The following is a 41781-nucleotide window of genomic DNA, read 5'->3' as shown; positions in this document are numbered from 1 at the left end:
TGGAGGCATTAGCTTCTTTCTGCAAACATCTCAACACTTCTGAGTTATCCTTAACCCACTTGCAACAATACAGTAGGAATAACGAAAAGTATTTATTTGACTTAAAACAAGTGCTTTTGGAGAGCAAAGCCAGTGTGGCTATCGAACCTATTTGGCTACAACTCTGTAAGGTTGAAAGACACACACCGAGATTTGCTAATATTGCGCTGACACATTGCAACGGACTGAGTGTTTATTTGTTCGGCAAGAATGAAACGCTGAATAACTATTACAAACAATTGTCGTGGTATAGAGCTACAAGGTTTCATTTCTCGTATAAATAGCTTATAATTTTCTAATTCTCAAATTTGCTAATTTGCTAATTTTTCCCTACCTTTGTTGCGTAATTCAAAAAAACAAACCTTATATGAAAAAGTTTTTACCTATTTTTATTGTAGCAGGACTCTTCTTTTCCTGCCAACGCGAAGAGGCAGACGCCCCGTTCGCAACCGACACTGATATTTCAGTATTACCCAGTACTGAAACGAAGGCTTCCGACAACGGACTTTTAGGTTGGGTAGCTCTCACAGGGCAAACCCATATTTCGGCAGAAGAAGCCCAAGAAACCGCTCTCGCTACCGCAATGCAAATGCGTGAAGTAGAGGGTATTGTTACCAAGGCTCCCTTAAAAATTGGCTCGATTGAGGTAGTAAAAGGCGACACTCGTAAGCCTTACGTACCCACCAAAGGCAACGCAAAACCCGAACAAGCCGATGTCTACATTGTAAACTTTGCTAACAACCAAGGCTATGTAATTACCTCAGCTGATAAGCGTGTTCCTGGCGTATTAGCTTATAACTCTTACGGTCATCTCGGTGATACTATTAGCAACCCAGGTCAAGCGGTACTCTTTAGCTATATGCAGGCATATATAGAGGAACAGCGTGCCGCTTTTGAAGCTAATAAAGAAAAATTGGCTACCGAAGCTGAAGAAGCCATTTTTAAACAGCTTTCTAAAGAACGGCAAGCAGAGCTGATAGCACAAGGACTCTTTGATAAAGAGGGTAAACGGGTGAAGAGTAAGTTTGAACCAGATGAAGGGAAAGGAAGAAAATTTAAAAACTTCTTTTGTATAGAACCTGACCATTACAAAAATGATATTTATATTTATGGGAAATGGGAATTAAACGAATTTAAGCGTCCTTTATTAAAAACTCTTTGGAGTCAAAGTAGAAAATATAATAATAAAGTCTCTATACAATGTGGTGATGATGAAGCTCCAGTAGGCTGTGTAGCAGTAGCTATAGGACAGATATTAGCTTATCATAAGAGACCTAATACTATCGTGGGACGAAAAATGCATTGGGAAAATATGACCAATATAGACACAGGAGATTTATTTTCTAATATTTATAGTTTTTCTGTAGACGATACAGCTAAAGAAGATATTCAATATCTATTAGCCCATCTAGGAGATAAAGATCTATTAGCTATGGAATATACTTGTGATAGAGGAAGTAGCTCAGGTAGGGCTTTAGAAGCATTACATAATTTAGAGTATAGAAGTGCTTATTTTACGGACTACAATAATAATCAAGTTATTTCAGAAATAAAAAATAATAGACCTTTGTATATACAGGGATGTGATAATGTAACTTGTCACGCTTGGGTACTTGATGGTTATTTATTAAAAAGAAGAACCGTAACTTTGGTTACTACTTGTGATAGTCCAGATGATTTTGTGCGTATGGGAGAACAAACAATTGAATTAGTACATAATAATCTAGGATGGGGAGGACGTGCAGATGGTTCAAATAGTGCCTCTGGGTGGTATCATATAGGTATTTTTGATACCAAAGGGGAAAAAGACTCTTCTAATATGTATAAATCTGGGAGAAGAGATTACCAATTTTATAAGAAAATAATTGTTAATATAAAATAAGATTTTTTTATTATGAAACGAATATTATTATTTTTAATCCTTTTATTAGTCTTTGTTAATTGCAGTAAAGACTCACAAGAGGTGAAAGAGGTAAAAAAAGACCCAAAAGAAATAAAGCCGTGTCAAGTACCTCCTCCTGATTTTATCTTACTTATAAATAAAAGTTCTGAACTTTATAAAGAATTTACTAACCAAGCAGGAGAAATTGACAAAGCAAATATCTCTTTCTACAAGCAAGTTAGCAGAGAAAAGAAACAATATGATAGTATATTGTTTGGTTCTTTTAAACCCGAGAAAAACAATGATTATTTACAGATAATTATTGGACTTCCGTTTGAGAATGATGTTTACACCGGAAAAACAGAAACTCTCTACCTTCAAAATGCCACTAGAACTTATAAAATAGAGGTAAACGGCTATATGAAGGATACAGAATGTGGGACTGTGGCTATTACGAATGAAATTCGTGTAGATGGTACTAAAATAGAAGTGCCTTATTTAGCAAAATAACTTTAGCTCTTTTGCAGGGAGCCTTCTGCCAAAGGGTAATAAAATAAGTATTATGAAACGAATATTATACCTTACAATATTATTGTTATTTGTTAGTATCATTTCTTGTCGAGAGAAAGATGAAGAAAGAGCGTGTTCTCTCCCTCTTCCTGAATTAACCTTTGCTATCAACAAAACTTCTAAACTTTACAAGGAATTTATAAATGAAGAAGGAAAAATTGATAAAGCAAATATTAGCTTATATAAATTACTTGAAGGAGAGAAAAAGGCGTATGAATATAATAGTTATGAAACCACCAAAGCAGAAAAGACTTATTTATACATTTCAGTTACTCTTCCTTTTAGTAACGATGTTTACACGGGCAAAATAGAAACACTTTATTTGCAGAATGCTACTAAAACTTATAAAATAGAAGTAAATGGTTATATGAAGGATACAGAATGTGGAAAGTATGTTGTTACGAATGAAATTCGTGTAGATGGTACTAAAATAGAAGTGCCTTATTTAGCAAAATAACCTTAACCCTTTGGCAGGGAGTTCTTTGCCAAAGGGTAATAAAATAAGTATTATGAAAAGGATATTATTTTTATCATTATTTATTTGTTTATTGTCTTGTGGGAAGTCTTCAGAGATACAAGACGAATGTATGCTTCCACCTCCTAATTTTCAATTATTTATAGCTAAATCAGCTCCTGAATTTCAAGATTTCTTAAGCGACAAAGGAGAGGCTGATAAAGAAAATGTGTATTTCTACCAAATAGTAAATAATACTGAAAAGAAATACCGCACTTTGCTACTTACTGATAATTCTAAAAATAAAGATTATGCTGAAGTAGTAACTGAGAGTGCAATATTTCTATATACAGGAAAAACAGAAACACTTTATCTTAAAAATAAGGCTAAGATTTATAAAATAGAGTTTTTAGGATATATAGGTAAATGTGGATATGCTTACTTTCAAGAAATGTATATCAACGGGATGAAAAACAACGATTTTATCTTAGCAAAATAACCTTAACCCTTTTGCAGGGAGTTCCCTGCAAAAGGGTATAAAATAATTAATATGAAAAACTTCTTACTCTTTATTCTATTGCTTTTTGCATTGCAAATAAGCGCTCAAGAAGCCTATACTAAAGGCGATGTATTTATTGATGTGCAAACAGGGGCTTCGTTTATAGGGGGAATTATAGGCGGAGGAGTACACTATGGGGCTACGCCTCGTTTTTCGGTGGGGGCTAACTTTTCTAACCAAAGTTTTGACCTTAATAGTAAATACGAAACTGCTTATGTGCCTGAGCTCAGTGCTGATTTTCACTTTGACCACCGTATGACTACTGATTGGTATACAGGGCTTTCAGTGGGCTATTGTTTTTGGCAAAGCGATACTCCTGATGCAAATAGTTCAGGAGGTTGTGAAACTTCTTCTACTCCTATCCCTGAGAAATTTAGGAAAGAACACCCTAATAATTTTGTACTGTGGAATGCACATTTAGGTTTCCGCTACTTTATCTTTAAAAACGTAGGACTGAATGGGCAAGTGGCTTTTGGGAATTCTCTTTTATTTAAAGTGGGGGTAAGTGTGAAAATCTAAAAATTTTAAGAGTTTTTATATATAGGGATGAGTATGCTTAGCTTATACAAAGCTTATACGAACCTTATACGAATCTTGGACGATTGTTATACAAAGGGTATATATATTATTGAAATTCAAACTTTTATAAGACTAAAATTTTAAGAGGAAAACTATAGAATTTCTTAAATTTAGTAAAAGTCTCTAAACTAAAAAATCGTTGTTCAATTATCTTCTATTTATAATTATTTACTATCTTTGCACTTCTAACAACAAAGATACCGTTATTGGTTATTTGTGATATGTAATTATTATTATGATTTTTTCTTTTCTTACAGAACTTGCTAAAAACAACAATAAAGAGTGGTTCGATGCTCATAAAGAGGCTTATGAAGGTGCTAAATTGGAAGCTACGCTGATTTTCAATTATATTTATGCGGGGCTTGCTGAGCACGATACTCTTGCTCCACTAAAAATATACCGTATCTATCGTGATTTGCGCTTCTCGAAGGATAAAACACCTTACAAAACGCACTTCGGGTGCTATATACAACGCAAACAACCGCATTATCGCGGGGGGTATTACGTGCATATCAGTCCGCAGGAGACGTTTATAGGCGGTGGTTTTTTTGACCCCAATAAGGAAGATTTGTTGCGCATACGCCAGGAGATTTCGCTCAATGCTGAGGAGTTTACTGCGGTGATGAATGATAAGGGGATTGTAGAACAGTTTGGCGGAAAGCTATGGGGCGACGAGGTGAAGACTGCTCCCAAAGGTTTTGAAAAAGACGACCCGATGATTGCTTATTTGCGCAAAAAACAGTTTTTATTAAAGCACGATTATACGCGAGAAGAAGCTACAAAGGGTGATTTTGACAAGAAAGTAGTAAAGGGGCTCTTGGCTATGCGTCCGTTCTTAGACTTTATGACCGAAGCTTTGACGACGAACTTGAATGGAGAAGTGCTTTTTTGGTAAGAAGTAAAAAGTAAAAGGTAAAACCAGCGATAGCTGGGTATGTGTGATGATATGAAACTAACGTTTAATAAAAAATACTTTATTTGGGCGCTAGCGCTGTTGGGAGCAGAATTACTGATTGCGACAGTGTTTAGCGGTATTGGCTTTATACGGGGCTATATAGGCGATGTATTGGTAGTGATATTGCTGTACTACTTAGTGCTATCGTTTGTAAAAGTGAAAGATAAAACTCGGCTTATTTGGGGTATCATTATTTTTGCAGTAGCCGTAGAAGTGATGCAGTACTTGGGTGTGGCTACTTATTTGGGGTTTACGAGAGGGAGCTTGGGGTATATCTTGTTAGGTAATCATTTTTCTTGGGCAGATCTGGTGTGTTACGCTATTGGATGTCTCATTTTATACCTAAAACCTAATACCTAAAACCTAACATCTATAATGTAAAATAAACGGCTATGAAACGTATTATAATATTCTTGTTATTATGTGTACCTTCAATGTACGCACAAAATCCCTTAGAAGGTGAATGGATAAGTACCTCTTTGTTGTGTAATCTGAAAGAGGAATACCGAGACCTATTGGTACTTACACAAAAAGAAAATGAAAGAGCTGGTTATGCCACTGTATTTGAAAAGAATAATAAAAATCAGTATAGTTCGTATTACTTTGCCCCTTGTGGCAACGATTGTTTTCGCTCTGTTTTTGGGACATTTGAGCTTATAAGTCCTTCATACGTGTGCTTGAATGCCCTAACTTTTAAACAAAGTGGCGATTGTAAAAACAAAAACGAAAAGTTACACAATGATACAGCCGACTATTACATATATAAAGTCTCAAATAAAAAAATCTTCTTGGTAAAAAGTGCTTTGAAAAATGAAAAAGAAGATAAAGAAAAGGCTAAAAATTATCTGTTAGTAACCGGTATAAAGGATAATGTAGTGTATAATGAAAAACAAAAAATGAAAGTAGCGGTTAAGGACATAGAACCATTACCTGCACAAATAGAGAAATACACTACCGATATACTTCAGTTGAAAAACTTCAAGATAATTGTTTACAATCAGTTAGAAGATAGGGCAGCTTGGGTCTTCGCTGTAAAAGACCTCACCACAGGAGCTATAACCTATGTAATACAAGAAAATTATACTGATGCAAAAGGTAAAGAGGTTGCTCGTTTTTTTGACTATACCGAAGCCGAAATAAAAAAGTTCAGACAATAATGATAGATATAGGGATAAATCTCACTAACAAACAATTCGCTGGTGAATACGACGAAATAATTGACCGCGCCATTACAGCAGGCGTAGAACAAATCCTCCTTACGGGCACCAGTGTACGCAGCAGTAAGGAGGCAGCAACATTGGCTACTGAATACCCCGAAACACTCTTTGCCACCGCAGGCATTCACCCGCACGATGCCAAAACGATGAACGCCGAGAGTATCAAAACCTTGCACTCCTTGCTCCAGCAAAAACGCGTAGTAGCTGTAGGCGAATGCGGTTTGGATTTCGACCGCGATTTCTCACCTCGTCCGCTACAAGAGGCTTGTTTTCACGCACAATTGGCGTTAGCCGAAGAAGTGCGCAAACCCCTATTTCTTCACGAGCGTGCTGCCTTTGAACGCTTTACTGCTATCCTTGCCGAGCACAAACAATTGCCTGAGGGGGTAGTGCACTGCTTTACGGGGAGTCTCGAGGAAGCGAAAACGTATTTAGACAAGGGGTACTACATAGGTTTTACAGGTGCTGTGAGCGATAGCAAACGCTTTTCACACTTAGAAGAAGTAGTGCGTTACGCGCCTTTAGACCGCCTGCTCATCGAAACCGATGCTCCTTTTATGATGCCCAAGAACGTGCCTACACGCAATTTGCTCTATCACCAAAAGCGTCGCAATGAGCCAGCCTTTTTGCCCTACGTCGCCCAAACCATTGCTTATTTCAAAAGGATACCGCTCAAGACTGTAGCCGAAAAAACTACACAAAACGCACAAACATTGTTTAAAATATGAAGAAAATATTAGTAACAGGAGGGGCAGGCTTTGTAGGTTCTAATCTTTGTGAAGCCCTTTCCAAAGACTCTAACAACGAGGTCTATTCGTTAGACAATTATTTTACCGGTAAGCGTGAAAATCACGTAGAAGGGGTGCAGTATATCGAAGGAAGTACTGAACATATCTTCGAACTTATCAATTTTTCACCTGACATTATTTATCACTTAGGCGAATATTCACGAGTGGAACAGAGCTTTGAGGATATCGACAAGGTATTGTTGTTTAACAAAATAGGTACACTGAAAGTATTGGAGTTCTGCAGAAAACACGGGGCTAAACTTGTGTATGCGGGCAGTAGCACCAAGTTTGGTGACGGCGGTCTGGGGAAAGACCAAAGTCCGTATGCTTGGAGCAAATCGTCGAATACTGAGCTTATCAAGAACTACGGTATGTGGTACGGGCTCAACTATGCTATTGTGTATTTCTACAATGTATATGGCAAACGCGAAATCAGTACGGGGAAATATGCGACGCTTATAGCACTTTTTAAAGAGAAGATGAGGAAAGGTGAGCCCCTGACAGTAGTAGCCCCAGGTACTCAACAACGCAATTTTACGCATATAGATGATATAGTAGCAGGCTTACTCTTGGTAGGTGAAAAAGGTAAAGGCGACGGTTATGGTATCGGCAGTCCGGAGACTTATACAGTTTTAGAAATCGCTCAGCTCTTTGGGGGCGAAATACAAATGCTACCAGAACGCAAGGGCAACCGTATGACTTCGCCTGTGCTAACAGAAAAAACAGAAGCTTTGGGGTGGCAAGCAAAAAGGCATATTAAAGAATATATAAAACACAATTGACAATTAGCAATTAATAATTAACAATTGGCAAGATGAAAATAGCTATTACAGGGGCGAGTACCCTCGCTGCCGAGACTCTCTCTCTTCACAATAATATTCCAGAAGGGCAGCTTTCTGAGGGTGACCAAAAACTTATAGAACAACTCAGAGCTTCTAATCCTGCTTATGAGCCTTTAGACCCTACTGTGCTTTATGCCTTACATACCGCACGACAAGCTGTTGCACAAGCAGGGTGGAGTGGAGAACGTTTTGGTATCAATATAGGGTCGTCACGAGGAGCAACAATGTTGTTTGAAGAGCATTTTAGTCATTTTCTAAAAGAAGGCAGTTGCCAAACCTTAGCTTCGCCTACTACTACTTTAGGCAATATCAGTACGTGGGTAGCTCAAGATTTGAGTAATCAAGGTTTTGAACTCTCACATTCCATCACCTGCTCTACTGCCTTACACGGTATCGCAAATGCCATTGCGTGGCTGGAAAGCGGAATGGAAAACCGTTTTTTAGTAGGCGGTAGTGAAGCACCACTTACGCCTTTTACCATTGCTCAAGTAAAAGCTCTGAAGATATATAGCAGTCTGCCGTTACCTTACCCTTGTAGGGCGATGGATATGACCAAAAAGCAAAGTACGATGGTACTAGGGGAGGGCGCAGGCACTTTCTGTTTAGAAAAAGGAGAACGCTCTAACGCCTTAGCCTATATTATAGGGTTAGGCTTTGCTACTGAAAAACTTACCCATAGCGTATCGCTTTCTAAAAACGGTGATTGCTTGCAGCAATCAATGCACAGGGCTTTAGCAAGTGCGGGGAACCCTAAAATAGATGCTATTGTTACCCACTGCACGGGTACTATCAAAGGCGACCAAGCCGAACTGAACGCTATTAGAGCTGTTTTTGGCGACGAAATTCCTCTGCTTACTAACAACAAATGGCAACACGGACACACCTATGGGGCGAGTGGAGCACTGAATCTCGCGATGGCAATACGAATGTTGCAAAACAAACGCTTTGAAGGAGTGCCTTACCTGAGTGAGCCCCAATCTATACCTAATAAACTCGAACATATATTGATTAATGCGGTAGGATTTGGCGGAAATGGAATAAGCGTGATAGTGAAAAGTTAAAAATTAGGAGTTAGAAGACTAACCACTAACGACTAAAAAATAATACTAAAGTATTAATAATGAGCGTGTTTATGTTTTACATAGTAAAAAAAAGCACAATATTTGTATGAAAAAGATTGCGGTTCAAAAAAAATGTTTTACTTTTGCCGGCAGTAATTATTATCAAATTATAAAAAAAGAAAATTATGTCAGACATTGCATCAAGAGTTAAAGCCATTATCGTTGATAAATTAGGCGTAGATGAAAATGAAGTAACCGCAGAAGCGAGCTTCACCAACGACTTAGGAGCTGATTCATTAGACACTGTTGAATTGATTATGGAATTCGAAAAAGAATTTGATATTCAAATTCCAGATGACCAAGCTGAGAATATCGCAACTGTAGGTCAAGCAATCAAATATATTGAAGACGCTAAACAATAATTGGCTCATAGGCAGTAGGCTATCAACGTATACACTTGGTAGCTTACTGCCTAATGCTTTTTGTTCTAAACCTAAATGCTAAAAAGTTAAAACTAATATGGATAAAAGACGTGTTGTAGTTACAGGTATAGGGGCGCTTACCCCTATCGGGAATACTGCCCAAGAGTTTTGGGAAGGACTCGTAGCCGGCAAAAGCGGTGCTGCGCCTATTACCCATTTTGATGCTTCAAAATTCAAGACTAAGTTTGCTTGTGAAGTAAAAAACTTTAACGTCGAGGATTTTATGGATAAGAAAGAAGCCCGTAAACTTGATAAATTCGCTCAATATGCTATGGTAGCATCTGACGAAGCTATCAAAGATGCCCACCTTGATATCGACACGCTTGATAAAGACCGTGTGGGGGTTATTTGGGGCTCAGGCATAGGAGGGTTAGAAACTTTCCAAAACGAGGTAACAACTTTCAATCAAGGTGATGGTACCCCGCGTTTTAATCCTTTTTTTATCCCTAAAATGATAGCCGACATAGCAGCAGGAGTCATCTCTATACGCTATGGTTTCAGAGGACCTAACTTTACTACAGTGTCCGCTTGTGCGTCAGCAGCTAATGCTATGATTGATGCACTTAACTACATTCGCTTAGGTTATGCCGATATGATGGTATCAGGTGGCTCGGAAGCAGCGGTTACCATTGCAGGTATCGGTGGTTTCAACGCCTTGCACGCTCTTTCTACTTTCAATGAAGACCCTACTAAAGCCTCTCGTCCGTTCGATGCCAATCGCGACGGTTTTGTATTAGGCGAAGGAGCTGGTGCTATTGTACTTGAAGAATACAACCACGCAGTAGCTCGTGGAGCGACCATTTACTGCGAATTAGCAGGCGGTGGTCTCTCGGCTGATGCTTACCATATGACTGCTCCTCACCCAGAAGGATTGGGAGCTAAAAGCGTAATGATTAATTGCTTGAAAGACGCAGGAGTATCAGTAAACGAAGTAGATGCTATCAATATGCACGGTACCTCTACCCCTTTAGGAGATGTAGCTGAATCAAAAGCAGTGCTCGAAGTATTTGGTGAGCACGCTTATGATATCAATATCAACTCTACTAAATCGATGACGGGACACTTGTTAGGTGCTGCGGGTGCCATAGAAGCAGTAGCCTCTATCCTTGCTATTAAACACAGCATTGTTCCACCTACTATTAACTTTGAACACCCTGATGAGAAAATAGACCAACGCCTTAACTTTACCTTCAACAAAGCGCAACACCGCGACGTAAAAGTAGCGATGAGCAATACCTTTGGCTTTGGTGGACACAACGCGTGCTTGTTATTCAAAAAGATATAAACTATAAGTGTTCGGCTTAAAGAAAATATTAACTTTTCCCCGTCTTATTCCTAAGAAGAAAGACGGGATTTTTTATACTAAAATAAAAGAACTCTTAGGGTTTTCTCCTAAGAACTTATCCTATTACAGTGAGGCTTTTACACACCCCTCTTACCAATTTCAAAAAGCAACACGTAAGAGCTATGAACGCTTGGAGTTTCTCGGTGATGCTATCCTCGGTGCTGTCATTGCCGACTATATCTTCACTAATGCCCCTGAACAAGACGAAGGTTACCTCACCAAAATGCGCTCCAAAATCGTAGAACGGCGCAATCTTAACCAGCTGGGGAAAGAAATGAGATTGTTAGACTTCCTGCGCACCAAGCTTACTCCGCGACAGTTAGGTAATAATATCACTGGTAATCTCTTCGAGGCACTCATAGGAGCAATTTATTTAGACAGAGGCTATAAAGCTTGCTTTAAGTTCATTGAACGTGAGCTTATATTGCCTTATATCAATATCAAGAACTTAGAAGGAAAGGTGATCAGTCATAAGAGTTTACTTATAGAATGGTGTCAGAAGCACAAGTTAGACTTTGCTTTTGAAGCTGAAGAGGATATCGAAGACCGTTCAGAAACCAAGTTTTTTGTTGCTAAAGTACACGTAGAGGGTTTTTCAGTAACTCGTGCAAGGTCTACTTCTAAAAAGAAAGCTGAAGAGATTGCCGCCAAGCGCGCTTGCTATAAAATTCAAGGTAAGCAACATCATAAATTAGACGTACAATGAAAATCCTCCTTCTCTCCGATACCCACTCTTATATAGACGATCGTATATTGCACTACGCTAGTGAAGCTGATGAAGTGTGGCACTGTGGCGACTTCGGAAACTTGGCAGTGATAGAGACACTACAAGCTGTGAAACCCTTGCGCGGGGTCTATGGTAATATTGATGGCACAGAAGTACGTCAGCAATTCCCTAAAGTAAATCGATTTACCTGTGAAGGTGTAGAAGTGCTGATGATACACATAGGCGGTTACCCCAATAAATACACTCCTTTAGCTAAACAAGAAATCCTCACACATACCCCAAAACTCTTCATTTCGGGGCATTCACATATCCTAAAAGTACAATACGACAAGCAGTTTCAGTTGCTACACCTCAATCCTGGTGCTGCTGGTCTCTATGGTTGGCAAACTGTACGTACAATGTTGCGTTTTGAGATAGAAGCAGGAGAGATTAAGAACTTAGAGATTATTGAATTAGGTCGTAACGCAACAGAAAATTAACTTACTAAAGTTATTACTTTTATCTCTTGTCTTTTACCTCCTCTCAATACTAATCCCCACAGCTTTGCCGATGAGGGTCGTTGAAGTACAATTCGTTACTTCTACCAATACAAAATCACCTACTTTGTAATTTTCTTTGGGGAATACCACTACAGTATTTTGGGTGTTACGCCCCATCCATTCATCAGGTGATTTTTTAGAAGTACCTTCAATGAGCACTTCCACAGTTTTGCCTACTTGGGCTTGGGTGCGGTACAAACTGTGCTTTTGTTGCAGGTCGATGATTTCGGCTAAACGGCGTTTTTTCACTTCTTCAGGCACATCGTCTTCTATTTTGCGTGCGGCTAACGTACCTGGGCGCTCCGAATAAGCAAACATAAACCCAAAATCGTACTTCACATATTCCATTAGCGAAAGCGTATCGCGGTGATCTTCTTCAGTTTCAGTAGGGAAACCGGCGATCATATCTTGTGAAATGGCACATTCAGGAATGCGCTTGCGTATGCTATCAATAAGGGCAAAGTACTCTTCACGGGTGTGCAGGCGGTTCATTGCCTTCAAAATACGATTGCTACCACTCTGTACGGGCAGGTGAATGTATTTGCAGATATTAGAGTGCTTCGCCATTGTGTCGATTACATCAAGGGTCATATCCTGCGGATTAGAGGTTGAAAAGCGAATGCGCATTTCAGGGTAAGCCGTTGCTACCATATCAAGTAGTTTAGCAAAGTTAATGGCAGTAGCCTGTTGCATCTCACTTGCCTTACTGAAATCCTTTTTGAGTCCGCCACCGTACCAAAGGTAGCTATCTACGTTTTGCCCTAAGAGAGTAACTTCTTTAAAGCCGCGCTCTTGCAGGTCGGCTATTTCGTTGAGGATAGAATAAGGGTCACGACTGCGTTCGCGTCCGCGCGTAAAAGGAACAATGCAGAAAGTACACATATTATCGCAACCGCGCGTGATCGATACAAAGGCGGTTACCCCATTGCTATTGAGTCGAATAGGCGCAATATCAGCATAAGTTTCGTCTTTTGAAAGAATCACATTTACAGCCTCACGACCCTCTTCTACTTCTTCAAGCAGATTGGGCAAATCCTTATAGGCATCGGGGCCTACTACCATATCCACGATTTTTTCTTCTTCTAAGAAAGCGTGTTTTACCCTTTCGGCCATACAGCCTAACACCCCCACTTTCATCGCAGGTTTCTTGCGTTTGTACACATTGAACTGTTCCAAGCGCTTGCGAATGGTCTGTTCAGCCTTTTCGCGCACCGAGCAAGTATTGATGAGCACCAAATCGGCTTCATCTACAACATCAGTAGTATTATAGCCTGCTTTCGAGAGAATAGAAGCCACAATTTCGCTGTCGGAAAAGTTCATTTGGCAACCGTAGCTCTCAATATACAGTTTTTTAGTATTGTTATTATCAGCTTGTAGCACAAGACTTTGTCCTTGCTTACTTTCGTCTATTTCTTTAGCCATAGAGGTTTGAGTTCTTGAATTGAGGGCGCAAAGATAATGATAATTTTTTAATATAAATCAAGTGCCACTAATAATAATATTTGACTTATTGTGAGTTACAGTAGTAGGAATCGTTACATATTGTGCAGTCACAGATCTTTTATCACGTTGTAGGGGCTAATAGCAATTTAGCTCTTAATAAATTAATTCAATTTTTGATTTACATTCTTTAATTAACGCCAGTTTGATATATTATTACCTTACAACCTTAGCTATATATCCACCTATTTTACTCGCACATCATACTTATTACAAGTTTACCTATTACCTTTTATTTTTCCTCTAAAAAGAGAGTGTTACGCCTGCTAAGTAATTGGCTTCGGCGGCAGGGATATACACCATTCCGTAGCTATTGTCGCCGTAAGGAGCATATTTCGCGTTGAAAATATTGTTGCCCATTACTGAGAACAACACCGATTTGAAGGTGTTCTTAGGCTTCCACTCGTATTGCAAACTGAGGTTGTTCACAAAATAAGCGTCGAGTTTGGCTTCGTCGCGCTGGGTGTTATCTACATACTGTTCGCCTACATATTTGGATATCAAACTCACTTGAAAACCATCGATAGGGACGAAAGTAATGGTATTGCCTATGATTACGTTAGGGGAATACGAAATGCGCGTATCGCCCCAACTAATGGTACGAGTGGCCACGTCAGCATCTTGACTTTTGTAATCCTTGTTCACGTTTTTGCTAAAAGCTACATTGGGCGACCAGAACCAACGATCGGAGAGTTGTACCATCGCATCAGCTTCTATACCGGCGCGGTAGCTTTTGCCCACATTCTCACGGATAGGATAGCCTGTGCTGTTGAGTTTGCCCGAAAGCACCAATTGGTCTTGATAGCCCATATAGTAACCATTGAGGTTCAAGCGCACTTTTTCGGTAGTAAGTCGCCAGCCGAGTTCAAAGTCGTTGAGCTTTTCGGCGATAGGCTTCTTGGCGTTAGGGTCGTCCTGCAAAGCTTCGTAATAGCTCTTGTAATCAGAACGGTTGGGCTCTTTGGTAGCGCGTGCATACGAAAAATAAATATCGTTGTGAGCGTTCAACAGATAAGTGATTCCCGCTTTGGGGTTGAAACTGTTGAGCGTTTCATCTATCTGATATTTAGCAGCTTTATAGCCTACGTGACGGTATTGCACATCGGCGAACAAACTCCATTTTGCCGCCAATAGCCAAGTGAGTTTGGCATAGCCCGCAGCTTCTTCTTTGGTATTCAAGCCTTCATAGCTATAACGGTTTTTATAAACAAAAGGAGCTTTTTCAGCCCAAATCAAATCCTTGTAATGCGCTCCTTCATAACGATTGAGCAAACCGCCGAAGAGCAATTGCACACCATTTTTCTGATAGTTGGCCGAAAAGGTTGTGCCCCAGAAATCGTTGTCTAAGCCTTGTTGGTGAATGATATACGCTTTTTGTTCTTTGCCCGCTCCATCGAGTAGTTTGGGCAATCCTACTTTAGAATATTTTTTCTTCTCATAGTTTTCCCAATAGCCTTTACCTTTGGTGTAATGGAAAGAAAGTTGGGTATGCCAAGCGGTATTCCATTGTTGCATCCAGTGCAATTGGGCGTGGTCTTGCTGGTAATTATCGGTTTCGTTGTTGTAAAACTGCTTATTACCTGCCGCATCTTTGTATTCCCCTGCAGGATTGTAACGGCGATCTTTTTCCAAAGTTTCTTTATCTACCCCCAGATAAGTGAGGTATACACTTTGGCGGCCGCCAAATACCAATCCTTTGATGAGCGTACCTCCGTGACTATACGCCCCTTGCAAGAAATACGACTTAAGGTCGGATGAGGCACGGTCGCGGTAGCCATCGCTTTTGATGACTGAAAAACGTCCGCTGAGTTCAAAGCGATCGTTGAGTTTGCCCGTAGAGAGCTTGAGGCTGTGCTTGTGAGTGTTATAACTGCCATAGAAATTAGCGAGTTCGCCTGAGGCGTGTTCTTGAACCGCATCGGTGAGGACGTTCAGGCTCGCGCCGAAAGCCCCTGCCCCATTAGACGAAGTCCCTACCCCGCGTTGTAGCTGAATACTCTCTGCAGAAGAAGCAAAATCGGAAAGGTTATACCAAAAGACCCCTTGCGACTCGGAGTCGTTAAGCGGTACACCATTGATAGTTACATTCGTACGATAAAGGTCGGAGCCACGCACGAACATATTGCTACTGCCAAAACCAGAGCCGTCTTCGCTATAACTCACTACATTAGGCAACTGACCTAACAGCAAAGGCAACTGCTGACCAAAGTTTTTGTTTTTGATTTCCTCCTTAGAAAGGTTAGAAAAAGTAACGGGATTTTTTTTAGTAGCCCTCACCGATGATACCAATACTTCATCGAGCTGAATGGGCTTTGATTGAGGAGTGATTGAGTCCAAAGGAGACTCAGCTTGTTGCGCAAAGGCCACGGTAGAGAGGCCTAATGCCGTGTACAGAAGTACATTTTTCATTTTGAAATAGATTATTTCACAAATAAAAGAGGTGATTATTTGGTGGTTCAAAAAAAATAAAAAAAGCCTGTTCATGCTACCCAAAAGCAAAAACAAGCCAAATGCTTAGTTTCATTCCTTGTACGGGATTATCCGTTCAAGTTCAATGGGTATAATCTCAGCCTGTTACAGCACCCCTTATGAGACGGCGGCAAAATTACAAAAAAATTGACAATTGACAATTGACAATTGAAAAAAAAATGATATTTCCTAAATACACTGTTAAAATAATGATAAATCTTAAACGATTTCTTGGTCGTTTATGCGTATTATCTTATATTTGCCCCTTAGTTTTTTAATCATTAAATAAATCAGTTATGATGGACTTTCTAAAGAATCTTCAGAATATGATGGGAGGTAATGCCTCAGCTGAAGATATGCAAAAACAAATGGAGCAGATGCAACAGCAAATGCAAGAACAAATGAACGCTGCTATGGGCGGTGGTGAAAAAAGAGGCTGGCAACCCGATGAAGGTATATACTACGCCAAAGGCGAGTACGACAATTCTGTAGAGTATAACAATGAGATTGTGTGCATTACCAACGGTTGTGAAGATGAAATGGAAGCAATGAACGACGCTATGTTTGATGAGGATTTCAACCGTGCTGAAGAAGTGCGCTTGCAATGGATTGAAGACCTTGTAGCTTTTAAAGACGAAGCTCGCAAACTCGGTGCTTACAAGGGAGATACCTCCTTACTCGAAGCGGCTATCAAATACTTTGACGGCTTTGATGCTTTGATGAAAGACGGCTACAAAACCCTTATTCAAATGCGATTAAAAGGTCTCAAAGGCACTCCTGAAGAACAAGCTCAACTCAAGAAAAACAACGCCTTTATGCTACAACTATCCGAAGAATTTAACGCCGTAAGCGATGATTTCATTGAACGTTATGAAGACGAAGACGATGATGATGAATAATAAAAAACTGCCATAAGGCAGTTTTTTTATTACCTTCGTATAAACTCTTTTATAAATGCCGTAATAATAAAAGTTAGCAAGGTAGGTAAAAACCATTCTAAATCATAATGGCTTAAAGGTAATAGGTCTTTAATTTCGTAGAGCCTATCAAAGGGTAAACCTAACGTTTGACAGCTATCGACTATAGAGATAATAGCAGTGACCAATACGCTCAAAATGTAAGGTAATTTGCTATCTACAAAACGGTCAAACAATAAAACGGTTATGATGAGAGTGGAGATTATAGGGTATATAAATAGTAAAATGTAAATCGCATAGTTGATAATGTTATCTACTGTGTTGATAGATAGTATCAATGAAAGAAGAGAGCAGGCTATGGCGCCTACTTTATACGGGATACGCTGGTGTGTTACTTCTTCAAAAAACAAGCCCACTGCCGATGTAAGAGCTATAGCCGTTGTAAGGCAAGCAAAGCCAATAGCCAAAGCAACAGTGATAGTTCCCCATTTCCCTAAAACAGAATGCGAGATGTGTAACAAGAGCTCAGTGCGTTGTACGTTATCGGTGAGAGGGTAATCGGTAGTGGCGCCTAAGTAGATAAGTCCTCCATAAATAAACAACAAACAGAGCGTAGAAAGCATTCCAGCTGCGAAAGTAACAGAAGTGCGCTCGTTACGTGAAGTATAACCACTATCTATCACGGCTGCAATAACAATACCTGCAAAGATAACCGAAGCCAGCAAATCCATTGTTTGATAGCCTTCTAAGAAGCCCAAAGAGAAACTCTCGGTGGCGGTTAATGCCGTAGTGGTAATATGGTCAGGGGGGAAGCATATGCCTAAAACAATAAGCAACACCAAAACTACCAGTAGAAAAGGCGTCAGAAACCTGCCTATAATGCTTACTATCTTCGATTTTGATATGGATAAGGCGGTTACAATCACAAAGAAAAGAACAATAAACCACGCCTTAGGAAGTGCAGGAAATAAGGGTTGTATGCCCACTTCAAAAGTGGTAGCGGCGGTACGTGGTATGGCAACCAACGGTCCTATGCATAGAATAACTAATAACGTAAGGATTTTAATGAGCCAAGGATGGGTTTTCTTGCCTAAATCGGTGAAGTGAGTACCGGTTTTTGCGACCATCAGTACGCCTAAAAAAGGGGCTAAAATGGCTGTGATAAAAAAGCCTAATAGTGCCATACCCCATTCTGCTTCAGTTCTTAACCCTATGAATGGAGGCAATATAAGATTTCCCGCCCCGAAGAACATTGCGAACAAAGCGAAGCCTACGGTGGTAATAGTTTTCCATCTGTTTTTACGCATATGATACATAGTGCTAAGAAATAACTTTGCAAAGGTAATAAATTTATATTACAAGTGCAAATATTTATTTCAAAGCCCCTCAAAAAACACCTTCAATCGATGTTTTCCTACCTGCATTGGTGCTACTGAATCCATTGCCATTACGGTGAAAACGAATTCCACAGTACCATAAGCAGCCTTAGGCAAGAGGTATTTTCCTATCTTCAAAGCGCACTTCCGTACCCACTCAGGCAAGAAACTCACCTTGACAGGCTTATGTAACACCTCAAAAGCCAATTCCGCAATCTGATATTGGGTAAGCACCTCAGCGCCCCCTACATTCACTTCCTCGTTAGAATCGACTAATTGTGCTACACACACTTCGGCTAAATCCTCGCCGTGAATAGGATTCATAGCGTACTGCCCACGTCCGAACAAACGCACTTTTCCTTCCTTAGCCATCGAAAAGAAGGTGGCTATATCGCTGTAAAACGCCGATGGACGAACGATACAATAGTCCAAACCGCTGGCTTTAAGGGCATCTACAAAGCGTTCTTTCGCTGCCCCAATGGCGATATGGCGCATTTTTTCGCCGTTTAATACAGATACATACACGAACTTACGCACGCCTGAGCGAAGGGCTTCATCGAGTAGATTCTTGTTTGCCTGATAATCTACTTGCTCGTAGGTGAGTTTATCCTTCTGACGAGTAATGCCCACAGTGGAAATCACCTGTGTGATTCCCTTACATACACCGTGCAAAGTGTGTGGCTGAGTTACTTCAGCCTCGACGACTTCCAATAGTGGATGCGTGAGCAAGGCGGGGGGCAACTTGGCTTTATTACGTACCACGATACGCGTAGGGTATTCTTTTTTTAGCAATTCAGCTAAGATAAACTGACCTAAATAACCGGTTGCACCGGCTAACAATATTTTTTCTTCTGATTTCATTTTGTTCTAATAAATTAATTTAAGAGTTTTAACTTTGTTGAAGTTTAGGACTTTAACAGAGCTTTTAATGAAAAAACAAAGGTACTTATTTATTTTTTAACAGACAAATAAAATTACAAATAACGAATTATAATTGGCAAATATCTATACAATAAGTGTAGCTTAAGCGAACACTAAGCGAACACTAAGCGAATCTATATCGGCTCTACATCGGCTCTACATCGGCTCTACAGTGGTTACTAAGCGAACACTAAGTATAGATTAACCGGAGTCTAACACTATTCATTGCAGTTTTTTCTAAACTTTTACATTATCAAAGAATATTTTATAGGTAGTTCTTAAGTGGTTACTATGTGGTCACTAAGTGGTTACTAAGTGGTGATAAAGCGTAGAATTTCCGATGAAGAAAAAGATTTAAAATATGTTAAATGATAGTCTTTTTTACTATGAAACACTTTATCTATTGATTCATATGCTGTGCTATCAAATACTATACAACTTCTCTACCAAAGAACAACCACCTTTCCTTTACTAAAATATAGCCTGTCAGCACGGCAAATAAGCCTGTTTGTATGACTTTGCTATCGGGGTGGGTGGCGAAGATTTCATTAGAAACATTGGCGACAAGGTGGAAAAGTATCGCTACTAATACGCTCCGCCCCGACTTGTAATACAGCCAATTGATGATGAATACGAAAGTGAACAGACTCACGAAAAAGTTGGCTGTGTAAAGCATTCCTTCGGCTTGCACGTTGCTTTGGTAATAGTCTTTTACGAAAAACAAGGGCAAATGCCATAGACCCCAATAGACCGTAAAGATGACGGACGAGGTAAAGAGCGTCCACCGGCTACGCAAAGCGTCGGTACCGTAGGTGTGCCAAGCTAATTCTTCGACTACCGGAGCCAAACAAAGCACGAACCAAGCGCTGAAGGGCGCCGAACTGAAACTGGGTTTTCCAGATATATAAAACTGTTCTAAGCCGTGCCCTAAGTCGAGTGAAAGCAGTTGTGCTACGATGATAGATAGGGGAGGAAATAGCAAAGCAACCCAGAAATAGCGATTGGTGAGCAAGTTTTTGCCGATGAAACGCGCTTTTAAGTCGGTTAAAAGCAATTTATCACGGGTGAAGAGGTAGGTTGCTACCCCCACAGGGGATAGCAAACCTGCCAATTCAAAGAGACCTTTCCAAAAATTGCTGAGCCCTTCAGGTTGGTGACTGTAATACGCCACCGTGAACCACAACGCCCAAGGAATAATAAGGGAAAGGGTGAAAAATAATATAGGATGTTTATACTTATACATAAATGAGTAGTTAAAAGTTAAAAACTGCCTGTGCGGCTCGCACTAAAATTCGATTTTATAGCTGATATTAGGGATTATCAAAGTAGCTTTACTGAGTTCAATAGCACCGGTTTGATAGTTGTAATTATGGTCGATGTAGATAGGAGCACCGAGTACATTCTTCATTTGGAACGAGAATAAGCTACTGCTCTTGCGGTGATTGATGCGGTAATTCACGGTGAGGTCAGCATACGTAAGGGTGTGTAGTTGCTCGCTAAAGGCGCGACTCTCATCGTATATCACGCGTTTTTGGGCTATCGATTGGTTTTCTAAAATAGGTGAATAGCGCTCGCCACCGGTTACGCTCACACGGGCATTCACGTCTAAAACCTTACGATTGTTGGCAAAATAGAATTCCTTACCGAAGAGCGCATTGAAGGCAAACCCTTTGTTATAGCGTGTGTTACGCCATACATTGTCGCCCGCTTTATATTCTGAAGTGAACACTGAACCGGTGATAAGATAGTAATAATTGTCGCCCAAGAAGCGTTCGAGGGTTAGGTCGATACCGTAATTGCGACCTTTGGTATTATTTACGAGCGCTTTATTGAGGTACAATGCCCTACGCAAATTGATGAGCGAGTAGCTGGTACCCTCTTCACCAGGGATATTCCACAGGTATTGATAATAACCTTCGAGCTTTAAACGGAGTTTATCGGTAATCAACCAATCGTAGCCCAACACAAAATGATGTGCCTCGCTGAGCTTTAAATCGAGGTTGGGTTGCGCACCTGCGACCTCTATCATATACACACTAAGGTCTTCAGGCTGAGTGTGTTTGCCGTAACCAAAGCTTAAACTGTGCTTATCAGAAAGTTTCAAAGACAAGCCTACGCGGCTCTCGAGTGTGAGTTCCTTATTCAAAGCAAAATAAGTAGTATGCAAACCGACGTTAGCCAAGAGCGAAGGCGATAGCTGATATTTGAGTTGCGCATAGCCCTCAGTGAGGTTGGTACTACCCGCCGAATTGGTGATACGCGCATAAGTGGCAGGGATATAGTCCTGAGCGGCACTGAGATTGTATTTATAAAAAAGCTGTTTGGTGGTAATTCCTGCTTTTAAAGTCGCCGAAGGGGAGAATTTATGGGTAAGCGAAGTCGCTAAGGTAAGCGTTCCATTTTGCTTTTTAAGCCTGCTATCGGGGGTGAAATGAGATGCATCATCGGCAAGATAATCGGTAGTGATATGGTCGTCAGTACCTGAAAAAGCGAGGTGAGACTCTACAAAATTGCTTTCGCCAGCGGTAATTTGGTGACGCAAGCCCATAGCTCCCACGTAGGTATCCCAATTATTATCCACCCGGTCGATATCGGTTTTCCAATCGGCAGGAGTTTTTGAAGCCTCTTTGTGGGTGTTATCAATACCACCGATACCCCATAAAGAGAAAGTACCTGCCTTTTCTGTAGGGAAGTTTAGCTTGAAAGAAAGGTCTTGATACTTGATGCGTTGCCCTGTGTTGTTAATCTTCAAATCATTGAGCAAGCCCAGAGTAGAATAGCGATAGTTGAAGAGATACGAAGCACCACTTTTGCGTGAGAGGGGACCTTCGGAAGCAAAATCGAGCCCCAGTACGCCCACCTGAGCCGTATGTTCGTGGCGAGTGGCGTTACCAGTGCGCATTTTCACATCGAACACAGCGGCGAGGGCATTACCGTACTCGGCAGGAAAAGCGCCTGTAAGGAAATCGGAATTGCCAATCACCTGATTGCTAAAGAGCGTAACCAGCCCTCCCCCGATGACATTACCCCCAGAGAAATGCTGAGGAGAAGGGATTTCGACACCTTCCAACCGCCAAGAAACGCCTTGCGGAGCATTACCGCGCACGATGATAGAGTTGTCTTGCAGATTGCCTGTAGAGACGCCCGCAAACGCCGAAGCCAAGCGCGCAGGGTCACCCAGTCCGCCCGCATAACGTTGAGTTTCCTCTACTGAAAAAGCTCGTGCACTCACAGTAGCCATAGTATTGAGAGGTTTCTCCTTGCGAATGCCCGCCACCACCTCAACGGCTTCAAGCTCGGTGGCAGCTTCTTTTAGGGCGATAGATAGCACTACTTCCTTGGCTGAGGTAATCATCACTTCAGGAATCACGCGACTTTCGTAGCCTATATACGATATTTGTAGCGTTATACGACCTATAGGAAGGTTGGTTATTGAAAAGTTACCCGCCTCATCGGTAGTAGTTCCGATAACGGGGTCGGAGTTTTGCACCACTACGGTAGCGCCCATTAAGGGTTCGTGAGTGCTTTCGTCAAAGATGTTACCCTTGAGGGTTTGCGTAAATTCTTGCCCGTGTGCTATAATGGGAAGCACGAGAAAAAGGGCGAGGTGTAATAAAGTTCTCATTGCGATGTACGTTTAAAATTCTGGGGCAAAGGTACAGCGCAAAAGGTAGTGCATCGCCCAAGCGTGAGGGATTGGACTTATTTCTAATAGTTAACGGTTAATGGTTAATAGTTAATTTGTAGTGAAGCAAGCGATTAGGTTTGTAATACTTTGCTAAAGACTGATACTATAGTAAAGTTAAAAAAGCGGATATGAAGTTGTAAAAAGAGGTTTGCGTGAGGGATTGGACGCTTTTTCGTTGTATCAAACTGCTAATTCAGCATTGATATATTGCGAAGGTGTTACATCTTTTAGCTTCTTGAACACTTGGTTAAACGACGATTTGGAATTAAAACCTGCCTCATAAGCAAAGCCTAACAGACTGAAGTTTCTGTTTTTGTCATTCCGAACAAGGGTGATGAACTCTTCTACACGATAGCCATTCACGAAGTCGTAAAAATTCTTTTGCTCATACTGGTTGATGATTTGGGAGAGATGATTGGGCAAGACACCTAACATCTCGGCTAATTGCGCTAAAGAAAGTTTAGGTTCTAAGTAAGGTTTTTGAGATTGCATTAAGGTTAAAAGCTGCTGGTGCAAGGCAGCCGCCTCGTCGGTTTTGAGCCCCGATTTGCGGTATTCAGGAGTTTTAACTTGTTCATCTAAGTTATTCAATTTGTCTCCCTCGCCCGACTTGTCTGAAGTTTCTTTACTAAAAATCCCCTGATACCTTATCCCCCAGAAGCCAATAAGCCCAATAAGTACCACAAACAGAGCAAAGGGTACTAACTCTACATTAAAGCCCAACTCAATTTCTAAAGAATATTCTAATACATACACCGCTACCAGTAGCCCAGCAATAAGCACAAAACCCACCAATAACAATTGCAACCATTGCAAACTAATTCCCTCGTTGTAAGCAAAATGATCGCCTATCACACGTTGGTAAGTATTGATTTTGCGGTAAGCCAACACAAAATACACCGCACTCACTACTATAAATCCTATAAATGAGCACGTAAAAAACCATTGAAACTCGCTGTTGTAATCGGCATTGTCTATCATAGCCTTTTCTTGAGCGGTATAGCCAAAAAGGAAGGGAAACATCAGTGCGTAGGTAAGCACAAAAGGGATAAAATGCAAACTGTCGCGCCACACAAATCGCTGCTGTTCACGCGAACACACCGATACGTACAAATAAGCAAAAGGTGCAAACAACAGCGGAAAAGGGTGTGTAGCGCCTACCAAATGTGGGTACTTTGCCCAATAGCCTAAATAGTGCAAATAGTAGTTCAGCAAGTAAATACCAATACACACCAGCCACACCCCCAGCACCTTATCCGATAAGGATTTCGGTTGCTTGGTAAAGAGCAATATCGCTAAGAAAAAACACAAGAAAATCCCGATAGTAAAGAGTGTGTTCATTATTATCTTTGTTGTTATTGATGGTGCAAATATAGCGATAATACAAGAAAACGCCAATAAGTTTATTAGTTAATGATAAATAAATGAGAAAATATGATAACTTTTAGAGAATATACATAGAACAATACATAAAAGACGAGAACTAAACAGAAAAATGTTTCCATTTAGTTCTCGCCCTACAATAAAAATGTGATGTGGAGTCGGAGAGAATCACATTAAGAAGTAATAAATAACAATAAAAAACAAAAATACTGATTTTTAATGATTTATAAAAAATGAAACACTAATAAAAGCTAATAAAGACTAATAGAGAACATTGTTTTTAGTCCCTGATTTTAGCAGTAGGGACAAATGCCCCCCATACCTATAAAAGATTAAATTTACTCATAGCATTTGCTTTTGTTTCATCTGCTATATCAATATAGGGTTTCATTGTTTTGTAATCACTATGCCCTGTCCATTTCATAATTACTTGAGGGGGTATACCTAAAGAAAGAGCATTACAAATAAATGTACGTCTTCCTGCGTGAGTACTTAGTAATGCATACTTAGGGATTACCTCATCAAAGCGTTTACTCCCTATATAATAAGTTTCTCGAATAGGTTCATCAATACCTGCTAATTGAGCTAATTCTTTTAGGTAGTCATTCATTCTTTGATTTGTGATAACAGGTAAGGCACGCCCTTTTTTATCTTGGTAATCTTTGTATTTATCTAATATTTTTTTACTATGTTCATTTAGTTCTATTGTTAGGCTATCATTAGTTTTCACTGTAGTTACTTCTATGAATTTATCCTTCACATCACTCTTTTTTAAGTTTTCTACATCCGAATAGCGTAAGCCAGTAAAACATTGAAACAAGAATACATCACGAACTTTTTCAAGGTAATTATTTTCTTTTGGAATTTCAAACTCTCTAAATAGTTTAAATTCTGATGGGGTCAAGAAAATAATTTTCTTTTGTGTAGTTTTTAACTTAGGTTTGAAGTTTTCAAAAAAAACATTTGTATTATATCCCTTCTTATTACTCCAACGCAAAAACCATTTTACAAAAGATATATTTTTTAAAACGGAAGAATTTTTCTGCTTCAATTCTTCTTGTAAATAATTAAGATATTCTACAAATTTCTCTTCAGTGAATTTCTCAAAAGTGAGTTCAGGGTCAAAGTTAAATAAATGATTTTTTATAACGTGAAGTTTCTTTTTAGTAGCCTCTGTCCACTGGTTAAAAGCTCCTTCTTCAGCCATAAAATCATCATAATATTGAAAAAAAGATTTCTCTAATACTACTTTCTTCTCTCTACCAATGTTAGAATTAAAAACAGATTGAAACTGCTCTTTATTTGGTACCACTTTCTGTACCTCAAAGTATTTGATTGTATCCTCGCAGGCTTGTTCAAAAAGTTGTAGTTTTCTATTGATAACACTGGCAGGAATTTTCTTCTTACCGTGTGTAGTGTTAGTTTTACAACGTTGAGTTTCGTTGCTCCACTTGTCTACTTCTATACGATAGCCCAAATTAAAGGCAACAATGTTACCTTCCCACTTTATACGATAGCGGGTACGAGCATCAGGTTTATCTTTTTCCTTATCTAATAGGAATTGACAATGATATTTTAAGTTCATTTTTGATTTTCCTTTATAGTTATCAAAATTGTTTTAGCTTTCCAGCTACTTTCTGTTTTTATGTATTGTATGCTACCTTCTATATTTAAGGTCTCATCTTTATTAACAAGTCTAAAAAGTCCTCCGTTAGGATAAAAATCTCCATTATTATCCATTACATCTAAAAAACTATTTTTAGCACTATTTAGAAAAGGCATAAGTTGAATTTGACCATTCTTTAAAAATTGTACTTCTCCTATAAATTTTATCGAATAATAGGAAATGTCGTTTTTCACCTTCTTAATTCCATCTTCTTTTTCAAATGAAGTTAGTTTGGCTTTTTCTCTACTTTCTTTAAAAATAATGTTAGCCAAATCTTCTTGTGCTTTTTCTGTGCTAACCTGAGAATAAGCTACAGCATTTAGTAAAAATACTAAAAATAGAAGTATTACATTTTGGAGTTTCATTTTTGAGTGTTTTTTAAAATTTCCAACAACATACTCATTTGTTCTTGACTTGTTTTAAGTCGTTCAGTGAGTTCTTTGTGTTGTTCTATTATTTTGGAAACATCTTCATTTGAAATAGAAATTGTTACATTCCCACCAGTAATATTATTACCAACAAAACCATTTTTTGATTTAACATTAGAATTGTCAATGACTACAGTACCTTTTTTTAACATTTCCCCCTCCCCTAATAACAACCATAATGGCTCTATTTCAGGATAAGACTTTAATATTTTAACTAAATTATCTGTCCCTACGCTTTTATTTTTATCTAAAAACCCATTAGAAAGTCCAACTTCTCTATAAAAAGAAAGTTTACTAATTCCTTTGTAATCAATAAATTGCAAAATTCTCTCAACCATAATGAAAATATTTTTAGTTTTTTTACTAATATTTCTTTTGTATTTAGCTTTTAATCTATATATTTGCACCCGAAATACAATTCCATTTAGATTTAAAATCCAATCACTAAATAATCGGCAAATATATAAATAAAAATGAAAGTAAGTAAAATTATCATCGAAAAAATTTTAAACGACAACAATTTTAGCATTGAATTGGCTAAAAGATTAGGCAACCAACAGCAGTCAGTATTAGGCTTGGCAAGAAGAAACAGTCGAAATTTAACTCTTTGGGAAGCGGTTCTATTTTACAAAGAACAAGGGTTCAGTGAAGAGCAAATCTTTCACGATTTAAACTCTGAAAAGGCTACACCTGTACAGACAGAACTAAGCAATTAAGGTTAGATTAAAAACAACAACTATCCAAAAATCAATTGTACAATGAATTTAGAAGCAAAACTACTCTTAAAGGTCATAATGTTCTTGTACAACAAGAATATAGATGTCGTTGGGGAGATTTACTCAGGTAAAATCTCTAACACAATGGTCGCTCATCTTATTGATAGAGCACAGAGAGCCCGTAATCAATACAAAAATAATGAATTAGGATGGATTGATTTTATTCGGCATCTTGACAGGGAAAACTGTCAAATATTAGCTGAATATGTGTTTAACAAAAAATAATGTCTTTATGAAAATAACACATAACACAGAAGTATCAGTAAGAGAGCAACTTATTGAAATACAATCAAAAATAGTAAATATATTAGCTTTCTTATCCTCCGACATAGAGGAAACAGAAACTATTGAAGTAAGTTCTTTTCCTAAAGATAAATCTTTAGAAAAGAAATACGTATATGGTTTAAAAGGCCTTGCATCCATATTGGGATGTTCTAAATCACACGCACAAAACATTAAAAATTCTGGAATATTAGATAAGGCTATTATTCAGAATGGACGCAAAATAATAGTTGATGTAGAAATGGCTATAACTCTATTTCAAAAACGTTATGAATAACTTAGACCCCGATACACCTTTGTTTAAACTTACCCTACAAGAACTAAAAGCTGAACTTATGGAAGAGATTCAGAATCAATTCTCTACTCTCTTCCCTAAGAAAAAATATGAGTATGGTATAAAAGGATTAGCTAAAATATTAGGTTGTTCACGTGCAAAAGCAAGTAAAATTAAAAACTCAGGTATCATAGATGAGGCTATATTTCAGAATGGAAAAATAATTGTTATTGATATAGAAAAAGCCTTAGAACTTTTGAATAAGAATAAAGAATAGCAATGGAATATCTCGAACTAATAAAGAAATATTGGAGTATGAATGAGGTATTTCCTCAAAGCTATTCTATTACTTGTATGTATCTTTTTCTATTAGAATCTTGGGACAAAAACAATAAAAAAGATTTCGAGATATCTGACTATGATATTTCAAAAAAACTGATAATAACAAGAGTTTCTGTTAGAAAAAACAGAAAAAAACTTAGAGATTTGGGACTCATTAACTATCAAATTCGCAAAGGTTTTCCCATATTATATAAAATCATTCCAGATTACGTCATTCGTAAAGGTAAAGAGGTAATTTCAGTTGCAAAAAAAGAAAAAGCTGCATCTAAGAGTACTGCAAAACAAGTTGTTTCAGTTATGCCTTCAGGTCAAGAAACCATTTCACAGTCAGTGCAAATGGCACGACCTACTATACCTGTTATTTTGCCTTCTGAGACTAAAGAAAAACAATTTTCTAAAATGTCTTCTAACATTCCTTCTATCGAAGAGTTTATAGCTTATGCTAAAACGTTAAGTATTTATAAGGAAGATTTAGAAGAACACTTAAAAATAAAATATGAAACTTGGAAAGAGAATGGATGGATAACAGGCTACAATAAGCCTATTGTAAATTGGAAACAAACTTTAAAAAACACTATGCCCTATTTAGCCTCAAACTCAAATAATCAGAATATTTTCAATGTACCTAAGCTCAATAGCATTCCTAAAATAAACAGACCTAAAGCAACTTACAATGAATGAAAATATCAATATAGATATAGAAAAATACGTACTCGGCAATCTTGTGAGTGAGTCTCAACTCATTGCACAATACTATAATATGCTGAGTGTTTATCTTTTTTCTGCACCACAACATCAAGCTATTTACGAAACTATTGTGCAAGTTTGGAAACAATACGGCACTGTGGATTTGATATTATTAGGAAAAGAATTTGAGAAAAAAAAGCTAAATTCATACACTGCTTATTGTATTGACTTGGCTACTTTTGCTATTTCATCAGCTAATATAGAGTATCATATAATGCTTTTAGTACAGGCTTCTGTAAAGCGTGATTTTGTCAATAAATTCTCTGTACTTCTCAGTATGGCTCAAAAAAAAGAAAATGATATATTTGACATACGCGATAAAGCCTTTGAATATTTCAATAACCTCTTTATTGATAAGTTTATTGAAAATAACCGTCAAGCACGTGAGTTTTCTGAATTAGTAGAGGCTGTACAAAAGAATTTTGAGAGTATTCATCAAGGGAAGCTCACAGGTTTACAAAGTTCTCTAACTATTATCAATAAAGTATTTGGAGGTTGGCAGAACTCTAATCTTACCATTGTTGCAGGTCGTCCTGGTATGGGAAAAACTACTTTCTTAGTACAACAAATTGTAGATATGGTCGTTCAAGGATATTCAGTAGGGGTATTTTCGTTGGAAATGTCGGCTGAACAAATTGCCTCTAAAATTATTACCAATTATACTGACATCCCTAATTCATCTATTCTTCGCAAAGGACTTAAAGACGAGGAGGTGTATCGCTATATCTCTCTGAAAGATAATCTTGCCCAAATGAAAATTCATATAGACGACACTTCATCCATTTCAATTGAAAATCTTAAAATGAAGGCAAAATCAATGGAACTCCGCTATCATATCAACATATTGTTTGTTGATTATCTACAACTCATCACCTATCCTAAAGCAGGTAATAGAGAGCAGGAGATTTCTTTTATCTCTCGAAGCTTAAAAGGGCTTGCAAAAGAACTCAATATCCCCGTGATAGCCCTTTCTCAACTCTCCCGTAATGTAGAACAACGTGCAGACAAGCGTCCTTTTCTTTCTGACCTAAGAGACTCAGGGGCTATTGAACAAGATGCCGATGAAGTGGTATTTCTTTATCGACCTGAATATTACGGTATTGACCATTGGGATAAGGAATACAACAACGAAAGTACCAAAAACGAGGTAGAAATCATTATATCCAAGAATAGACACGGAGGCATTCTCTCAGAGCGTTGTATTGTAAATATGGCAACATCAAAGTTTAGAAATTTGAAAAAAGATTTTAGTTCAATATAAAACAAATTAATACAATGAAAGTAGTAGTAGCATACAGTGGAGGAAAAGACAGTCAAGCCTCCTTAATATGGGCTGTAAATCAGTATGGAAAAGAGAATGTATTAGCTGTATTCTGTGATACAGGTTGGGAGCATTCTGTTACCTATCAGCATATAAAAAGTACAACAGCACTATTAGGAGTTGAACTTATCGTACTGAAATCAAAAAAATACGATGGATTGCTTGATTTAGCTATTAAGAAGAAGCGTTTTCCTTCTACAATGGCACGGTTTTGCACTTCAGAACTAAAAGCTATACCTATGATAGATTGGGTGCTATCTCAACAAGAACACTTGCTCATAATTCAAGGTATACGTGCCGCTGAAAGTAAATCACGTTCTTTGATGCAAGAGCATTGTCGTTACTTTAAGTACTATTTTACACCTATAAAAATAGACAAGAATGGAAAAACTGTGTTTCATACTTATCGCAAGAAAGATGTTATAGAATGGTGTAAGCAATACGATGACAGCTTATTGCGTCCAGTATTTCATTGGTCGGCACAACAAGTAATAGATTATATTCTTGCTAACGGACAAAGTCCTAATCCTCTATACTCAAAAGGAGCTCATAGAGTGGGGTGCTTTCCTTGTGTAATGACAAACAAATCAGAGCTCAAAGCAATGTGCCAACTTACTCCTGAATGGGTGGAAAAGGTAAACCAAGCTGAAATATTAGTTGGCACATCATTTTTTCCTCCTAACTACATTCCAAAACGCTACTGCTCTCTTGTTGATAAAAATGGAAAGCCTTATGCAAGTGTAACAGATGTAGTGAAATACCTTACTGAAGCCTCAGAAAATCTTTTTGAAAATGATGAGCTTTACAATCGCTCTTGTATGTCTTTTTACAGTGGGCTGTGTGAGTAGCTTAATGAAAAATTTTTTGCAAAAAGAAGCGGTATTTAAAATAAAATTGTATCTTTGAAAAATATTTTGGCTATTCACTATGAAATTTCACTTTCTAATTCTGTTATTAAGCTGTTTTTATGTTTTTTCACAAGAAAAAGAACAGCCTATTACTACGGCATTTCCGTTTTTACTTATAAGTCCTGATGCTATAGCCTCAGGAAGAGGAGATGTAGGAGGTGCTTCAAGTCCTGATGCTTTTTCACAGTATTGGAATTCGTCAAAGTATGTTTTTTCTCTGAAAAAATCAGGGATAGGAATGAGTTATACTCCTTACTTAAACAAGCTATCTCGTGATATTTTCTTAGCAAATATCAGCTATTACAGAAAAGGGAGCAGAAGTGCTTGGGGAAGCAGTCTTCGGTATTTTAGCATAGGAGAAGTACAACAAACTCAACTTTTCGGAAGTGAGATATACCGATTAGGGAACTTTTTACCGTCAGAATGGCTGTTAGACCTGTCATATAATCTAAAATTAAGTGAATATTACTCAATGGGAATTACAGCTCGTTACCTACATTCCAATTTGCGATTACCTACAGAAGAAAAAGCAACTGCCCAAGGGATAGCTTTTGATATTTCAGGTTACTATACTTCTGAAAAGCATCTTGTAGGTAATTATTTTGGAAGTTATTCATTAGGTTTCCAAATTTCCAACATAGGAAGCAAAATCAAATATGAGGACTTAGGACAATCGTTTTTTCTGCCTACTAATCTTAAAATCAGTGGGAGTTACACCCTATCAGTAGATAGTGAAAATGATATTTCTCTACTTGTAGAGCTGAACAAATTATTAGTTCCTTCTGATACACAAAAACACAAAAAGACTGATTTTTTAGAGGGTATTTTCACTTCGTTTACTGATGCCCCTAATGGTTTTTCAGAGGAGATACGAGAAATCACTTGGGCATTAGGCTTTGAGTACATTTACTTACAACAATGGAGCTTGCGCACAGGTTATTTCTATCAACACAAAAACAAGGGAGATAAAAAATACCTCACTATTGGTACAGGTTTTAGTGTGCCACATTGGCAATTAGATTTTTCTTACCTCTTTTCTACTGCTCAAACAGTTAATCCTTTGAGTAATTCTCTTAGAATTTCATTACAATACACTTTTTAATCATCAATAGGGTTTTTATACATCTGTAATGCTTCTGATGATTTTTTATCCCCAGGTAAGGTATAGGTAAGTTTGATGTAATAATCACCTTTTCTCATAGGCGTGAAAGTATTCTTTAAAAATTGGCGGGCTGGACTTGAAAAAGGTACTATCCCTTTACTTACATCATTAGAAATTTGGCTGATAATATCTACAAAATCCGTTTTATAAGCTAATGCTAAATCATATTGATACGGAAAGTAATTATCTACTCCTTGCGAGAAAATTTCATTCTGTACATTGGTTAAATACTTATTATCAATAGAAATTGCTTTTGAAGGTATTTGCCCCCATTCTTTAGTATCTCTTCTTAATTGATATTTTCCTGCAATAGGCAATTGGCTATAGAAAGTAGGATTTATGTATTGCTTAAAATAAGCATCTTGTAGAGTAGCCTCCACTGCAATTAGAGGTTTTTTCTTAGAATACTCATTCCCCACAAGGTCTACTGTTTCAAAAGGTTCTGATTTTTGAAGGTTATTAGCGAGAGAGATTACATCAGAGTAATGAATTATAAAATTGTAATGAGACACTTTGATAGCTTTTATCTTCTCATTAAACGTTTTATACTTGCTGGTACTAAAATCATACGCCAATCGCTCTATCTCACCCTCTTTACTTAACGATTGCGCTTGTTTTTGTAAGACTTCATAATCATTCCCCTCTTCCTGTGTTCTCTTCACATTTTCAGTAACTTCGCCTTTTTTATCTTTTGTATTAGTCTTTACAGGTTTACTAAAAAAGCTAACTTTATAAGCTGACTTTGTTTGTAGCTTAGGCATCGCAAAAGTAATCTCATTAGCCTTATTATCATAAATAAACGCTACTTCTTGTGCTTTATGAGTTTGATTATCTACAATTTTAACTCCGTTTTCCCATTGATTACCTTCAAATAGATAATCTTGCCCTTGCTTGAGTTTTACATATCCTTGTTCAAATTCGTCTTTTAAGAAAAACTTTTGTGATACAACGGGGTAGGCATATTCTATATTTTGTAATGGAATATAATTAGGAGCTGTACCTGTTGTAAAAGTACGTTCTTCATATTCTTTAGCTACTTGTCCGTTTTGGGTAATAGTCTTGAATATGCCTCCCTCTTGTTTTTGGAAGATTACTTCTACCTGTACTTTAAATTTCTTTTTAGGAGGTAAAATATCTTCAGGGATAAAGTTAGCTCTATCTTTCAAGTGCGACCACTCTAATCTGCCTTTAACTTCTTGATTTTGTTCGTCAAGGACTTTGAATTTTTCAAGAACTACTCGATAAGTGCTTTTACCGTTATCCTCTGGAATTTCAAAAGCTTCATTTACTTTCATTGAAAAAGTAGCCTGAGGTACAGCAAATACATCTACCTCATTACTATTGTTTTTAGGAGACACATCAGCAATGAGTTTCATACCTTCAAAAGCACCACCCGCCACTCCAAAGTCACATTGTTCACCAATAGTTACTTTAAAATTGAACTTTCCTTTGATAAGTCCGCCTAACACATTCATTTCACCTCCTACATAACCTCTCAACCACACAGGATTAGGCAACTTAGCTTGCATTAGCACGGCAGCTCCTGCTGAAATGATAGGAACTCGCATATTGATAAAAAGCAACTTTACACGTACCCCCAGTTCACCTTGCAAATAAGCGTACGATTGTCCATTAGCATACCAACCATCTATACCTACTTGCCCGCCTGTATTTCTACACGATGCTTCACCATAGTTCTTAAGCATTATATCAAAACCAACGCCTGCTTTAAAATTAGCATAGAAAATTAAAAATGACAAATCGCCTGTATCTATACTCAAGTCAGCACCAAAGGCAAAACCTCCTGCATTGGCTAAAGCGTTTTCATCGCGCATATAATTGAGCTCCTGCACTTCTACCCCTAAGAGGCTCGCTACATTGGCAGGAGGCGGTGGAGAAGCCGGTAATTTTGTGCCCGCCATAAGGTAAGAGCCCGTTTTGAGCGAAACACCTGCTACCCCCATTTTTATACCTACCCTATCATCGGGTGTGCCAATGTGCAGATACCAATCATTAGGGTCTTTATGAAAGACAGCCCAACCTGCTCTACCCCCTTCACCCACGCCTGAGATGAATCCTGCATTGATATACACATCCAAAGTGCCGTGTGTAGTTTGATTGGCTATATCAAACTGAATAGCTGTTTTGAATTGGATAGTAGCTTTATTATCAGGGGTTGTAGGTATGGCTTTTTCAGCAAGAGGTAAGAAACGTTTTTCAAAACTGCTCCGTTTGTCGTTATTAGTTTCTAATCCTAAGAAAGCTGCTTTATTTTCTAAACTTCCCGATACTTTTGAAACTAAATTCTGTACATTTTCTATTCCAGGTATATCAGCTAAGACATTTCCTTTGCCATAGATAGCCGCAAAATCTAACCCTCCATTTTTGTTGAATAACATCTCAAAAGCAGCTTCGCCGTTGAAAGCCTTGTCTGAACCTATTGCAAAACTCACTAATGCTTTTAGACCTAATCCACCTTCTTGATAAGGCTCATAAGTAAGCCCTGAGGGAGAAAATTCAGCAGGGTCAGCAAGTGCATTTCGTTTCATATTGTAATAAGCTCCGCCACCAAAACCATTGATAAAATAGCCCGTTGAAATTTTGGCACTGGCATCAAAATACCAATATCTAAATTCTTTTTTTCCGAAAATAGCTTTGGCTTTTACCTCACAAGCTCCTTTAATAGCTACTTTTAAATCAGCATTAAATCCGTTGCCATATACAGGGTGATTTTCAAGTAAATCAAGTCTGCCATCCATAGAAAATCCACAAAAAGAACCTTTAATGGCTATAGCAGAAAGGTCTAAGCCTTTGAATTTATAGTTGTAAGTGTGATTTTCAGAGGTTAGTTCTCCTAAAATACCTATATTAGCTCGTGCAGATAGCTCACTTTTATCCATTAGGTTCAGTGCTACATCAAAATACACATCGGCACGATTATCAGAAGTTTTCACTTCTATACCTTTGATACTTACAGGAAAGTTGCTAAAGGAGACCTCATTTTTATAGCCCATACTCCCCACTGAAATCATAGGAGAGACTGTTTGTAATCTCAAATTTTCAAAAGTAATTCCCTTAAAATCTACAGTTTTGCTCGCCTCCTGATTTTCCTGTGTTTCTTTTTCTGCAGTTTTGTTGGCTGCAAAGTTTATATTACCGTGTAGAACAGCTTTAGGGAGAAAACGATTGTTTTCTACTTTGAGCTCTATGGAACTATTTTTATAAAGAGCGGCTTTTGCCTGCCAAAGGTCAAATTGTATTTCATCAGTTGTTATTACATTCAAGCTGTATCTTTCCTCTGAAATCAATCCATCATATTGTAAGCCTAATTGTTCAATATCTTCGCTCTTAGAAGTGTTAGTAATAGGCAACAGTATTTTTCCATTAAAATTAGCTTTTACAAACTCACCCGTTTCTATTTGTACCTCAATATGGTCTAATGAGTACGCCCAAGCGTTATTTTTGTCAGTAATACCTTCTTTTAGGGGGAATATATTCTCTCCTGAAAAGATACCAGAAACACCGAATTTATCGATAATAAGCCCTTTAGCCGAAAACTCAATGCGCTTTCCACTTTCAGCAGTTGATTTTGTTTTGAACTCAGAAGGAAGTCCTATTGAAAACTCATCAATATACACTCCTTTCCAACTCTCTTGTGCAGGAAACAAAAGTCCCTTGGTATTGTACACATTAGGAAAAACAACAGAAGGGTCGTTCTTTATATCGCTTACATCAAGTACAGCTTTTGATACTAAAAACTGAAAATTGCCATTGTAGTCTGTTCCATTTTGTTTTTTAGCTAATACAAAAGGAGAAAGAGATACGTTCATTATCAAGTCATTCCAAGCCGATGCTGTAATGCTAAAATCACCTCTTACTCTGTTAGGAGCTTCTATAACACGCCCGTTGGACAAAGTTACTGCTACAGTTTGTTTGGCTTCATTTACCATTCCGTTTTCTATAGGAAGAATGAGCTCTCTTGAAAATTCGACAGCTCCCGAAAGGCGAAATTCTTTAAAACCATCACAGTCGATTACAGCATAAGTCAAATCTTCACTTTGTCCTGTTTCTTTGTTAAACCCTCCATAGAGGGTAAGTTGCCAAGCATCTTTATGGATAGGAATGTCTATATCTCCCAGCAAAGCCAATTTGGCATCTCCTATGATACCCCCACTATGAGAGAGTTTGATGTTGTTTGCACCAAAAAATAGAGAAATAGGGCGACCATCATCCCCTTTTTGAGGAATATCTACTTTGGCAAACACTTGTAACTCGGTATAATCAGAGTGCAGTGTAGCCTTTATAATACCTATTGAATAAGTAGCGTTATCCGCAGCATTCTCACCTCTCTTACGCGTTTTTATACCGATGGGCAAAGAGGTAATATTCTGTAAAGACAAATTATCTACCCACAATTCCTTCCTTTCTATTTTCTGCATTTGTTGTGCAGCATATTCAGGAGTAAGTTCATTGTTATCAGTATTTTGCCCTAAGAGAGAAGAACTCCAAAGAGTGAGAAAAACAAAAGGTATGGATAAAAATATATTTCGCATTGTATGTTATTTTTTAAGGTGAAACTATTTTAAAAGCTATAGCTATAATTTATATTAAGCGTTATATCCTCAGCAGATTTTTGTTGTGAGTGCCTAAACATCTGCATTCCATAGAATGAAAAATTGTGTTTTTCAAGTAGTACATACGACACATTGCACTTGATACCTAAAACACTATTTCCAAAAGTGTCATTTGTTCGATTATAAAGCGTTCCTAAACTTGTATTGAGCTTATTTTCAAAGAATTTTTTGGCGATTGTAACACTCCCACCGTAAAAATCGGTTATCTCTCTCCCTACTTTGTTTTGAGTGTAGTTGGCAGAAGTATTCACATTCATTTGCAGAGATGAAAAGCTAATGGTATGAGCAGCATTGTAATTCTGCACCAAACTAGCTTGTCCTCTGCCGATAATACCTCCTTGTTCATTTGCTTGTCCTGCAATAGAGTAGTTGAAATTCACATTTTGACTTTTATCTTTTCCAAAAACATAATTCATATTCACATTTCCGTTTTGAGAAAGCTGGCGATAAGTAAGTGTATCGGCAGGATTCATATTCGGGGTGTTGATATAGTCGAACTCGTTTAAACGGCGGTTAGTAGTGGATGTAAAATTAGAGTATGAACCTGATACATTTAGTTTTTCTGAAACCTTTGCATTCAAATTTGCACTTCCTACCAGTCTCACAGAGGTTTGATTTTTCTGTTCTTTTAAATTGTCGCGTTGGTATCCCAATTGAGTGGCTATACTTATACGATCTTTAAAAAACGGACGGGCAAATGTAAGAGAAATATTCTCTAAATCATTATTGAAATACATAGCTCCAAAAGTACGATAAGTAGGATCAATATTCTCATATACAATTCCTACATTTGCTTTTCCTATCAGATAGTTTAAACGAGCATCAAAAGCCCTACTTTTGGAGGAGGAAAGCAAATAGTCTAACGAATTATCCTCAGTTTTATGAGGGGTCTTTTCCTGAATGATAGAAAGCGCATATTGTACTTCTAAGCTCAAGTTTTTTACAAAAGTTGTGGCAAATTTTAACGCATTAGCATAATTAGACTTGGGAGAAATATCAGTAGGATGTTCCAATGAATTTTTAACGTCCCAAGCGTATAAGCTACTAAATTCTATCTTATATTTTTCTTTGTCAAAATTAAGCTTCATAGCTGAACCATATCTCTCAAAAACAGCTGCTTGACCTATATTTTTATCTTCTTCTACTGCTTTGAGCAAGCGCCCTCCCATTGTGCTAAATTTCAATGCTCCTTTAGGCGTTAATTCTACCCCTACCCCACGGAAAGGGTGACCATTGAGCGTATAGGGAGAATAAGTGAGGGTGTGGTCGCCTAAGTACAATTTTATCCATTTGTACTTAGGAGCAATACTAAATCTATTAAAGTCAAAAGGGACTTTATAGTTCAGAGCATTTCCTTGATTGGTAATAGAGTAACTCACTGGCATTGAAAATGTAAGAAAGCTAAAATTCAAACTTCCTGTAAGCATATAAGTAAAGGTACTTTTTTCAGCAGAAGAATTAAAAAACATAGCATCAGCATTGACGCCTCCACTTACTCTAAACTTTGTATCTTTAGTCATTGCTTCTATGTCTAAATCTTGAGCATTGGTACCAAAAGATATACACAAAAGTCCTCCCAAAAGCATATACTTTAATAATAGTTTCATTATCTATTTATTTTTGAACTTTTATATCACACAAAATATAGGAATTTTCTGCACCCTTACTTACAAATTGTTTTATTTTGATAGCTCCCTTTCTACCATCGTGGGTTTGAAATAACACTATTCGAGGTAATGTATTTGTAAATGCTTGTGCTCCTGCTGCCGAATGTGTAATAGAAAGTGCACGTAAAGGGCTATCATTTGTCATTGCATTGAATTCTTCTTCAGTGAAATTGATCCCGCAATTGCATATTTCTTGTGAATTGACAAAAACAGTAGTTTTTGCTCCTGTAATAGGAAAGAAAGCATATTTTTGTGCCTCAGTTGGAGATACAAATTTATTGCTTGAAAAAGTAGGGCTACCTCCTTGAAAAACTATATCTATCAAAGGGGCATTTTCAGCGGTAATATCTTTAGAGAAAAAAGATTTCTTCAGTTTTGTGGAATAGAAAGCTGCTACTTTTTCGCTGTTATGAGCATAATTAATTCCTAATTTTACATTTTCTAATACATAAATACCAGTATCAGGATATACTGTAATTTGTTTCTGTAAAGTTTGAGTTGTTTTACCATTAGAGGCTACAAGTATTATAGTATAAGTACCAGCATTAGTATAGGTTACTTTAGGATTTACTTCAGTAGAAGTGTTAGGAACACCCCCTTGGAACGTCCATTGGTATGAAATAGCATTTTCAGTTTTATTTTGCAAGGTGATATTTACAGGCACTTGTAAATCCTCATCCTCAATAGGTATCTGCCAAGAAAAAGCAGGTTTAATAGCAGGTTTTACCTCTACAAAATCTGAAAAAGTTTGACGATCATACCCATTAGAAACTTCTAAAGTTATTTCGTGTTTGCCTTCTGTAGAAAAAACCACAGAAGGAGGTGTTTTCCCTTCAAAAGTTTCAGGGATACCTCCTTTAAAAAGCCATTTATGAGTGAGGTTCTCTCCCTGAGTAGTATTAGTAAACTTCACTGTTACAGGAGGATAGCTATTCATTACAATCTCTTTTGTAAAGCTTGCTTTTTTGATAGCATCTTTTATTGTGATAGTTTGCTCTTGAGTATCTGATTCTTTATACTCGTTAGTAACTGTTAGCTTTACTTTGTATGAGCCGTGTTGTGTATAGAGCACTTCAGGAGATTTTTCAGTAGAGGTATTAGGCGTACCACTTTCGAACTCCCACTGGTAATGCTCTCCCCCTGAAGAGGTGTTATTCATCTTTACATAAACGGGTACTGATTCATCACCATTTCTAAAACTCATTTGAAAAGAAGCCTTTACAGGGATCTCTGTCTCTTGATAACAAGAAACTACTGCAAAAGCTATTAAGCAAATGATAAAATATCGATATAAACTCATCGTTATTATTTTTTTGATTTTATTTGTTATTTCTTTTGTTCGTCCTAAAATTATTAGTTAGTCCGTAGATTTTCAAAGAAGTATTAAGCTACTTTCTTTGTTTATCGCATATCTTTAGCCTTTGTTCTTAAGACTTATCACTGTAATCTTATTTTAGGACAATACACTTCTTTAAAAGCTTGTTTTACTTCATTTATATTAGCTTTATTACTGTTAATCACATAAGCTAAATCTTCTATTTTGTTAACTCCTTGTAAATAACTTTCAAATTGCTTGATAAATCCTTTATCATTAGCTATTTTACTCCAAGTTTCGCTGTTATAGCTTTTAAATTCCTCATATAAAGGTTTTTGTCCTTCCCTAAACTTCACGTCATAACGGCAGTTGGCACAGATATCATCTAAACCTTTTTCAAACTTCATATCTATATGCTCAATGTTTTCAGGCGTATATTTCTTAGGGTTTTTCTATGTTTTTAAATGAAGTAAAAGTAATAAAATTAGTATGATAAAACAAGAACTATTCTTCACGTTCAAAAATATGCAACGTATGATTACTATCTAAGATATACACCTTATTTTCTGAGACTTTTAGGTCTCTAAGGCGAGTAAAACTATCATCTCTTTCCACTACAGCAATAGGCTCTGAAACATAGATAATCTCCTTGGTATTGATGTCTAAAACACCAAATTGTAATTCTTTGTCATTATAAAAATACAATAAATCTCCTTGTAAACTTGTATTTCCATTAACCCCATATTTTTTCAAGTTCATTTTTTCCATTTTATCCCACATCCCATATAGCATAGGAGTTACTTTTTCTTTATTGAGGTCTATTTCAAAAAATCTGTCAGCTATTAAACCGATAATTATTCCTTTTTTATCATCCAAAATAAATTTTGCACGATAAAAAATGTAAAACTCTTCACTATCTACATAACTATCGACTTTGCCTAATAAATTCCCCTTGGGTATCCCTAGAATACGATGTTTTAATTCCCCAGTTTGAATATCTAAACCAATAAATCCACCTCTTTCTATATAAACCCAAAGAATATTGTTATATATTCCTACAAATTGTTCTACTTCATAGTCAAATTCTTCATCTGTACTATAATCTTTACCTTTACCAAGAGAAGCAAGAGGAAACTCCCAAAGGAATTGACCTGATAAGAAGTTAATTGTTTGAATTTTATTCTCCTTTTCAAAAAATAAGAGCTCATCAAAAATATAAGATGATAGCATTTTGCCTCTCAGTAGCTCTAAATCATTATACATTAATCTTTTTGATACTCTATCATAATAGATAAAGGAGCTATCAGAAAAATAGTAATAAAAATTTCTTTCTTCAAAAGTGTTTATAACTTTTCCTTGATAATTTAAAAAAGTATTGACACTCCTATTAGTAAACACATTAAAAAAAGAAGGGTTAAAATCAATTCCCCAATAAGGAAAAGAAATAGGGATGTTAACCTCTTTGCCAGTGACTTTTACGACATCATCTGAAACAAAAAAGCAATTATTATCTATAATCTTCCAACTATCTATATTAGGGAAATTTTCTATATTTTGATATTTCATTAGTTTGTTTTTATAAAATTATATATTGGGTTATTGATATCCTCAGCTTTATCTAAGAAATCAGAGGCATTGTCTATGTCCTTACCAAATAGTTTTCTTATTTTTTCAATTCCTAGCCCACCTTTTTTAGGTAATCTAAAAAGATTATCAGCTTCTTTTTTAAACAATTCTTTAAAAGCTTGTTTTACTTCATTTATATTAGCTTTATTACTGTTGATCACATAAGCTAAATCTTCTATTTTTTCAATACCTTCTGTGTTCAAGTAGCTTTTAAACTGTTGAATAAATCCTTTATCATTAGCTATTTTACTCCAAGTTTCAGTATTATAGCTTTTAAATTCCTCATATAAAGGTTTTTGTCCTTCCCTAAACTTCACATCATAACGGCAGTTGGCACAGA

Annotated in this window: 40 protein-coding genes and 1 pseudogene; 25 read left to right on the top strand and 16 right to left on the bottom strand. The window is 37.5% G+C overall.

Annotation, left to right across the window (positions count from 1 at the left end):
- The 16 genes and pseudogenes from RCZ04_RS03500 to RCZ04_RS03425 all read left to right on the top strand — a co-directional run.
- A pseudogene (locus RCZ04_RS03500) lies at positions 1-323 on the top strand (clostripain-related cysteine peptidase); the annotation flags it as partial.
- An 83-nt stretch (positions 324-406) separates the two neighbouring features.
- Positions 407-1921: a C10 family peptidase gene (locus tag RCZ04_RS03495; RefSeq protein WP_460484568.1), complete on the top strand. Its 1515-nt coding sequence runs from the start codon at positions 407-409 to the stop codon at positions 1919-1921.
- Positions 1922-1933: 12 nt separating this feature from the next.
- Positions 1934-2431, top strand: a complete 498-nt coding sequence (locus RCZ04_RS03490; protein ID WP_460484567.1) for a hypothetical protein — start codon at positions 1934-1936, stop codon at positions 2429-2431.
- Positions 2432-2483: 52 nt separating this feature from the next.
- Entirely contained in the window at positions 2484-2948 is a 465-nt protein-coding gene (locus RCZ04_RS03485; RefSeq protein WP_460484566.1) for a hypothetical protein, read from the top strand.
- A gap of 130 nt (positions 2949-3078) precedes the next feature.
- Positions 3079-3444, top strand: a complete 366-nt coding sequence (locus RCZ04_RS03480) for a hypothetical protein (RefSeq protein WP_460484565.1) — start codon at positions 3079-3081, stop codon at positions 3442-3444.
- Positions 3445-3495: 51 nt separating this feature from the next.
- Positions 3496-4023 (top strand): hypothetical protein, encoded by a 528-nt coding sequence (locus RCZ04_RS03475; RefSeq protein ID WP_460484564.1) that lies wholly within the window; start codon positions 3496-3498, stop codon positions 4021-4023.
- 295 nt (positions 4024-4318) lie between these two features.
- Positions 4319-4978, top strand: coding sequence for a DUF2461 domain-containing protein (locus tag RCZ04_RS03470; RefSeq protein WP_460484563.1), 660 nt, complete (start codon positions 4319-4321; stop codon positions 4976-4978).
- A gap of 51 nt (positions 4979-5029) precedes the next feature.
- The gene (locus RCZ04_RS03465; RefSeq protein ID WP_460484562.1) at positions 5030-5398 is read left to right on the top strand and encodes a ribosomal maturation YjgA family protein; all 369 of its coding nucleotides are present in this window, start codon (positions 5030-5032) and stop codon (positions 5396-5398) included.
- 32 nt (positions 5399-5430) lie between these two features.
- Positions 5431-6195 carry a hypothetical protein gene (locus RCZ04_RS03460; RefSeq protein WP_460484561.1) on the top strand — a complete coding sequence of 255 codons (765 nt, stop codon included), beginning with the start codon at positions 5431-5433 and terminating at the stop codon, positions 6193-6195.
- A complete protein-coding gene (locus tag RCZ04_RS03455; RefSeq protein WP_460484560.1) occupies positions 6195-6983 on the top strand; it encodes a TatD family hydrolase in 789 nt (262 codons plus the stop codon). Before RCZ04_RS03460 ends, RCZ04_RS03455 begins: the two co-directional genes overlap by 1 nt.
- On the top strand, positions 6980-7825 hold the full coding sequence (locus RCZ04_RS03450) for a Rossmann-fold NAD(P)-binding domain-containing protein (RefSeq protein WP_460484559.1): 846 nt from the start codon (positions 6980-6982) through the stop codon (positions 7823-7825). The genes RCZ04_RS03455 and RCZ04_RS03450 overlap by 4 nt, the downstream gene beginning before the upstream one ends.
- A 32-nt stretch (positions 7826-7857) precedes the next feature.
- The gene (locus RCZ04_RS03445; RefSeq protein WP_460484558.1) at positions 7858-8946 is read left to right on the top strand and encodes a beta-ketoacyl synthase N-terminal-like domain-containing protein; all 1089 of its coding nucleotides are present in this window, start codon (positions 7858-7860) and stop codon (positions 8944-8946) included.
- 185 nt (positions 8947-9131) lie between these two features.
- Positions 9132-9368: an acyl carrier protein gene (locus tag RCZ04_RS03440; protein ID WP_002675303.1), complete on the top strand. Its 237-nt coding sequence runs from the start codon at positions 9132-9134 to the stop codon at positions 9366-9368.
- Positions 9369-9465: 97 nt separating this feature from the next.
- Positions 9466-10713 (top strand): beta-ketoacyl-[acyl-carrier-protein] synthase II, encoded by a 1248-nt coding sequence (gene fabF, locus RCZ04_RS03435; RefSeq protein WP_460484557.1) that lies wholly within the window; start codon positions 9466-9468, stop codon positions 10711-10713.
- 7 nt (positions 10714-10720) lie between these two features.
- Entirely contained in the window at positions 10721-11479 is a 759-nt protein-coding gene (gene rnc / locus RCZ04_RS03430) for a ribonuclease III family protein (protein WP_460484556.1), read from the top strand.
- Positions 11476-11979, top strand: a complete 504-nt coding sequence (locus RCZ04_RS03425; protein WP_460484555.1) for a metallophosphoesterase family protein — start codon at positions 11476-11478, stop codon at positions 11977-11979. The genes rnc and RCZ04_RS03425 overlap by 4 nt, the downstream gene beginning before the upstream one ends.
- 33 nt (positions 11980-12012) lie before the next feature.
- Here the strand turns inward: RCZ04_RS03425 and miaB are convergent, their stop codons facing one another.
- Together miaB and RCZ04_RS03415 are read right to left on the bottom strand one after the other, a co-directional pair.
- Positions 12013-13461 (bottom strand): MiaB/RimO family radical SAM methylthiotransferase, encoded by a 1449-nt coding sequence (miaB, locus tag RCZ04_RS03420; protein WP_460484554.1) that lies wholly within the window; start codon positions 13459-13461, stop codon positions 12013-12015.
- 321 nt (positions 13462-13782) lie between these two features.
- Positions 13783-15948, bottom strand: a complete 2166-nt coding sequence (locus RCZ04_RS03415) for a TonB-dependent receptor (protein ID WP_460484553.1) — start codon at positions 15946-15948, stop codon at positions 13783-13785.
- A gap of 356 nt (positions 15949-16304) precedes the next feature.
- Between RCZ04_RS03415 and RCZ04_RS03410 the strand changes: the two genes are divergently transcribed.
- A complete protein-coding gene (locus RCZ04_RS03410; protein WP_460484552.1) occupies positions 16305-16907 on the top strand; it encodes an LIC11966 family surface protein in 603 nt (200 codons plus the stop codon).
- A 29-nt stretch (positions 16908-16936) separates the two neighbouring features.
- Here RCZ04_RS03410 and brnQ read toward each other — a convergent pair whose 3' ends face one another.
- The 8 genes from brnQ to RCZ04_RS03370 all read right to left on the bottom strand — a co-directional run bounded on the left by brnQ (position 16937) and on the right by RCZ04_RS03370 (position 26725).
- Positions 16937-18241 carry a branched-chain amino acid transport system II carrier protein gene (gene brnQ / locus RCZ04_RS03405; protein ID WP_460484551.1) on the bottom strand — a complete coding sequence of 435 codons (1305 nt, stop codon included), beginning with the start codon at positions 18239-18241 and terminating at the stop codon, positions 16937-16939.
- A 60-nt stretch (positions 18242-18301) separates the two neighbouring features.
- Positions 18302-19162, bottom strand: a complete 861-nt coding sequence (locus RCZ04_RS03400) for an SDR family oxidoreductase (protein ID WP_460484550.1) — start codon at positions 19160-19162, stop codon at positions 18302-18304.
- A 490-nt stretch (positions 19163-19652) separates the two neighbouring features.
- Positions 19653-20465: a CPBP family intramembrane glutamic endopeptidase gene (locus RCZ04_RS03395; RefSeq protein WP_460484549.1), complete on the bottom strand. Its 813-nt coding sequence runs from the start codon at positions 20463-20465 to the stop codon at positions 19653-19655.
- A gap of 42 nt (positions 20466-20507) precedes the next feature.
- Positions 20508-22847 (bottom strand): TonB-dependent receptor, encoded by a 2340-nt coding sequence (locus RCZ04_RS03390; protein ID WP_460484548.1) that lies wholly within the window; start codon positions 22845-22847, stop codon positions 20508-20510.
- 243 nt (positions 22848-23090) lie between these two features.
- Positions 23091-24251: a helix-turn-helix domain-containing protein gene (locus tag RCZ04_RS03385; RefSeq protein ID WP_460484547.1), complete on the bottom strand. Its 1161-nt coding sequence runs from the start codon at positions 24249-24251 to the stop codon at positions 23091-23093.
- 364 nt (positions 24252-24615) lie between these two features.
- Positions 24616-25878 (bottom strand): site-specific integrase, encoded by a 1263-nt coding sequence (locus RCZ04_RS03380; protein ID WP_460484546.1) that lies wholly within the window; start codon positions 25876-25878, stop codon positions 24616-24618.
- Positions 25875-26324 carry a hypothetical protein gene (locus RCZ04_RS03375; protein ID WP_460484545.1) on the bottom strand — a complete coding sequence of 150 codons (450 nt, stop codon included), beginning with the start codon at positions 26322-26324 and terminating at the stop codon, positions 25875-25877. Before RCZ04_RS03375 ends, RCZ04_RS03380 begins: the two co-directional genes overlap by 4 nt.
- Complete coding sequence (locus RCZ04_RS03370) at positions 26321-26725, bottom strand: hypothetical protein (protein WP_009419894.1); 405 nt, start codon at positions 26723-26725, stop codon at positions 26321-26323. The genes RCZ04_RS03375 and RCZ04_RS03370 overlap by 4 nt, the downstream gene beginning before the upstream one ends.
- 135 nt (positions 26726-26860) lie before the next feature.
- On the opposite strand from RCZ04_RS03370, the gene RCZ04_RS03365 reads away from it, so the two are divergent.
- The 8 genes from RCZ04_RS03365 (at position 26861) to porV (ending at position 32139) form a co-directional block, all read left to right on the top strand.
- Entirely contained in the window at positions 26861-27103 is a 243-nt protein-coding gene (locus RCZ04_RS03365) for a hypothetical protein (protein WP_460484544.1), read from the top strand.
- 42 nt (positions 27104-27145) lie between these two features.
- Positions 27146-27388: a hypothetical protein gene (locus RCZ04_RS03360; protein ID WP_460484543.1), complete on the top strand. Its 243-nt coding sequence runs from the start codon at positions 27146-27148 to the stop codon at positions 27386-27388.
- Positions 27389-27395: 7 nt separating this feature from the next.
- Positions 27396-27722, top strand: a complete 327-nt coding sequence (locus tag RCZ04_RS03355; RefSeq protein WP_460484542.1) for a DUF3853 family protein — start codon at positions 27396-27398, stop codon at positions 27720-27722.
- A complete protein-coding gene (locus RCZ04_RS03350; RefSeq protein WP_009411192.1) occupies positions 27715-27996 on the top strand; it encodes a DUF3853 family protein in 282 nt (93 codons plus the stop codon). The genes RCZ04_RS03355 and RCZ04_RS03350 overlap by 8 nt, the downstream gene beginning before the upstream one ends.
- A gap of 2 nt (positions 27997-27998) precedes the next feature.
- Entirely contained in the window at positions 27999-28742 is a 744-nt protein-coding gene (locus tag RCZ04_RS03345; protein WP_460484541.1) for a transcriptional regulator, read from the top strand.
- Positions 28735-30069 carry a replicative DNA helicase gene (locus tag RCZ04_RS03340; RefSeq protein ID WP_460484540.1) on the top strand — a complete coding sequence of 445 codons (1335 nt, stop codon included), beginning with the start codon at positions 28735-28737 and terminating at the stop codon, positions 30067-30069. The genes RCZ04_RS03345 and RCZ04_RS03340 overlap by 8 nt, the downstream gene beginning before the upstream one ends.
- A 14-nt stretch (positions 30070-30083) precedes the next feature.
- The gene (locus RCZ04_RS03335) at positions 30084-30977 is read left to right on the top strand and encodes an adenine nucleotide alpha hydrolase family protein (protein ID WP_460484539.1); all 894 of its coding nucleotides are present in this window, start codon (positions 30084-30086) and stop codon (positions 30975-30977) included.
- Positions 30978-31056: 79 nt separating this feature from the next.
- Positions 31057-32139: a type IX secretion system outer membrane channel protein PorV gene (gene porV / locus RCZ04_RS03330; RefSeq protein ID WP_460484538.1), complete on the top strand. Its 1083-nt coding sequence runs from the start codon at positions 31057-31059 to the stop codon at positions 32137-32139.
- Here porV and RCZ04_RS03325 read toward each other — a convergent pair.
- The 6 genes from RCZ04_RS03325 to RCZ04_RS03300 all read right to left on the bottom strand — a co-directional run.
- The gene (locus RCZ04_RS03325; protein WP_460484537.1) at positions 32136-36752 is read right to left on the bottom strand and encodes a hypothetical protein; all 4617 of its coding nucleotides are present in this window, start codon (positions 36750-36752) and stop codon (positions 32136-32138) included. The genes porV and RCZ04_RS03325 overlap by 4 nt on opposite strands.
- A 29-nt stretch (positions 36753-36781) precedes the next feature.
- Positions 36782-38440 carry a hypothetical protein gene (locus RCZ04_RS03320; protein ID WP_460484536.1) on the bottom strand — a complete coding sequence of 553 codons (1659 nt, stop codon included), beginning with the start codon at positions 38438-38440 and terminating at the stop codon, positions 36782-36784.
- Between the two features lie 7 nt (positions 38441-38447).
- On the bottom strand, positions 38448-39800 hold the full coding sequence (locus RCZ04_RS03315; RefSeq protein WP_088594364.1) for a PKD domain-containing protein: 1353 nt from the start codon (positions 39798-39800) through the stop codon (positions 38448-38450).
- A 137-nt stretch (positions 39801-39937) separates the two neighbouring features.
- Positions 39938-40222, bottom strand: a complete 285-nt coding sequence (locus tag RCZ04_RS03310) for a hypothetical protein (RefSeq protein WP_227002877.1) — start codon at positions 40220-40222, stop codon at positions 39938-39940.
- A 97-nt stretch (positions 40223-40319) separates the two neighbouring features.
- Positions 40320-41381, bottom strand: a complete 1062-nt coding sequence (locus RCZ04_RS03305; RefSeq protein WP_460484535.1) for a hypothetical protein — start codon at positions 41379-41381, stop codon at positions 40320-40322.
- Positions 41381-41781, bottom strand: a 401-nt coding sequence (locus RCZ04_RS03300; protein WP_460484534.1) for a hypothetical protein, incomplete at its 5' end; no start/stop codon positions are given. The genes RCZ04_RS03300 and RCZ04_RS03305, both read right to left, overlap by 1 nt.

Source organism: Capnocytophaga sp. HP1101, from assembly GCF_054772415.1.
The sequence above is the reverse complement of the archived record's forward strand: the minus strand, read 5'-3'. Positions and strand labels throughout refer to the sequence as shown.

Excerpts from the sequence above, each read along its gene's own strand:
- RCZ04_RS03495 (WP_460484568.1), top strand. The coding sequence starts at position 407 with ATGAAAAAGTTTTTACCTATTTTTATTGTAGCAGGACTCTTCTTTTCC.
- RCZ04_RS03490 (WP_460484567.1), top strand. The coding sequence starts at position 1,934 with ATGAAACGAATATTATTATTTTTAATCCTTTTATTAGTCTTTGTTAAT.
- RCZ04_RS03485 (WP_460484566.1), top strand. The coding sequence starts at position 2,484 with ATGAAACGAATATTATACCTTACAATATTATTGTTATTTGTTAGTATC.
- RCZ04_RS03480 (WP_460484565.1), top strand. The coding sequence starts at position 3,079 with ATGCTTCCACCTCCTAATTTTCAATTATTTATAGCTAAATCAGCTCCT.
- RCZ04_RS03475 (WP_460484564.1), top strand. The coding sequence starts at position 3,496 with ATGAAAAACTTCTTACTCTTTATTCTATTGCTTTTTGCATTGCAAATA.
- RCZ04_RS03470 (WP_460484563.1), top strand. The coding sequence starts at position 4,319 with ATGATTTTTTCTTTTCTTACAGAACTTGCTAAAAACAACAATAAAGAG.
- RCZ04_RS03465 (WP_460484562.1), top strand. The coding sequence starts at position 5,030 with ATGAAACTAACGTTTAATAAAAAATACTTTATTTGGGCGCTAGCGCTG.
- RCZ04_RS03460 (WP_460484561.1), top strand. The coding sequence starts at position 5,431 with ATGAAACGTATTATAATATTCTTGTTATTATGTGTACCTTCAATGTAC.
- RCZ04_RS03455 (WP_460484560.1), top strand. The coding sequence starts at position 6,195 with ATGATAGATATAGGGATAAATCTCACTAACAAACAATTCGCTGGTGAA.
- RCZ04_RS03450 (WP_460484559.1), top strand. The coding sequence starts at position 6,980 with ATGAAGAAAATATTAGTAACAGGAGGGGCAGGCTTTGTAGGTTCTAAT.
- RCZ04_RS03445 (WP_460484558.1), top strand. The coding sequence starts at position 7,858 with ATGAAAATAGCTATTACAGGGGCGAGTACCCTCGCTGCCGAGACTCTC.
- RCZ04_RS03440 (WP_002675303.1), top strand. The coding sequence starts at position 9,132 with ATGTCAGACATTGCATCAAGAGTTAAAGCCATTATCGTTGATAAATTA.
- fabF (WP_460484557.1), top strand. The coding sequence starts at position 9,466 with ATGGATAAAAGACGTGTTGTAGTTACAGGTATAGGGGCGCTTACCCCT.
- RCZ04_RS03425 (WP_460484555.1), top strand. The coding sequence starts at position 11,476 with ATGAAAATCCTCCTTCTCTCCGATACCCACTCTTATATAGACGATCGT.
- miaB (WP_460484554.1), bottom strand. The coding sequence starts at position 13,461 with ATGGCTAAAGAAATAGACGAAAGTAAGCAAGGACAAAGTCTTGTGCTA.
- RCZ04_RS03415 (WP_460484553.1), bottom strand. The coding sequence starts at position 15,948 with ATGAAAAATGTACTTCTGTACACGGCATTAGGCCTCTCTACCGTGGCC.
- RCZ04_RS03410 (WP_460484552.1), top strand. The coding sequence starts at position 16,305 with ATGATGGACTTTCTAAAGAATCTTCAGAATATGATGGGAGGTAATGCC.
- brnQ (WP_460484551.1), bottom strand. The coding sequence starts at position 18,241 with ATGTATCATATGCGTAAAAACAGATGGAAAACTATTACCACCGTAGGC.
- RCZ04_RS03400 (WP_460484550.1), bottom strand. The coding sequence starts at position 19,162 with ATGAAATCAGAAGAAAAAATATTGTTAGCCGGTGCAACCGGTTATTTA.
- RCZ04_RS03395 (WP_460484549.1), bottom strand. The coding sequence starts at position 20,465 with ATGTATAAGTATAAACATCCTATATTATTTTTCACCCTTTCCCTTATT.
- RCZ04_RS03390 (WP_460484548.1), bottom strand. The coding sequence starts at position 22,847 with ATGAGAACTTTATTACACCTCGCCCTTTTTCTCGTGCTTCCCATTATA.
- RCZ04_RS03385 (WP_460484547.1), bottom strand. The coding sequence starts at position 24,251 with ATGAACACACTCTTTACTATCGGGATTTTCTTGTGTTTTTTCTTAGCG.
- RCZ04_RS03380 (WP_460484546.1), bottom strand. The coding sequence starts at position 25,878 with ATGAACTTAAAATATCATTGTCAATTCCTATTAGATAAGGAAAAAGAT.
- RCZ04_RS03375 (WP_460484545.1), bottom strand. The coding sequence starts at position 26,324 with ATGAAACTCCAAAATGTAATACTTCTATTTTTAGTATTTTTACTAAAT.
- RCZ04_RS03370 (WP_009419894.1), bottom strand. The coding sequence starts at position 26,725 with ATGGTTGAGAGAATTTTGCAATTTATTGATTACAAAGGAATTAGTAAA.
- RCZ04_RS03365 (WP_460484544.1), top strand. The coding sequence starts at position 26,861 with ATGAAAGTAAGTAAAATTATCATCGAAAAAATTTTAAACGACAACAAT.
- RCZ04_RS03360 (WP_460484543.1), top strand. The coding sequence starts at position 27,146 with ATGAATTTAGAAGCAAAACTACTCTTAAAGGTCATAATGTTCTTGTAC.
- RCZ04_RS03355 (WP_460484542.1), top strand. The coding sequence starts at position 27,396 with ATGAAAATAACACATAACACAGAAGTATCAGTAAGAGAGCAACTTATT.
- RCZ04_RS03350 (WP_009411192.1), top strand. The coding sequence starts at position 27,715 with ATGAATAACTTAGACCCCGATACACCTTTGTTTAAACTTACCCTACAA.
- RCZ04_RS03345 (WP_460484541.1), top strand. The coding sequence starts at position 27,999 with ATGGAATATCTCGAACTAATAAAGAAATATTGGAGTATGAATGAGGTA.
- RCZ04_RS03340 (WP_460484540.1), top strand. The coding sequence starts at position 28,735 with ATGAATGAAAATATCAATATAGATATAGAAAAATACGTACTCGGCAAT.
- RCZ04_RS03335 (WP_460484539.1), top strand. The coding sequence starts at position 30,084 with ATGAAAGTAGTAGTAGCATACAGTGGAGGAAAAGACAGTCAAGCCTCC.
- porV (WP_460484538.1), top strand. The coding sequence starts at position 31,057 with ATGAAATTTCACTTTCTAATTCTGTTATTAAGCTGTTTTTATGTTTTT.
- RCZ04_RS03325 (WP_460484537.1), bottom strand. The coding sequence starts at position 36,752 with ATGCGAAATATATTTTTATCCATACCTTTTGTTTTTCTCACTCTTTGG.
- RCZ04_RS03320 (WP_460484536.1), bottom strand. The coding sequence starts at position 38,440 with ATGAAACTATTATTAAAGTATATGCTTTTGGGAGGACTTTTGTGTATA.
- RCZ04_RS03315 (WP_088594364.1), bottom strand. The coding sequence starts at position 39,800 with ATGAGTTTATATCGATATTTTATCATTTGCTTAATAGCTTTTGCAGTA.
- RCZ04_RS03310 (WP_227002877.1), bottom strand. The coding sequence starts at position 40,222 with ATGAAGTTTGAAAAAGGTTTAGATGATATCTGTGCCAACTGCCGTTAT.
- RCZ04_RS03305 (WP_460484535.1), bottom strand. The coding sequence starts at position 41,381 with ATGAAATATCAAAATATAGAAAATTTCCCTAATATAGATAGTTGGAAG.